At 39.3% G+C, this 51987-nt stretch carries 62 protein-coding genes, 1 rRNA gene and 1 riboswitch (2 of these 64 cut by a window edge); of the genes, 56 read left to right on the forward strand and 7 right to left on the reverse strand.

Annotated features, from left to right (window positions below; translation table 11 throughout):
- From IGJ37_RS00785 to truA, 37 genes are all read left to right on the forward strand, one after another.
- A protein-coding gene (locus IGJ37_RS00785) for an SAM-dependent methyltransferase (RefSeq protein WP_002389616.1) crosses the window boundary here: on the forward strand, window positions 1-989 show its 3' portion. The gene continues 178 nt to the left of window position 1, outside the view; the window shows 989 of its 1167 coding nt (coding positions 179-1167); its start codon lies beyond the left edge, outside the window; it ends in the stop codon at window positions 987-989.
- 348 nt (window positions 990-1337) lie between these two features.
- Window positions 1338-1646 (forward strand): 30S ribosomal protein S10, encoded by a 309-nt coding sequence (gene rpsJ / locus IGJ37_RS00790; RefSeq protein WP_002389727.1) that lies wholly within the window; start codon window positions 1338-1340, stop codon window positions 1644-1646.
- A 21-nt stretch (window positions 1647-1667) separates the two neighbouring features.
- Window positions 1668-2297: a 50S ribosomal protein L3 gene (gene rplC, locus IGJ37_RS00795; RefSeq protein ID WP_002356199.1), complete on the forward strand. Its 630-nt coding sequence runs from the start codon at window positions 1668-1670 to the stop codon at window positions 2295-2297.
- A gap of 25 nt (window positions 2298-2322) precedes the next feature.
- A complete protein-coding gene (gene rplD, locus IGJ37_RS00800) occupies window positions 2323-2946 on the forward strand; it encodes a 50S ribosomal protein L4 (RefSeq protein WP_002356200.1) in 624 nt (207 codons plus the stop codon).
- Window positions 2946-3236, forward strand: a complete 291-nt coding sequence (locus tag IGJ37_RS00805; RefSeq protein ID WP_002356203.1) for a 50S ribosomal protein L23 — start codon at window positions 2946-2948, stop codon at window positions 3234-3236. Before rplD ends, IGJ37_RS00805 begins: the two co-directional genes overlap by 1 nt.
- A 39-nt stretch (window positions 3237-3275) precedes the next feature.
- Window positions 3276-4106, forward strand: a complete 831-nt coding sequence (gene rplB / locus IGJ37_RS00810) for a 50S ribosomal protein L2 (RefSeq protein ID WP_002356204.1) — start codon at window positions 3276-3278, stop codon at window positions 4104-4106.
- 42 nt (window positions 4107-4148) lie between these two features.
- Window positions 4149-4427 (forward strand): 30S ribosomal protein S19, encoded by a 279-nt coding sequence (gene rpsS / locus IGJ37_RS00815; RefSeq protein ID WP_002356205.1) that lies wholly within the window; start codon window positions 4149-4151, stop codon window positions 4425-4427.
- A 21-nt stretch (window positions 4428-4448) separates the two neighbouring features.
- A complete protein-coding gene (rplV, locus tag IGJ37_RS00820; protein ID WP_002356206.1) occupies window positions 4449-4796 on the forward strand; it encodes a 50S ribosomal protein L22 in 348 nt (115 codons plus the stop codon).
- A 66-nt stretch (window positions 4797-4862) separates the two neighbouring features.
- Window positions 4863-5519, forward strand: a complete 657-nt coding sequence (rpsC, locus tag IGJ37_RS00825; protein ID WP_002356207.1) for a 30S ribosomal protein S3 — start codon at window positions 4863-4865, stop codon at window positions 5517-5519.
- A gap of 2 nt (window positions 5520-5521) precedes the next feature.
- The gene (gene rplP, locus IGJ37_RS00830; RefSeq protein WP_002356208.1) at window positions 5522-5956 is read left to right on the forward strand and encodes a 50S ribosomal protein L16; all 435 of its coding nucleotides are present in this window, start codon (window positions 5522-5524) and stop codon (window positions 5954-5956) included.
- Entirely contained in the window at window positions 5946-6134 is a 189-nt protein-coding gene (rpmC, locus tag IGJ37_RS00835) for a 50S ribosomal protein L29 (RefSeq protein ID WP_002383858.1), read from the forward strand. Before rplP ends, rpmC begins: the two co-directional genes overlap by 11 nt.
- Window positions 6135-6157: 23 nt before the next feature.
- Entirely contained in the window at window positions 6158-6424 is a 267-nt protein-coding gene (rpsQ, locus tag IGJ37_RS00840) for a 30S ribosomal protein S17 (protein WP_002359348.1), read from the forward strand.
- Window positions 6425-6481: 57 nt separating this feature from the next.
- Complete coding sequence (gene rplN / locus IGJ37_RS00845) at window positions 6482-6850, forward strand: 50S ribosomal protein L14 (protein ID WP_002356211.1); 369 nt, start codon at window positions 6482-6484, stop codon at window positions 6848-6850.
- A 35-nt stretch (window positions 6851-6885) separates the two neighbouring features.
- On the forward strand, window positions 6886-7197 hold the full coding sequence (gene rplX, locus IGJ37_RS00850) for a 50S ribosomal protein L24 (RefSeq protein WP_002356212.1): 312 nt from the start codon (window positions 6886-6888) through the stop codon (window positions 7195-7197).
- Window positions 7198-7222: 25 nt separating this feature from the next.
- Window positions 7223-7762 (forward strand): 50S ribosomal protein L5, encoded by a 540-nt coding sequence (gene rplE, locus IGJ37_RS00855; RefSeq protein WP_002356213.1) that lies wholly within the window; start codon window positions 7223-7225, stop codon window positions 7760-7762.
- An 18-nt stretch (window positions 7763-7780) separates the two neighbouring features.
- A complete protein-coding gene (locus IGJ37_RS00860) occupies window positions 7781-7966 on the forward strand; it encodes a type Z 30S ribosomal protein S14 (RefSeq protein WP_002356214.1) in 186 nt (61 codons plus the stop codon).
- Between the two features lie 35 nt (window positions 7967-8001).
- A complete protein-coding gene (gene rpsH / locus IGJ37_RS00865) occupies window positions 8002-8400 on the forward strand; it encodes a 30S ribosomal protein S8 (protein ID WP_002356215.1) in 399 nt (132 codons plus the stop codon).
- Window positions 8401-8431: 31 nt separating this feature from the next.
- Window positions 8432-8968, forward strand: a complete 537-nt coding sequence (gene rplF, locus IGJ37_RS00870) for a 50S ribosomal protein L6 (RefSeq protein ID WP_002356217.1) — start codon at window positions 8432-8434, stop codon at window positions 8966-8968.
- Window positions 8969-9128: 160 nt separating this feature from the next.
- The gene (gene rplR, locus IGJ37_RS00875) at window positions 9129-9485 is read left to right on the forward strand and encodes a 50S ribosomal protein L18 (protein ID WP_002356218.1); all 357 of its coding nucleotides are present in this window, start codon (window positions 9129-9131) and stop codon (window positions 9483-9485) included.
- Between the two features lie 20 nt (window positions 9486-9505).
- A complete protein-coding gene (gene rpsE / locus IGJ37_RS00880; RefSeq protein ID WP_002356219.1) occupies window positions 9506-10006 on the forward strand; it encodes a 30S ribosomal protein S5 in 501 nt (166 codons plus the stop codon).
- 14 nt (window positions 10007-10020) lie between these two features.
- Window positions 10021-10200, forward strand: a complete 180-nt coding sequence (rpmD, locus tag IGJ37_RS00885; protein ID WP_002356220.1) for a 50S ribosomal protein L30 — start codon at window positions 10021-10023, stop codon at window positions 10198-10200.
- Between the two features lie 47 nt (window positions 10201-10247).
- The gene (rplO, locus tag IGJ37_RS00890; RefSeq protein WP_002356221.1) at window positions 10248-10688 is read left to right on the forward strand and encodes a 50S ribosomal protein L15; all 441 of its coding nucleotides are present in this window, start codon (window positions 10248-10250) and stop codon (window positions 10686-10688) included.
- Window positions 10689-11987: a preprotein translocase subunit SecY gene (gene secY, locus IGJ37_RS00895; protein ID WP_002359350.1), complete on the forward strand. Its 1299-nt coding sequence runs from the start codon at window positions 10689-10691 to the stop codon at window positions 11985-11987.
- Window positions 11988-12073: 86 nt separating this feature from the next.
- Entirely contained in the window at window positions 12074-12724 is a 651-nt protein-coding gene (locus tag IGJ37_RS00900; protein ID WP_002356223.1) for an adenylate kinase, read from the forward strand.
- Between the two features lie 210 nt (window positions 12725-12934).
- Window positions 12935-13153: a translation initiation factor IF-1 gene (gene infA, locus IGJ37_RS00905; protein WP_002356224.1), complete on the forward strand. Its 219-nt coding sequence runs from the start codon at window positions 12935-12937 to the stop codon at window positions 13151-13153.
- Window positions 13154-13185: 32 nt separating this feature from the next.
- Window positions 13186-13302 carry a 50S ribosomal protein L36 gene (gene rpmJ / locus IGJ37_RS00910; RefSeq protein WP_002288710.1) on the forward strand — a complete coding sequence of 39 codons (117 nt, stop codon included), beginning with the start codon at window positions 13186-13188 and terminating at the stop codon, window positions 13300-13302.
- A 19-nt stretch (window positions 13303-13321) separates the two neighbouring features.
- On the forward strand, window positions 13322-13687 hold the full coding sequence (gene rpsM / locus IGJ37_RS00915) for a 30S ribosomal protein S13 (protein ID WP_002356225.1): 366 nt from the start codon (window positions 13322-13324) through the stop codon (window positions 13685-13687).
- A 27-nt stretch (window positions 13688-13714) separates the two neighbouring features.
- A complete protein-coding gene (rpsK, locus tag IGJ37_RS00920) occupies window positions 13715-14104 on the forward strand; it encodes a 30S ribosomal protein S11 (protein WP_002356226.1) in 390 nt (129 codons plus the stop codon).
- An 80-nt stretch (window positions 14105-14184) separates the two neighbouring features.
- Window positions 14185-15123 (forward strand): DNA-directed RNA polymerase subunit alpha, encoded by a 939-nt coding sequence (locus IGJ37_RS00925; RefSeq protein ID WP_002356227.1) that lies wholly within the window; start codon window positions 14185-14187, stop codon window positions 15121-15123.
- A 73-nt stretch (window positions 15124-15196) separates the two neighbouring features.
- Window positions 15197-15580, forward strand: a complete 384-nt coding sequence (gene rplQ / locus IGJ37_RS00930) for a 50S ribosomal protein L17 (RefSeq protein WP_002356228.1) — start codon at window positions 15197-15199, stop codon at window positions 15578-15580.
- Between the two features lie 45 nt (window positions 15581-15625).
- Complete coding sequence (locus IGJ37_RS00935; RefSeq protein WP_325815146.1) at window positions 15626-15838, forward strand: hypothetical protein; 213 nt, start codon at window positions 15626-15628, stop codon at window positions 15836-15838.
- A 16-nt stretch (window positions 15839-15854) separates the two neighbouring features.
- Window positions 15855-17054 (forward strand): DUF819 family protein, encoded by a 1200-nt coding sequence (locus IGJ37_RS00940; protein ID WP_002356229.1) that lies wholly within the window; start codon window positions 15855-15857, stop codon window positions 17052-17054.
- Between the two features lie 15 nt (window positions 17055-17069).
- Window positions 17070-18245 carry a M20 family metallopeptidase gene (locus IGJ37_RS00945; RefSeq protein ID WP_252671637.1) on the forward strand — a complete coding sequence of 392 codons (1176 nt, stop codon included), beginning with the start codon at window positions 17070-17072 and terminating at the stop codon, window positions 18243-18245.
- A 201-nt stretch (window positions 18246-18446) separates the two neighbouring features.
- Window positions 18447-19286, forward strand: coding sequence for an energy-coupling factor ABC transporter ATP-binding protein (locus IGJ37_RS00950; protein WP_002359354.1), 840 nt, complete (start codon window positions 18447-18449; stop codon window positions 19284-19286).
- Window positions 19262-20131: an energy-coupling factor ABC transporter ATP-binding protein gene (locus IGJ37_RS00955; protein WP_002381364.1), complete on the forward strand. Its 870-nt coding sequence runs from the start codon at window positions 19262-19264 to the stop codon at window positions 20129-20131. Before IGJ37_RS00950 ends, IGJ37_RS00955 begins: the two co-directional genes overlap by 25 nt.
- The gene (locus IGJ37_RS00960) at window positions 20128-20925 is read left to right on the forward strand and encodes an energy-coupling factor transporter transmembrane component T family protein (protein ID WP_002373841.1); all 798 of its coding nucleotides are present in this window, start codon (window positions 20128-20130) and stop codon (window positions 20923-20925) included. Before IGJ37_RS00955 ends, IGJ37_RS00960 begins: the two co-directional genes overlap by 4 nt.
- Window positions 20926-20943: 18 nt before the next feature.
- Window positions 20944-21693 (forward strand): tRNA pseudouridine(38-40) synthase TruA, encoded by a 750-nt coding sequence (gene truA, locus IGJ37_RS00965; RefSeq protein ID WP_002356237.1) that lies wholly within the window; start codon window positions 20944-20946, stop codon window positions 21691-21693.
- 50 nt (window positions 21694-21743) lie between these two features.
- Here the strand turns inward: truA and IGJ37_RS00970 are convergent, their stop codons facing one another.
- The 3 genes from IGJ37_RS00970 to IGJ37_RS00980 all read right to left on the reverse strand — a co-directional run bounded on the left by IGJ37_RS00970 (window position 21744) and on the right by IGJ37_RS00980 (window position 24125).
- The gene (locus IGJ37_RS00970) at window positions 21744-22055 is read right to left on the reverse strand and encodes a heavy metal-binding domain-containing protein (protein WP_002381365.1); all 312 of its coding nucleotides are present in this window, start codon (window positions 22053-22055) and stop codon (window positions 21744-21746) included.
- Window positions 22056-22187: 132 nt separating this feature from the next.
- Window positions 22188-23543: a branched-chain amino acid transport system II carrier protein gene (gene brnQ, locus IGJ37_RS00975; protein WP_002373848.1), complete on the reverse strand. Its 1356-nt coding sequence runs from the start codon at window positions 23541-23543 to the stop codon at window positions 22188-22190.
- 90 nt (window positions 23544-23633) lie between these two features.
- Complete coding sequence (locus IGJ37_RS00980) at window positions 23634-24125, reverse strand: GNAT family N-acetyltransferase (protein ID WP_002361551.1); 492 nt, start codon at window positions 24123-24125, stop codon at window positions 23634-23636.
- A 173-nt stretch (window positions 24126-24298) separates the two neighbouring features.
- On the opposite strand from IGJ37_RS00980, the gene IGJ37_RS00985 reads away from it, so the two are divergent.
- Window positions 24299-24883 (forward strand): TIGR00730 family Rossman fold protein, encoded by a 585-nt coding sequence (locus IGJ37_RS00985; protein WP_284861801.1) that lies wholly within the window; start codon window positions 24299-24301, stop codon window positions 24881-24883.
- 44 nt (window positions 24884-24927) lie between these two features.
- On the opposite strand, the gene IGJ37_RS00990 is transcribed toward IGJ37_RS00985, so the two are convergent.
- The 3 genes from IGJ37_RS00990 to IGJ37_RS01000 all read right to left on the reverse strand — a co-directional run bounded on the left by IGJ37_RS00990 (window position 24928) and on the right by IGJ37_RS01000 (window position 28118).
- Window positions 24928-25668 (reverse strand): amino acid ABC transporter ATP-binding protein, encoded by a 741-nt coding sequence (locus IGJ37_RS00990; protein WP_325815149.1) that lies wholly within the window; start codon window positions 25666-25668, stop codon window positions 24928-24930.
- Between the two features lie 11 nt (window positions 25669-25679).
- Window positions 25680-27263, reverse strand: coding sequence for an ABC transporter permease subunit (locus IGJ37_RS00995; RefSeq protein ID WP_002388748.1), 1584 nt, complete (start codon window positions 27261-27263; stop codon window positions 25680-25682).
- Between the two features lie 194 nt (window positions 27264-27457).
- A riboswitch (Lysine riboswitch) is annotated at window positions 27458-27632 on the reverse strand.
- A 189-nt stretch (window positions 27633-27821) separates the two neighbouring features.
- Window positions 27822-28118, reverse strand: coding sequence for a hypothetical protein (locus tag IGJ37_RS01000; RefSeq protein WP_002356244.1), 297 nt, complete (start codon window positions 28116-28118; stop codon window positions 27822-27824).
- A gap of 172 nt (window positions 28119-28290) precedes the next feature.
- Between IGJ37_RS01000 and IGJ37_RS01005 the strand changes: the two genes are divergently transcribed.
- The 5 genes from IGJ37_RS01005 (at window position 28291) to IGJ37_RS01025 (ending at window position 33883) form a co-directional block, all read left to right on the forward strand.
- A complete protein-coding gene (locus tag IGJ37_RS01005) occupies window positions 28291-29004 on the forward strand; it encodes an NAD-dependent protein deacylase (protein ID WP_002381369.1) in 714 nt (237 codons plus the stop codon).
- Between the two features lie 4 nt (window positions 29005-29008).
- The gene (locus IGJ37_RS01010; RefSeq protein ID WP_002363448.1) at window positions 29009-29854 is read left to right on the forward strand and encodes a chorismate mutase; all 846 of its coding nucleotides are present in this window, start codon (window positions 29009-29011) and stop codon (window positions 29852-29854) included.
- 10 nt (window positions 29855-29864) lie between these two features.
- Window positions 29865-30377, forward strand: coding sequence for a transcription repressor NadR (locus tag IGJ37_RS01015; protein ID WP_002356248.1), 513 nt, complete (start codon window positions 29865-29867; stop codon window positions 30375-30377).
- Between the two features lie 227 nt (window positions 30378-30604).
- Window positions 30605-32116 carry a glucosaminidase domain-containing protein gene (locus tag IGJ37_RS01020; RefSeq protein WP_002361554.1) on the forward strand — a complete coding sequence of 504 codons (1512 nt, stop codon included), beginning with the start codon at window positions 30605-30607 and terminating at the stop codon, window positions 32114-32116.
- Window positions 32117-32392: 276 nt separating this feature from the next.
- Window positions 32393-33883, forward strand: a complete 1491-nt coding sequence (locus tag IGJ37_RS01025) for an aldehyde dehydrogenase family protein (protein ID WP_002361555.1) — start codon at window positions 32393-32395, stop codon at window positions 33881-33883.
- Window positions 33884-34109: 226 nt separating this feature from the next.
- On the opposite strand, the gene IGJ37_RS01030 is transcribed toward IGJ37_RS01025, so the two are convergent.
- Window positions 34110-35093: an L-lactate dehydrogenase gene (locus tag IGJ37_RS01030; RefSeq protein ID WP_002356251.1), complete on the reverse strand. Its 984-nt coding sequence runs from the start codon at window positions 35091-35093 to the stop codon at window positions 34110-34112.
- Between the two features lie 335 nt (window positions 35094-35428).
- Here IGJ37_RS01030 and pth point away from each other — a divergent pair, with 335 nt between their 5' ends.
- The 13 genes from pth to IGJ37_RS01095 form a co-directional block, all read left to right on the forward strand.
- On the forward strand, window positions 35429-35995 hold the full coding sequence (gene pth, locus IGJ37_RS01035) for an aminoacyl-tRNA hydrolase (protein ID WP_002361556.1): 567 nt from the start codon (window positions 35429-35431) through the stop codon (window positions 35993-35995).
- 19 nt (window positions 35996-36014) lie between these two features.
- The gene (gene mfd, locus IGJ37_RS01040; RefSeq protein ID WP_002379909.1) at window positions 36015-39554 is read left to right on the forward strand and encodes a transcription-repair coupling factor; all 3540 of its coding nucleotides are present in this window, start codon (window positions 36015-36017) and stop codon (window positions 39552-39554) included.
- A 15-nt stretch (window positions 39555-39569) separates the two neighbouring features.
- Window positions 39570-41159 (forward strand): putative polysaccharide biosynthesis protein, encoded by a 1590-nt coding sequence (locus tag IGJ37_RS01045; protein WP_002364515.1) that lies wholly within the window; start codon window positions 39570-39572, stop codon window positions 41157-41159.
- A gap of 14 nt (window positions 41160-41173) precedes the next feature.
- Window positions 41174-41437: an RNA-binding S4 domain-containing protein gene (locus IGJ37_RS01050; RefSeq protein ID WP_002356255.1), complete on the forward strand. Its 264-nt coding sequence runs from the start codon at window positions 41174-41176 to the stop codon at window positions 41435-41437.
- A gap of 254 nt (window positions 41438-41691) precedes the next feature.
- Window positions 41692-42171, forward strand: coding sequence for an FtsB family cell division protein (locus IGJ37_RS01055; protein ID WP_002356257.1), 480 nt, complete (start codon window positions 41692-41694; stop codon window positions 42169-42171).
- 44 nt (window positions 42172-42215) lie between these two features.
- Window positions 42216-42695 (forward strand): S1 domain-containing RNA-binding protein, encoded by a 480-nt coding sequence (locus IGJ37_RS01060; RefSeq protein ID WP_002356258.1) that lies wholly within the window; start codon window positions 42216-42218, stop codon window positions 42693-42695.
- Between the two features lie 85 nt (window positions 42696-42780).
- Entirely contained in the window at window positions 42781-44169 is a 1389-nt protein-coding gene (tilS, locus tag IGJ37_RS01065; protein ID WP_080265867.1) for a tRNA lysidine(34) synthetase TilS, read from the forward strand.
- A gap of 18 nt (window positions 44170-44187) precedes the next feature.
- Window positions 44188-44733 (forward strand): hypoxanthine phosphoribosyltransferase, encoded by a 546-nt coding sequence (gene hpt / locus IGJ37_RS01070; RefSeq protein ID WP_002356260.1) that lies wholly within the window; start codon window positions 44188-44190, stop codon window positions 44731-44733.
- Between the two features lie 93 nt (window positions 44734-44826).
- Window positions 44827-46983: an ATP-dependent zinc metalloprotease FtsH gene (ftsH, locus tag IGJ37_RS01075; RefSeq protein ID WP_002364513.1), complete on the forward strand. Its 2157-nt coding sequence runs from the start codon at window positions 44827-44829 to the stop codon at window positions 46981-46983.
- Between the two features lie 161 nt (window positions 46984-47144).
- Entirely contained in the window at window positions 47145-48041 is an 897-nt protein-coding gene (gene hslO, locus IGJ37_RS01080) for an Hsp33 family molecular chaperone HslO (protein WP_002359370.1), read from the forward strand.
- Between the two features lie 11 nt (window positions 48042-48052).
- On the forward strand, window positions 48053-49051 hold the full coding sequence (gene dusB, locus IGJ37_RS01085; RefSeq protein WP_002396119.1) for a tRNA dihydrouridine synthase DusB: 999 nt from the start codon (window positions 48053-48055) through the stop codon (window positions 49049-49051).
- Window positions 49052-49144: 93 nt separating this feature from the next.
- On the forward strand, window positions 49145-50641 hold the full coding sequence (gene lysS / locus IGJ37_RS01090; RefSeq protein WP_002359372.1) for a lysine--tRNA ligase: 1497 nt from the start codon (window positions 49145-49147) through the stop codon (window positions 50639-50641).
- Window positions 50642-51294: 653 nt separating this feature from the next.
- A 16S ribosomal RNA gene (locus tag IGJ37_RS01095) occupies window positions 51295-51987 on the forward strand; it runs 868 nt beyond the window's last position.

The raw sequence follows: 51987 nt of genomic DNA on the forward strand, positions 1-51987 counted from the left end.
CTTTAGGGGAAGCCTACATGGATCGCAAAATTGAAATCGAAGGCGATATCCAAGCGCTGATTTATGATGTGTATAACCAAAAGGATAGCTTTTTACACAATGCTAAATTTATTAAATGGCTTCCTAAAGAAAGTCATTCAAAAAAACGTTCGCAAGAGGATATTCACAGCCATTACGATCTAGGAAATGATTTTTACAAAAAATGGCTTGACCAAACAATGACGTATTCATGTGCTTATTTTAAAACGCCTGAAGATACATTAGAACAAGCGCAAGTGAATAAAGTTCATCATATTTTAGATAAATTGTTTATCAAAGAGGGCGACACTTTACTGGATATTGGCTGCGGCTGGGGCACGTTAATTTTAACTGCGGTGAAAGAATATGGAGCCAAAGCAACTGGGATTACATTAAGTGAAGAGCAATTTCATCATATTCGCCATATTATAGAAAAAGAAGGTCTACAAGATCGAATGACTGTCAAATTGATGGATTATCGTGATTTAAAAGGAGAGTCTTTTGACCATATTACGAGTGTTGGGATGTTTGAACATGTCGGTGCGGAAAATCTACATGAATATTTTGATGTCGTTCAGCGGAATTTAGCGCCTAAAGGTACGGCGTTGATTCATGGGATCAGTCGCCAACAAGGTGGGGCTAAAAATGCTTGGATCAATCGTTATATTTTCCCAGGTGGCTATATTCCTGGTGTCACTGAGCTAGTCGGCCATATGACAGAAAACGACTTGCAAGTGATTGACTTGGAAAGTTTGCGCAGAGATTATCAATTGACGCTGGAACATTGGACAAAAAACTTCCATAATATAGAAACAGAAATTGTTGACGAAAAAGGCGAGCGCTTCTATCGAATGTGGGACTTATATTTGCAAGCATGTGCAGCCTCATTCCAAGCAAGCAATATTGATGTTATTCAATATTTATTGGTTCATCCAGATAACAATGATATTCCAATGCGCCGGATTGGTTAATAGAATAAAAAAGAGAGAATTTGAGATTCTGGTAAAAAAGGAATCTCAAATTCTTTTTTTATAAAAATAGAATGAAAAGAATTGAAAAACAAAACAAATGCTTTTCAAAACAAGAAAAAATTCTTTCAAAAAAACGCAGAAAATCCTTGCTAACACTATCCTTTCATAGTATAATCAAAAAGGTGCTGTTTACAGGAGTGTAAAAAGCATTGGTAGATCAACGATTTGATTTGCCGGCTGTGAAGCGAGAGGTTGCGACACGCTCGGACGCTTTGCCATGAACGAGCATGCCGGATAAATTTTCGTGGAGCTATGTCTACTTTTAAAATAGGCGAAGGAGGGAACAAGATGGCAAAACAAAAAATTCGTATCCGTTTAAAAGCGTATGAACACCGTATTTTAGATCAATCAGCGGATAAAATTGTGGAAACAGCAAAAAGAACTGGAGCTGACGTATCAGGTCCGATTCCATTACCAACAGAACGCTCACTTTACACAGTTATTCGTGCGACTCATAAATACAAAGATTCTCGCGAACAATTCGAAATGCGTACTCACAAACGTCTAATTGACATTGTGAACCCAACACCAAAAACAGTTGACGCTCTAATGAAGCTTGACTTACCGTCTGGTGTTAATATTGAAATCAAACTATAAAATTAAGATGGAGGTGTACTCATGACCAAAGGAATCTTAGGGAAAAAAGTGGGAATGACACAAATCTTTACTGAGTCTGGTGAATTAATTCCAGTAACAGTAGTTGAAGCTACGCCAAACGTAGTTTTACAAGTAAAAACTGTTGAAACTGACGGATACGAAGCTATCCAAGTTGGTTACCAAGACAAACGTGAAGTTTTATCAAACAAACCTGCGAAAGGTCATGTTGCAAAAGCAAACACGGCTCCTAAGCGCTTCATTAAAGAATTCAAGAATGTTGAGCTAGGAGAATATGAAGTAGGTAAAGAAATCAAAGTAGATGTTTTCCAAGCAGGAGACGTTGTTGATGTTACAGGTACTACGAAAGGTAAAGGATTCCAAGGGGCAATCAAACGTCACGGCCAAAGCCGCGGACCTATGTCTCATGGTTCTCGTTATCACCGTCGTCCTGGGTCAATGGGTCCAGTAGCGCCTAACCGTGTATTTAAAAATAAACGACTAGCCGGCCGTATGGGTGGCGACCGCGTAACAATTCAAAACCTTGAAGTTGTTAAAGTGGACGTAGAAAGAAATGTTATCTTAATCAAAGGAAACATTCCTGGAGCGAAAAAATCTTTAATCACAATTAAATCAGCTGTGAAAGCTAAATAAGTGTAGGGAAAGGAGGAACTAAGGAATGCCGAATGTAGCATTATTCAAACAAGATGGAACTCAAAACGGTGAAATCACTTTAAATGAAGAAATCTTCGGAATCGAACCTAATGAAAGTGTTGTCTATGATGCAATCATCATGCAACGTGCTTCATTAAGACAAGGAACACACGCAGTTAAAAACCGTAGCGCTGTTCGTGGCGGTGGCCGCAAACCATGGCGTCAAAAAGGAACTGGTCGTGCTCGTCAAGGTTCAATCCGTTCACCACAATGGCGTGGAGGTGGCGTAGTCTTTGGACCAACACCGCGTTCATACAGCTACAAACTTCCTAAAAAAGTTCGTCGCTTAGCAATGAAATCTGTATTATCAGATAAAGTTGCTGAAAATAACTTGGTAGCAGTAGAAGGTTTAAGCTTCGATGCACCAAAAACAAAAGAATTCAAACAAGTTCTTGCTAACTTGTCTATCGATACTAAAGTATTAGTTGTTTTAGAAAATGGTAACGACTTTGCAGCTTTATCAGCTCGTAACTTACCAAACGTTTCTGTAGTAACTTCTGATAACGTTAGTGTGTTAGATGTTGTGTCAGCTAACAAAGTCTTGGCAACACAAACAGCTCTTACTCAAATTGAGGAGGTGCTTGCATAATGGAATTACTAGACGTAATCAAACGCCCAGTGATCACTGAAAAATCCATGTTAGCTATGGACGAAAAGAAATATACTTTCGAAGTGGACACTCGCGCAAACAAAACTTTAGTAAAACAAGCTGTTGAATCAGCATTCGATGTTAAAGTAGCAAACGTAAACATCTTAAACGTGCGTCCAAAATTCAAACGCATGGGTAAATATGCAGGTTATACAAAAAAACGTCGCAAAGCGATCGTTACATTAACTGAAGATTCAAAAGAAATTCAATTATTCGAAGCTGCTGAATAAGCAGTCCTGAACAATATCAACGTAGGAGGGAAATAAGACGTGGCGATTAAAAAGTACAAACCTACCACAAATGGCCGTCGTAACATGACAAGTTCTGATTTCGCTGAAATCACAACTTCAACACCAGAAAAATCATTGTTACAGCCATTAAAAAACAATGCCGGTCGTAACAACAACGGTCGCATTACGGTTCGTCACCAAGGTGGCGGTCACAAACGTCAATACCGTGTGATTGACTTCAAACGTAATAAAGATAACGTCGCAGCGGTTGTTAAAACGATCGAGTACGATCCAAACCGTTCTGCTAACATCGCGTTAGTTCATTACGAAGACGGGGTTAAGGCATACATCTTAGCACCAAAAGGATTAGAAGTAGGCATGCGCCTAGTATCTGGTCCAGAAGCAGATATTAAAGTAGGTAACGCATTACCATTGGAAAACATTCCAGTTGGTACAGTTATCCACAACATTGAAATGAAACCTGGTAAAGGTGGACAATTAATCCGTTCAGCTGGAACAAGCGCGCAAGTACTTGGTAAAGAAGGCAAATACGTATTAATCCGCTTAAACTCTGGCGAAGTTCGTATGATCTTAGCAACTTGCCGTGCAACAATCGGTTCAGTTGGTAACGAACAACACGAATTAATCAACATTGGTAAAGCTGGCCGCTCTCGTTGGATGCGTAAACGCCCAACTGTTCGTGGTAGCGTAATGAACCCTAACGATCACCCACACGGTGGTGGTGAAGGTAAAACACCAATTGGACGTAAAGCGCCAGTATCTCCATGGGGTCAACCAGCAATTGGATACAAAACACGTAATAAAAAAGCTAAATCAGACAAACTTATCGTTCGTCGTCGTACTAAATAATTTTTTTGACCATGTGTCGTACATTTTGAGAGGAGGTTCACCATGGGTCGTAGTTTAAAAAAAGGACCTTTCGTCGATGATCATTTGATGAAAAAGGTCGAAGCACAACAAGGTGCCGAAAAGAAAAAAGTAATTAAAACTTGGTCTCGCCGCTCTACAATTTTTCCATCATTCGTAGGTTTCACAATCGCTGTATATGATGGACGGAAACATGTCCCTGTTTACATTCAAGAAGACATGGTAGGACATAAATTAGGTGAATTTGCACCAACTAGAACTTATCGTGGCCACGTTGCTGACGATAAAAAAACTAAACGCTAATTTTGAGGGGAGGATATGCAAATGTCAGAACAAATTACATCAGCTAAAGCAACTGCAAAAACAGTTCGCACTTCACCTCGTAAAGCACGTTTAGTAATCGATCTTATCAGAGGGAAAAGCGTTGCGGATGCAATTTCAATCTTGAAATTCACACCGAACAAGTCTGCTGGAATCATTGAAAAAGTTTTAATGTCAGCAGTTGCTAACGCAGAAAACAACTTTGACTTAGACGTTGAAAGCTTAGTCGTATCTGAAGCATTTGTTAACGAAGGACCAACAATGAAACGTTTCCGTCCTCGTGCAAAAGGTTCAGCTTCACCAATCAACAAACGTACTAGTCACATCACAGTAGTTGTAACAGAGAAATAAGTCTCATGAAATAGGCTGTTTTCTTTATGAAAACAGAGCTTAAACATTTAAGAGGAGGGACAATCAGTGGGTCAAAAAGTACATCCAATTGGAATGCGTGTAGGCATCATCCGCGACTGGGATGCGAAATGGTATGCTGAAAAAGAGTATGCTGAATTCTTACACGAAGATTTAAGAATCCGTAAATTTATCGCAACAAAACTTGCTGATGCTGCTGTATCTACAATTGAAATCGAACGCGCTGCAAACCGTGTTAACATTTCAATTCACACAGCTAAACCAGGTATGGTTATCGGTAAAGGCGGATCTGAAGTCGAAAACCTAAGAAAAGAATTAAACAAATTAACTGGCAAACGAGTTCACATCAACATCGTTGAAATCAAAAAACCAGATTTAGATGCAAAATTAGTAGGCGAAGGAATTGCACGTCAATTAGAAAACCGTGTTGCTTTCCGTCGTGCTCAAAAACAAGCTATCCAACGCGCAATGCGTGCTGGCGCTAAAGGAATCAAAACTCAAGTATCAGGTCGTCTAAACGGTGCGGATATCGCTCGTTCAGAAGGATACTCTGAAGGAACTGTACCACTTCACACATTGCGTGCGGACATTGATTACGCATGGGAAGAAGCGGACACTACTTACGGAAAACTAGGAGTTAAAGTGTGGATCTATCGTGGAGAAATTCTTCCAACGAAAAAAAACACTGAGAAAGGAGGGAAATAATCATGTTAGTACCTAAACGTGTAAAACACCGTCGTGAATTCCGCGGAAAAATGCGCGGTGAAGCTAAAGGCGGAAAAGAAGTAGCATTTGGTGAATGGGGTTTACAAGCAACTGAATCTCACTGGATTACTAACCGTCAAATCGAAGCAGCCCGTATTGCAATGACTCGTTACATGAAACGTGGCGGGAAAGTATGGATTAAAATTTTCCCTCACAAGTCTTACACAAGTAAAGCTATCGGCGTACGTATGGGTAAAGGTAAAGGGGCACCAGAAGGCTGGGTATCACCAGTTAAACGTGGTAAAATCATGTTTGAAATCGCAGGCGTTCCTGAAGAAGTAGCTCGTGAAGCTCTTCGTCTTGCATCTCACAAATTGCCGGTAAAAACTAAGATCGTAAAACGTGAGGAAATGGGTGGTGAATCGAATGAAGGTTAAAGAAATCAGAGAATTAACCACTGCCGAAATGCTAGATAAAGAAAAACAATTAAAAGAAGAATTGTTCAACTTAAGATTCCAATTAGCAACAGGTCAATTAGAAAACACTGCACGTATTAAAGAAGTACGTCAATCGATTGCACGCATCAAAACAGTATTGCGTGAACAAGCTAACTAATAGTGGAAGGAGGCCAAACGCGTATGACTGAAGAAAGAAATCAACGTAAAGTTTACCAAGGTCGCGTGGTATCAGACAAAATGGATAAAACAATCACAGTTGTCGTTGAAACAAAGAAAAACCACCCTATCTATGGCAAACGTATGAAATATTCTAAAAAATATAAAGCGCATGATGAAAACAACACAGCGAAAGTTGGAGACATCGTAAAAATCATGGAAACTCGTCCATTATCAGCTACAAAACGTTTCCGTTTACTAGAGGTAGTCGAAGAAGCAGTTATTATCTAATAAAACGAGAATTTCCTAATAGATTGAAGCACAAAATCTGAAAGGGGGATACACATCGTGATCCAACAAGAAAGTCGTTTAAGAGTCGCTGACAATTCTGGCGCACGTGAAATTTTAACGATCAAAGTCCTAGGCGGATCTGGTCGTAAAACTGCTAACATCGGTGACGTTATTGTTGCTACTGTCAAACAAGCAACGCCAGGTGGGGTTGTTAAAAAAGGTGAAGTAGTTAAAGCCGTTATCGTTCGTACAAAATCTGGCGCTCGTCGTGCTGACGGTTCTTACATCAAATTTGATGAAAATGCTGCGGTAATTATCCGTGACGATAAAAGCCCACGCGGAACACGTATCTTCGGACCAGTTGCACGTGAATTACGTGAAAACAACTTCATGAAGATCGTTTCTCTAGCACCAGAAGTATTATAATCTCGAGCCCACGTTAAAGGAGGTGCGAAACAGTAATGTTTGTTAAAAAAGGCGATAAAGTAAAAGTTATCACTGGTAAAGATAAAAACAAAGAAGGCGTTGTCTTAGCAGCGTTTCCTAAACAAGACAAAGTTATCGTTGAAGGTGTCAACGTCGTTAAAAAACACCAAAAACCAAACCAAGCAGCCCCACAAGGTGGAATCCTTGAAGTGGAAGCGCCAATTCATGTTTCTAATGTAATGGTGATTGATCCTTCAAACGGAGAAGCTACTAAAGTTGCGTTTAAAGAAGTCGACGGCAAAAAAGTCCGCGTTTCTAAAAAAACAGGTGAAGTTTTAGATAAATAAAAATTGCGGAAGGAGGGCTTACTGAATGAACCGCCTGAAAGAAAAATATATTAAAGAAGTAACACCATCATTGGTGGAAAAATTTAATTACAGCTCAGTTATGCAAACACCTAAAGTTGATAAAATCGTTATCAACATGGGTGTGGGTGATGCAGTATCAAATGCTAAAAACTTAGACAAAGCTGTTGAAGAATTAGCATTAATCACTGGTCAAAAACCACTTATCACAAAAGCTAAAAAATCTATCGCTGGATTCCGTTTACGTGAAGGAATGCCAATCGGTGCGAAAGTAACGCTACGCGGCGAAAGAATGTACGAATTTTTAGATAAATTAGTAACAGTTTCTTTACCTCGTGTACGTGACTTCCACGGTGTCAGCAAAAAAGCTTTCGATGGTCGTGGTAACTATACTTTAGGTATTAAAGAACAATTAATCTTCCCAGAAGTTGATTATGATTTAGTAGATAAAGTACGCGGTATGGACATCGTAATTGTTACAACAGCGAACACTGACGAAGAGTCTCGCGAATTGTTGGCACAATTAGGTATGCCATTCCAAAAATAATATAAGGAGGCGAACTACGTGGCTAAAAAATCAATGATTGCTAAAAACAAACGTCCTGCTAAACATTCAACACAAGCTTATACTCGTTGTGAACGTTGTGGACGTCCACATTCAGTTTATCGTAAATTTCATCTTTGCCGTATTTGCTTCCGCGAACTTGCCTATAAAGGTCAAATTCCCGGCGTGAAGAAAGCTAGCTGGTAAACAAGTAAACTCGCATAAAGGAGGTAAATAGTTCAATGGTCATGACAGATCCAATTGCAGATTTTCTAACTCGCATTCGTAATGCGAACATGGTTAAACATGAAACTTTAGAAGTACCTGCTTCAAAAATCAAACGTGATATCGCAGAAATCCTGAAACGTGAAGGATTTATCCGCGACGTAGAATACATCGAAGATGACAAACAAGGCGTAATCCGTGTTTTCCTAAAATATGGTAAAAACGAAGAACGTGTTATCACAAACTTAAAACGTATTTCTAAACCAGGTTTACGTGCATACGTAAAAGCTGACGAAGTACCAAAAGTATTAAACGGTCTAGGAATTGCAATCATCTCTACATCAGAGGGTGTAATTACTGACAAAGAAGCTAGAGCGAAAAATATCGGCGGCGAAGTAATCGCCTACGTATGGTAATTCTAAAAAATACACAAGGAGGTGTCTCTAAGTGAGCCGTATTGGTAATAAAGTTGTTGTTCTTCCTGCTGGTGTTGAAATCAAGCAAGACGGAAACAACATTACAGTTAAAGGACCTAAAGGTGAATTAACACGCGAATTTTCTTCTGATATCAAAATGAACATCGAAGGAAACGAAGTGACATTCACTCGTCCAAACGATTCAAAAGAAATGAAAACAATCCACGGAACAACTCGTGCAAACTTCAACAACATGGTTGTTGGTGTTTCTGAAGGTTTCCAAAAAGCACTTGAACTTATCGGGGTCGGATACCGTGCCCAAGTACAAGGCAACAAATTAACTTTAAACGTTGGTTATTCTCATCCTGTCGAAATGACAGCACCAGAAGGCGTAACATTTGAAGTACCTGCGAACACACAAGTTATCGTTAAAGGCATCAACAAAGAAGTTGTTGGTGAATTAGCTGCTAACATCCGTGGCGTTCGTCCTCCAGAACCTTATAAAGGCAAAGGGATTCGCTATGTTGGTGAATTTGTACGCCGTAAAGAAGGTAAAACTGGTAAATAATAACAGCTGTGTAGAAAACAGAAGTCAACAACAAGCAACTGTCATTTTATGGGATTTTTCCAATAAAATGCTTTTGTCTTGTCTGCCAGCTTCTCTTTTCCGTAATCTGCTGACTGCTTGAAATATTAGTAGTAAACATTAAATCAAAGAGGTGAAAATTGTGATTACAAAACCAGATAAAAACAAAACACGTCAAAAGAGACATCGTCGTGTACGTAACAAAATCTCTGGTACTGCTGAGTGCCCACGCTTGAACATTTTCCGTTCTAACAAAAACATCTACGCGCAAGTCATTGATGACGTAGCGGGTGTGACGCTAGCAAGTGCCTCTGCCTTGGATAAAGAAATTTCAGGTGGAACAAAAACAGAAACAGCTGCAGCTGTTGGTAAACTAGTTGCTGAACGTGCCGCTGAAAAAGGCATCAAAAAAGTAGTCTTCGACCGTGGTGGATACCTTTACCATGGCCGCGTGCAAGCTTTAGCTGAAGCTGCTCGTGAAAATGGACTAGAATTTTAGGAGAAGGAGGAACACCATTCATGGTTTATATTGATCCAAAACATTTGGAATTAGAAGACCGCGTTGTAGCGATCAACCGTGTAACAAAAGTTGTTAAAGGTGGACGTCGTTTACGTTTCGCAGCTTTAGTTGTTGTCGGTGACAAAAACGGACACGTTGGTTTCGGTACTGGTAAAGCACAAGAAGTACCTGAAGCTATCCGTAAAGCAATCGAAGACGCGAAGAAAAACTTAGTTGAAGTGCCTATGGTTGGTTCTACTATCCCGCACGAAGTAATTGGCGTATTCGGTGGCGGCCGTATCCTTATGAAACCTGCAGTAGAAGGTTCTGGGGTAGCTGCTGGTGGACCAGTTCGTGCCGTATTGGAATTAGCTGGTGTAGCAGATATTACATCTAAATCACTAGGTTCAAACACACCTATTAACGTTGTTCGCGCAACTGTTGAAGGTCTAAAACAATTAAAACGTGCCGAAGAAGTGGCAGCACTTCGCGGTAAATCTGTAGAAGAAATTATCGGTTAAGGAGGACAAAAATAATGGCTGAATTAAAAATTACTTTAAAACGCAGTGTTATCGGACGTCCTCAAAACCAACGTGCTACAGTTAAAGCGTTAGGTTTAGGTAAAGTGAATAGTACTGTTACAAAACCTGCCAATGAAGCAATCAAAGGTATGGTTAACACTATTTCACATTTAGTGGACGTAGAAGAAGTTTAAGATTTATAGATTTGTAATAGAAGATTGCTTAAGGAGGTGCCAAACCTATGAAACTTCATGAATTAAAACCTGCTGAGGGCTCACGCCAAGTACGTAACCGTGTTGGACGTGGTACTTCATCTGGTAATGGTAAAACAGCTGGCCGTGGACAAAAAGGGCAAAAAGCCCGTTCAGGCGGTGGTGTTCGTTTAGGATTTGAAGGGGGTCAAACTCCATTATTCCGTCGTTTACCAAAACGTGGGTTTACAAACATTAATCGTAAAGATTACGCTGTTGTAAACTTAGATACTTTAAACCGTTTTGAAGATGGAACAGAAGTAACTCCTGTTGTCCTAAAAGAAGCAGGAATCGTTAAAAACGAAAAAGCGGGAATCAAAGTTCTTGCAGATGGTGAGTTAACGAAAAAATTAACTGTGAAAGCAGCTAAATTCTCGAAATCAGCACAAGAAGCTATCGAAGCTGCTGGTGGTTCAATCGAGGTGATCTAATTGTTCAAGCTATTAAAGAACGCCTTTAAAGTCAAAGACATTAGATCAAAAATCTTATTTACAGTTTTAATCTTGTTTGTATTTCGCCTAGGTGCGCACATTACTGTGCCCGGGGTGAATGCAAAGGGATTGTCTGATTTAAGTAGCTTACCCTTTTTGAATATGTTGAATATGGTGAGTGGTAGTGCCATGCAAAACTTCTCTATCTTCTCGATGGGGGTTTCGCCATACATTACAGCCTCTATTATTATTCAACTATTGCAAATGGATATTGTACCTAGATTTGTAGAATGGTCAAAACAAGGGGAAGTTGGGCGTAAGAAATTAAATCAAGCAACAAGATATCTAACGATTGTCTTGGGTGTGGCTCAGTCAATGGGGATCACTGCTGGTTTTAATAGCTTAAGTCAAACTGGGATTGTAAACAATCCAACCTTAGGTACCTTTGTGATGATTGCAGTTATTTTAACTGCTGGGACGATGTTTGTGACTTGGATGGGTGAACAAATTACAGAAAAAGGAATCGGAAATGGTGTTTCAATGATTATCTTTGCCGGGATTATTTCTCGTTTGCCAGGAGCAGTCAAAGAAATCTATGAAGATTACTTCGTCAATATCGAGTCTTCTCGTATTTGGCAATCTGTTATTTTCATTGCAATCTTAGTTATTGCTATTTTGGTGATCGTTACAGTCGTAACGTTCTTCCAACAAGCAGAACGTAAGATTCCAATCCAATATACAAAACGTGTTTCTGGTGCACCAACAAGTAGTTATTTACCGTTAAAAGTAAATGCTGCTGGGGTTATTCCAGTTATCTTTGCCAGCTCGTTAATTGCAACACCAAATGCCATTTTACAAGCTTTCTCATCAAAATTCGCTGGTGAAAATTGGTATGACATTATGACAAAAATCTTCAGTTATAACACAGTTCCAGGGGCAATCATCTATACTGTCCTAATCGTTGCGTTTACGTTCTTCTATGCATTTGTTCAAGTAAACCCTGAGAAATTAGCGGAAAACTTACAAAAACAAGGAAGCTACATTCCAAGCGTGCGACCAGGTAAAGGTACAGAAGAATATGTATCTGGCGTGTTAATGAGATTAAGTGTTGTCGGCTCAATTTTCCTAGGACTTGTTGCTTTACTTCCAATCATTGCGCAAATGGTTTGGAACTTACCTCAATCAATCGGTTTAGGTGGAACAAGTTTACTAATCGTTATCGGGGTTGCATTAGAAACAACGAAACAATTAGAAGGATTAATGATGAAACGTCAATATGTCGGCTTTATCAATAAGTAAGAATCGAGTGTTGAGGTTTTACCTCAGCACCATTCTCACATATGGCTAGCTTCATAAGCCGGTCTTTAAAATTAGGAGGAGAATATATGAACCTCATTTTAATGGGATTACCTGGAGCAGGTAAAGGCACCCAAGCAGAAAAAATCATTGATACGTATGGCATTCCACATATTTCTACTGGAGATATGTTCCGTGCAGCAATGAAAAATGAAACTGCCTTGGGCCTAGAAGCGAAATCTTATATCGATAAAGGTGAACTGGTTCCTGACGAAGTAACAAACGGAATTGTTAAAGAACGCCTTGCTGAACCAGACACAGACAAAGGATTCCTATTAGATGGTTTCCCACGTACACTGGATCAAGCAAAAGCATTAGATACAATGCTTAAAGAATTAAACAAAAAAATTGATGCTGTCATTGACATCCATGTAGAAGAAGATGTATTAATCGAGCGTTTAGCTGGACGATTCATCTGTCGCACATGTGGCGCAACGTATCATAAATTATTCAACCCGCCAAAAGTTGAAGGCACTTGTGATCGCTGTGGCGGACATGAATTCTACCAAAGAGAAGATGATAAGCCCGAAACGGTTAAAAATCGTTTGGCAGTCAACATTGAAAGTAGCGCACCAATCTTAGCTTTCTATAAAGAACAAGGCTTGATGCATACAATCGATGGCAATCGCGAAATCGATACTGTTTTTTCTGATGTGAAAAAAATCATTGACGAAAACTAATTTCCAATTGCCCGCAGTTTAACCCTGTTGTTGTATTCAGTTTCTCTTGCCAAAACATAACTAAATATGGTAGAATATATCAGTCCGACTTCTACAGTTTTGTGACATCAAAATGAATAACGAAGTTAGTTGAGAATTTCTAGGTGGGAGCTGGAGTTTCCGCCGTTTTATCGTGTGAAAACGCGAAACAAGTACAAGGAGGTACTGTGCGTGGCAAAAGAAGATATGATTGAAGTCGAAGGTACAGTCGTCGAAACTTTGCCGAATGCAATGTTTAAAGTCGAACTAGAAAATGGACACCAAGTTCTTGCTACTGTTTCAGGTAAAATCCGTATGCACTACATCCGTATCTTACCTGGTGACAAAGTAACAGTTGAATTATCACCGTATGATTTAACGCGTGGCCGTATTACTTATCGCTTTAAATAATTGTACTCCGTAAAACCACAGGAGGTATTATCATGAAAGTAAGACCATCAGTAAAACCAATGTGTGAACATTGTAAAGTAATTCGCCGTAAAGGACGTGTTATGGTTATTTGCCCAGCAAATCCAAAACATAAACAACGTCAAGGATAATTAGGAGGTGTAACGAATAATGGCTCGTATTGCAGGAGTAGACATCCCTCGTGACAAACGTGTAGTAGTTTCTCTTACTTACATTTATGGTATTGGTAACACTACAGCTAAAAAAGTTTTAGCAAACGTTGGCGTATCTGAAGATGTTCGTGTACGTGATTTAACAAACGAACAAACAGATGCGATTCGTGCGGAAATTGATAAGTTAAAAGTTGAAGGGGATCTTCGTCGTGAAGTGAACTTAAACATCAAACGCTTGATGGAAATCGGTTCATACCGTGGAATCCGTCACCGTCGTGGATTACCAACTCGTGGACAAAACACGAAAAATAATGCACGTACTCGTAAAGGCCCTACTAAAACAGTAGCAGGCAAGAAAAAATAATTCCTAAGTGAAGGAGGTTAGAACTTCATGGCAGCAAAAAAAGTTAGTCGTAAACGCCGTGTCAAAAAGAATATAGAATCAGGTGTAGCACATATCCATTCTACATTCAACAATACAATCGTAATGATTACTGATACACATGGTAATGCATTAGCATGGTCATCAGCAGGATCATTAGGCTTTAAAGGAAGCAAAAAATCAACTCCTTTTGCCGCTCAAATGGCTGCAGAAGCCGCAACTAAAGTGGCAATGGAACATGGACTTAAAACTGTAGACGTAACAGTTAAAGGACCTGGTTCTGGACGTGAAGCAGCAATTCGTTCATTACAAGCAACAGGTTTAGAAGTGACTGCAATTCGTGACGTGACTCCAGTTCCTCATAATGGATGCCGCCCTCCAAAACGCCGTCGTGTTTAATGAGCGCCACTCATTCTGAGTTTGAATTAGGAACGTCATTGAACAAGACACTTTTCGTTTTGAAAGGGGTATAGATAAGAATGATTGAATTTGAAAAACCAAGAATCGAAAAAATTGATGAAAATAGAGATTATGGTAAGTTCGTCGTTGAACCATTAGAACGCGGTTACGGAACTACTTTAGGTAACTCTCTACGTCGTATTTTATTGTCTTCTTTACCAGGAGCTGCAATTACGAATATTCAAATCGATGGTGTTTTACACGAATTCTCAACCATTCCAGGTGTACGAGAAGACGTAACACAAATTATTTTGAATATTAAAGGCTTAGCATTGAAATTATATGCTGAAGAAGAGAAAACCCTTGAGATCGATATTACAGGACCCGCTACCGTGACTGCCGGCGATATTATCGTGGACAGTGATGTTGAGATCCTAAATAAAGATTTAGTTATCTGTAGTGTTGCTGAAGGAGCTACTTTCCATGCTCGCTTAACAGTGAAACCTGGTCGTGGCTATGTTCAAGCAGACGAAAACAAAAAAGAAGATATGCCAATCGGTGTACTTCCAGTTGATTCCATCTACACACCCGTTCGTCGTGTTAACTACCAAGTAGAAAATACACGTGTTGGTCGTCGTGATGATTTCGACAAATTAACAATGGAAATATGGACAGATGGTTCAATCATTCCTCAAGAAGCACTAAGTTTAGCTGCGAAAATCATGACTGAGCATTTAGATATCTTTGTAAACCTTACTGACGAAGCGAAAAACGCTGAAATCATGGTGGAAAAAGAAGAAACTCAAAAAGAGAAAATGCTAGAAATGACGATTGAAGAACTTGATTTATCAGTTCGTTCATATAACTGTTTAAAACGTGCAGGCATTAATACTGTACAAGAACTTACAAACAAATCTGAACCAGAAATGATCAAAGTACGTAATTTAGGTCGTAAATCTCTTGAAGAAGTAAAACTTAAATTGCATGATCTAGGATTAGGATTACGTAAGGACGATTAAGACTTTTACGAAGTTTCCAGTCCTGCTTAACAGCAGTGGCTCGTGAGAACAGAAACGAAGGAGGGAACCCAACGTGAGTTACCGTAAATTAGGACGCACATCAAGCCAACGTAAAGCTATGCTACGTGATATTACAACTGATTTAATCATCAACGAACGCATCGTAACTACTGAAGCTCGTGCGAAAGAAGTACGTTCAACTGTAGAAAAAATGATTACTTTAGGTAAACGTGGAGATCTTCATGCACGTCGTCAAGCAGCTACTTTCGTTCGTAATGAAGTTGCTAGTGTTCGTGAAGAAGATGAGTCTATCGTTGTTGAATCAGCTTTACAAAAGCTATTTAACGATTTAGGACCTCGTTTCGCGGAACGCCAAGGTGGTTACACTCGTATCTTGAAGACAGAACCAAGACGCGGCGATGCAGCACCAATGGTAGTTATCGAATTTGTTAAATAATTAATAAACCGATCACTTTATAGATGTTTCTTTTAGAGTGTTATGATGTTGGAGGCGACTCCGAGTCTAGCTCTGCTTTCCCTGCTAAAGATGGCTTTAGCAGGGGAGCACTCATCATATAAAGGTGATTTTTTTTTGCTTTGGGAAAACGCTGTTTTCTCAAAGCTTTTTTGTTTCTTAAAAGCATTGCAGAAGCTTTTCCGGTTTGTTATACTGATTATTAATTGGAATTTTCAGATAATTAAACATCAGAGTTAGTAGAAGGGGGAATTATATGTCGCAAATGTTTGCTTTTTCGTTGCTGATGGTTATTTTATACATTGGTGATGTAGTTTCTATCAAAACAAAAGCTTGGATTCCATCTGTTTTTGTTTGTGGTGTTTTATTTATTCTTGGTTATTGGACTATTTTTCCACAAAATATTGTGGAAGTGGCAGGGATTCCTACAGTGGTTGCCACTTTATTAATGTATCTGTTGATTACTAATATGGGCACTCTGCTCTCTGTTAAAGAATTGGTTAATCAATGGAAAACGATTGTGATTGCTTTGTCAGGTATTCTGGGCATTATTGCCTTGTTGTTAGCTGTGGGGACTTTTGTTTTTGACTTAAAAACAGTTTTAGTTGCAATCCCGCCGTTAGTAGGAGGTTTAGTTTCTTCATTAGTAATGTCAGAAGCGGCTCAATCAGCTGGTTTAGCCTCACTTTCAGTTTTGGCAATTTTAATTTATGTCATTCAAGGGTTTGCAGGTTATCCCTTAACTTCAATTGTTCTAAAAAAAGAAGGAAAGCGGAAGCTTCAAGAATATCGAGCAGGGACATGGCAGCCGGTTCATGAACAAGAGGGGCAAGAAACAGGAGCAGAACCAGATGTGCCTAAACTATTTGAAAAAGTACCCAAACGATATCATACAGATTATTCACGAATTTTACGTTTAGCCTTAGTTGCCACACTTGCTTATTATGTTTCTGTGTGGACGGCACCGTTTGTGACGATTAGTCCTTTTGTGCTGTGTTTATGTTTTGGCGTGATTGCAACGTCTTTAGGCTTTTTAGAAAAACAACCATTGCAGAAAGCAAATAGCTTTGGTTTTGCGATTTTAGGGTTAATGCTTTTTGTCTTTGATGGCTTAAAACAAGCCACACCTGAAATGTTGATGGATTTATTTTTACCAATGATTGGGATTATTGTGATTGGTGTTATCGGGATGTACATCTTTTCAGCAATTGTTGGTCGTGTATTAGGTGTGAGTAAAGAGATGGCATTCGCAGTTTCATTGACAGCTTTATATGGCTTTCCAGCCGATTATATTATTACGAATGAAGTGATTCAATCATTGACAGAAGATGAACAAGAACAGGCGGCTTTAACGAGCCATTTAATGCCACCGATGTTAGTGGCAGGTTTCGTAACAGTCACCATTGTTTCGGTTATTTTAGCGGGTATTTTTTCAAGTATTTTATTAAGTTTGTAGAAACGGGGCGTAAGTATGAAAAAAATCAAAGCACTAGTCAAGCAGCATTCACAAGAAATGATTGCTTTTCGACGGGATTTACACCAACATCCAGAATTACAATTTGAAGAATTTCGAACGACAGAAAAAGTCGCGGCAGTTCTTGATCAATTAGGAATTACTTATCGCAAAACAGAACCGACGGGTTTAATTGCTGAAATTGTGGGCGGCAAACCAGGCCGAGTGGTTGCGCTGCGGGCTGATATGGATGCCTTACCTGTACAGGAATTAAATGAAGATTTAGCTTATAAATCTTTAGAAGCTGGCAAGATGCATGCATGTGGGCATGATTCCCATACCGCGATGTTAGTAACAGCGGCTAAAGTATTAAAAGAAATTCAGGAAGAACTTCAGGGAACAGTAAGATTAATTTTTCAACCATCTGAAGAAAATGCGCAAGGTGCTAAAGCAATGGTTGCGCAAGGCGCAATGACCGGTGTTGATGATGTATTTGGCTTACATATCTGGTCACAAATGCCTGTAGGAACCGCTTCGTGTCGAGTGGGCTCAAGTTTCGCATCCGCAGATATTTTTTCTGTTGATTTTAAAGGCCGTGGTGGCCATGGTGCCATGCCAAACGCTTGTATTGATGCGGCAGTCATAGCTTCTTCTTTCGTGATGAATCTGCAAACGATTGTTTCTCGGGAGACAGATCCTTTAGATCCAGTAGTTGTCACGATTGGACGGATGGATGTGGGGACCCGTTTTAATGTGATTGCTGAGAATGCACGTTTAGAAGGAACGGTTCGTTGCTTTAGTGTAGCAACGCGTAATCGAGTAGACCAGGCGCTGCAACGCTATGCGGAACAAACAGCCGCTATTTACGGTGGGACGGCTTCGTTAGATTATCAATATGGGACGTTGCCAGTGATTAATGATGAGCAGGATGCCTTGTTTGCCCAAACACTAATTAAGGAAAATTTTGGTGAAGCGGCCTTAAGACAAGAAGAGCCGACAACCGGTGGCGAAGACTTCAGTTATTATACTGAACATGCTTCTGGTTGTTTTGCCTTAGTGGGAAGTGGTAATCCAGAGAAAGATACGGAATGGGCACATCACCATGGTCGTTTTAATATTGATGAAGATGCGATGGCAATGGGTGCTGAGTTATATGCCCAATATGCGTTTGAATATTTGAAGACACATTTTTAAAAGAAAATCAGTAACTTCTTGTTTTATGAGAACAAGAAGTTATTTTTATGAAAAATAGACCTGTCAAGACAGATAAGAGCTCCCATAATGACCGTTCTTTTGGTATAATAAAAAATAGTGTGAAGAATCAGAACAGATGATTGAAAAAACGCTACTTTTTTGGTAGTGTTAGAAAGAATAAATAGATTGAGGGAGTACGCGATGCAACCAATCATTGAACTAAATAATATCCAATTTAATTATCAACCAGAAGATGCTTCTCCCGCTTTAAAAGATGTGTCTTTTTCCATTCAACAAGGCGAATGGGTCGCTATTATTGGCCATAATGGTTCTGGTAAATCAACGTTAGCCAAAACGATCAATGGTCTGTTACTGCCAGCTGCTGGGACTATCAAAGTTGGCGGCAAAGAATTAAATGAAGCAAACGTCTGGGATATCCGGCGTATGGTAGGAATGGTTTTTCAGAATCCAGATAACCAATTTGTCGGTTCAACAGTCGAAGACGATGTGGCTTTTGGTTTAGAAAATCAAGGTATTCCGCGTGATGAAATGGTCGAACGTGTTCACGATGCATTAGAACGGGTTCGTATGTTAGATTTTGCCAAGCGAGAACCTGCTCGGCTATCTGGCGGCCAAAAACAACGAGTAGCTATCGCTGGTGTGGTTGCTTTGCGACCAGATATTATTATTTTAGACGAAGCGACAAGTATGTTAGATCCAGAAGGTCGTGCAGAAGTAATTGCTACCATTCAAAAGATTAAAGAAGAAAGCAATTTAACAGTTATTTCTATTACCCACGATATTGATGAAGCGGCTAATGCGAATCGTATTTTAGTGATGCGCCAAGGACAATTGACAAACGAGGGAACACCAGAAAAGATTTTTTCTGCAGGAGAAGCGCTTGTTGAAATGGGCTTGGATTTACCGTTTCCTGAAAAATTAAAAGTAGCTTTGAAAGAGCGTGGCGTTGTTGTGCCAACGAATTATTTAACAGAAGAAGGGATGGTGGATTGGTTATGGACATCCGTTTTAAACAAGTAGATTTTACTTACCAACCCAATACTCCTTTTGAGCAACGGGCATTATTCGATATTAATTTAACGATTCAAGACGGCTCTTATACAGCGATTGTCGGTCATACTGGCAGTGGCAAATCAACGTTATTACAACATTTGAATGCTTTGGTGAAACCAACTAAAGGCCAAGTGACAATTGGAGAGCGTGTAATTACGCCAGAAACTGATAATAAGAATTTAAAACCAATTCGTAAAAAAGTTGGGATCGTTTTTCAATTTCCAGAAGCACAATTGTTTGAAGAAACAGTGGAGCGAGACATCGCTTTCGGACCGAAAAACTTTGGTGTTTCAGACGAAGAAGCGAAAAAATTAGCTAAGAAAATGCTTGATTTAGTCGGCTTAGATGAAAAATACTTACAACACTCTCCGTTTGAGTTATCAGGTGGTCAAATGCGCCGTGTCGCAATTGCTGGTGTGCTAGCGATGGAACCAGAAGTCTTAGTATTAGACGAACCGACTGCTGGTTTGGATCCTAAGGGTCGTAAAGAAATGATGGAGATGTTTAGTCGTCTGCATAAGGAACATAATATGACCATCGTTTTAGTGACACATTTGATGGATGACGTGGCTAATTACGCAGATCATGTGATTGTTTTAGAAAAAGGACAAATCGTCCGAGCGGGAGCACCACAAGAAGTGTTTCAAGAGACACAATGGCTGAAAGAAAAACAATTAGGCGTGCCAACTGCAGCCGAATTTGCTGAAAAATTAGTGGCAAAAGGCTTTTCTTTTGAGCAATTACCATTAACGGCCGATCAATTAGCCGATCAGCTTCTGAAAAAAATGCAGGAAGCAGGTGAGGCAAAATGATGAATAAATTGATTTTTGGGCGCTATATTCCAGGTGATTCTTTTATCCATCGTTTAGATCCGCGCGCAAAATTATTAGCTAGTTTTTATTTTATTGGAATTATCTTTTTAGCAAATAATTGGCAGAGTTATGTTTTAATAGCAGCCTTTACTGCTTTTGCTATTTCATTATCAAAAATCAGCGCCCGCTTCTTTATCCGCGGTGTTCGGCCATTATTATGGCTAATTCTGTTTACTGTGGCTCTTCAAACCTTGTTTACACAAGGGGGAGAGGTGTACTTTCAGTGGGGAATTATTTCCATTACCCAGTTTGGTGTGACGAATGGGCTGTTTATTTTCTGTCGTTTTGTTTTAATTATTTTCATGTCAACGTTATTAACTTTAACGACGGCACCATTAGAGTTATCAGATGCGATTGAATATTTGTTACGCCCACTTCGTGTGGTGAAATTTCCAGTTCATGAAGTTTCATTGATGTTATCAATTGCCTTACGTTTTGTCCCAACATTAATGGATGAAACGGAAAAGATTATGAATGCCCAACGTGCCCGTGGTGTTGATTTTGGTGAAGGAAACTTACTTCAAAAAATGAAAGCTATTGTTCCACTTTTAATTCCGCTTTTCGTAAGTAGTTTTAATCGTGCGGAAGACTTAGCGACTGCCATGGAAGCAAGAGGTTATCAAGGTGGCGAAGGACGGACAAAATACCGCATTCTTCATTGGCACCTACGAGATACAATAGTAATGTTTGGCTTTGTCTTGTTAACCATTGGCTTATTTGTATTAAGAACTTAGAAAAGGTGAAGAAAAATTATGCCCCGCTATAAAGCAATCATTGCCTATGATGGCACTCATTTTCATGGCTTTCAAAAGCAGCCTAATGAGCGTACCGTTCAAGAAGAAATAGAAAAAACGTTAGCACGCATGAATAACGGACACTCCGTGACGGTTTTTGGTTCAGGACGAACAGATGCAGGTGTTCATGCAATGGGCCAAGTGATTCACTTTGATTATCCGCAGGAACGTCCGTTGGAAAAAATGCGCTTTGCGTTAGACACACAAACACCAGAAGACATTGCTGTGCGCAGCGTGGAACGTGTTTCAGAAGACTTTCATGCACGTTATCACGTGATCGAAAAAACCTATCAATTTAAAGTGGATATTGGCAAACCGCGAAGTCCATTTCGACGTTTTTATGCTAGTTATTTTCCGTATCCCATTGATCTCGAAAAAATCCAACAAGCTTTGCCTGATTTATTAGGCACCCATGATTTTACCTCTTTCTGTGCCTCAGGAAGTTCGGTAGAAGATAAAGTCCGAACTATTCATGAAGCCAGTGTTCATGTCAATGAAACGGGGGATGAATTAACATTCACTTTTCGGGGCGATGGTTTCTTGTACAAAATGATTCGGATTTTAGTTGGTACGCTATTGAAAATCGGCAATGGGCGGCTGGAACCAACCGCGATTCCAGCAATTATCGCAGCCAAAGATCGAAATTTAGCAGGTCCGACTGCTCATCCAGAAGGATTGTATTTAGCAGAAGTGAAATATGAAAACTAAAAAGACGCAGACCTTACAAGAAAAGGTCTGCGTCTTTTTAGTTGCAAAATTTAGATGTATTTAACAGCTGTTCCGTAAGCCACGACAGATTGCATGTCTGTGCCAATTGTGCCAGAATCAAAACGCATCATCACAACGGCATCTGCACCTAATTTAGAGGCTTCTGCTTTTAAACGTTCGATTGCTTGGTCGCGTGCTTCTCGTTGCATATCAGTGTAACCTTTGATTTCACCGCCAACTACGCTTTTTAGTCCAGCACCTAAATCTTTAAACATATTTTTAGAACGTGTGGTTAACCCGAAAACTTCTCCAATAATTTCATATTCTTGACCGCTAATTCTCTCGGTTGTTGTAACTAACATGGGCAATTTCCTCCAGTACTTGTTGGTAACTTCAATTTACCATAGTCAAGAGTTTGGTACAACGAATATACATAAAAACGACACTAGAAAAGATGCGCTTCCGCATTTTTTCTAGTGTCGTTTTGGTAAGAATTAATCAAGAATAGGATCTTTTTTAGAAATCATGACCCAAACCCAACTAATTAGAAAAGCAACCGTTGCTGGAACGACCCAGCCCATGCCAATAGTGAACAATGGTAAGTATTGGCCGGCTTTTTCTAAAAGCGTTGTTACAAACGCCGTATCTTTGATAAAGGCAGGCGCGCTATTTAATGCATCTAAAACAGCAGCAATCAATGTGATATAGGTCGTTGCTTGATAGACTTCCCGTCGATGTTTGAAAATAGGACTGATGATTACCAAAAGCATTAAAGTAATCGCCAATGGATAAAGGAACATCAAGACTGGAACGGCAAATTGAATGATGTTGGTTAAGCCGACATTTGCAAAAATAGCTGGTAAAATAACAACAATTGCCAAGAATTTTTGATAGGAAACTTTCGGAAACATTTCTTCAAAAGTCTCAGAAAAGGCTGTGCTTAAGCCGATACCGGTTTTTAAACAAGCAAGAACTACGATAAAAGCCAGTAAAATACTCCCTGGTAGGCCTAAATAGTAATTAGCAATTTGGGCTAAGGCAATCCCGCCGTTTTCACTGATTGGAAAAGCCCCGATACTCATTGTTCCCATATAAGCAAGTAAGGTATAGATAACCCCCATCAATACAACACTGAAAGCACCTGATTTAATCATTCCTTTAGCGATATCTCCTGGTTTTTCGACGCCCATATTTCGTAAAGTGGAAACGACAACAATCCCAAAAGCTAATGAAGCTAAAGCATCCAACGTATTATAACCTTCTGTAAATCCTTTAAAGAAAGGACTTGAAATATAATTTTCACCAACAGCGGCACTGGCCACATGACCTAATGGTTTTACAAAGGCTAAAACAATCAAAATTCCTAGCAATGCTAAAAATAACGGATTTAAAAATTTACCCACATAATCTAAGATTTTACTTGGCTTTCTAGAGAAGAGCCAAACAGCTAAGAAAAATAATGCGGAAAAACCAGCAAGAACCAGCCATTGCAAGTCTTTCGGAACAAATGGTGCAAGACCAATCTCAAAAGAAGTAGTTGCTAACCTTGGTAAAGCAAAGAAAGGACCAATCGTTAAATATAATAGTAAGGTAAAAATAAGAGCATAACGACGATTAATCCGAGAAGCTAAGTCAAAAACACCTGAACTTTTAGAAACACCCATAGCAATGACACCAAGAAAAGGTAAGCCAATTCCAGTGGCTAAGAAGCCCAAGTTTGCTAAAAAGACGGAAGCCCCCGCTTCTTGTCCCATATGTACAGGGAAAATTAAATTTCCAGCACCGAAAAACAAACCGAATAACATTGAACCAACGTATAGATAATCACGCCAAACTAACTTTTTTTGCATAGATTCACACTCCTTAATATTGTCTTATTATTTAAAATAACAGAAGAAGAAACAGAGAGCAACCAGTTTTTATAGAAAACATTGGTTTTCTTATTTTTCTATGAAATAAGCATACTGATAATCATCACAATAGTGTCCATTTATATAAAATTCTTCTTTAAAATGTGCTTCCTGCACAAAACCATGTTTTTCATAGAATCGAATGGCTTCTTGATTGGTAGCCATTACTCGCAAACTCAGCTTATGAATCCCGCTTATCTGGGCCATATCTTTGACATACGACAGCAAAGAACCGCCAATCCCTTGACCTTGGAAATCTGACGAAACGCCAATACTTAGTAACCATTGCTTTTGATGAGCTGCTAACGAAGTGGGCGGATGGACTTCAATAAATCCAGCGAGTTGTTGTCCGCTGATGGCAACGAAAATCGTTTCATCCTTCATTTTTTCCTGATATGCCGCAAGCGAGAGTGGTTGTATCTCGGCAGGGGTATTCTTTTTTGTCCAAATGATTTGATCCAAGGCATGTAATGCGGGCCAATCTGCTTCGGCAACTAAGCGAATAGTGAGTGAGGTAGACAAGATAATAGGGCTCCTTTTTCTGAAATTTTAAAATATAAAAAGACTATAGCATTTATTGTCTGAAAATTCAAATACTTTTAAAACGAAAAGAAAAATGGCTGCACCTTTTCGAGAAAATCAAAATATGCTACCATAGCTACCAGAGGATAGATGGTAAAAAAGAATCTATCTAAATGGAGGGTATGTTTGTGAAAAAAATGGCAGTATATTGTGGCGCCAGTCTGGGGAATGAGCCAATCTATCAGCAAGCTGCAGTAGCGTTAGCCGCTTGGATGAAAGAAAATCACTATGATCTAGTTTATGGCGGTGGCAATGTTGATCTAATGGGTACGGTGGCTGACACGCTTTTAGCAGAAGGTGGAGAGGTAATTGGTGTCATGCCCACTTTTTTAATGGAGCGGGAGATTGCACATAATGGCATTACAAAGATGCATACAGTCAGTGATATGCATGCGCGTAAGAAAAAGATGATTGAATTGGCAGATGTGTATTTAGCTTTACCCGGTGGTCCCGGCACGCTAGAAGAAATTAGCGAGGTGATCTCTTGGGGCCGAGTCGGTGAACATATGAATCCTTGTATTTTATACAACGTGAATGGTTACTATGATTTATTAGCTGCTTTTTTTGATAAAATGGTAGAAACTAATTTCTTAACAGCGGCGGATCGAGCTAAAATTTTCATTTCAGATTCCTTAGAAGAAATTGGTGCATTTATTGATTCCTATGAACCGCCAATGATTCGTCAATACAAAAAATAAAAAAAGAGGCAGTCACTCTAACCAGAATGACTGCCTCTTTTTTACTAGTTTTTCGTTAGAATCCGATGTAAGAACTCTTTTGTCCGAGCTTCTTTTGGATGGACAAAAATATCTTCAGCGGTCCCTTCTTCGGCAATGACACCTTTATCCATGAAAATAACACGATCGGATACGTCCCGCGCAAATTCCATTTCATGTGTTACAATCACCATTGTTAGCCCTGTATGGGCAAGATTTTTCATCGTTTTTAGCACTTCGCCAACCATTTCAGGATCCAATGCAGAAGTTGGTTCATCGAAAAGTAAAACATCTGGATCCATTGATAATGCTCGAGCAATGGCTACCCGTTGCTTTTGTCCACCAGACAATTGAGCAGGTTTGGCATCAATAAAACGAGCCATGCCAACTTTTTCTAAATTTTCTAAGGCAATTTTTTTGGCTTCTTCTTTGTTTCTTTTTAGGACAGTCACCTGACCAGAAGTACAGTTTTCTAAGACATTCATGTTATTAAATAAATTGAATGATTGGAAAACCATGCCTAAATGGGTCCGATATTTGGGCAAACTATAACCACGTTCTAAAACATTTTTACCATTATAGATGATTTTGCCATCTGTTGGTTTTTCTAACAAATTAATACAACGTAGTAACGTTGATTTACCAGAACCAGAAGAACCGATAATGGTGACAACTTCTCCTTTATTGACGTTCATATTGATATCTTTTAATACTTCGTTTTCGCCAAAGCTTTTTCGTAAATGTTCAATTTCAATAATTGCACTCATCTGTTTGCCTCCTAGCTTTCTTTTCCTTCTTCAGTTAATTCTTCTACTTTAACGTAAGCAGAAGGGCCATCCATTTTACGTTCCACAACACGTAAGATTCGTGTAATCACAAAAGTCATTACCAAGTACATGATGCCGACAATTGTAAAGGTTTGGAAGAACTGGAAGTTTGCGCCAGAAGCAGCATTCCCTTGGAAGAATAAATCTGCAACACCGATAACACTTAACACGGCCGTATCTTTGATATTAATGACAAATTCATTCCCTGTTGCAGGTAAAATATTACGTAATACTTGGGGAATAACGACTTTACGCATTGTTTGTCCATGGGTCATCCCAATCGCTTGTGCTGCCTCGAATTGTCCTTTATCTACTGCGAAAATACCTCCGCGAACAATTTCAGACATATAGGCACCAGTATTCACAGAAACGATAAATAGTGCGGCCACTGTTCGGTCTAAAGAGATGCCAAAAGCTAGAGCTAAACCATAGAAAATAACCATTGCTTGAACCATCATTGGTGTACCACGGAAAACTTCAATATAAATAGAAAGAATTAAATTTCCTAATTTTTGGAAGAAACGAGCGACTGGGTTTTCAGAATCTGGAATTGTACGGAAGACACCAATTAGTAAACCAAGGGTTGTTCCGACGACCGTCCCAATTAACGCGATAAATAGCGTTAAACCAGCACCACGTAAAAACATGTCGCCATATTGATTCCAAATATTTTTGAAATCGTTAATAAGTCCTGTTTTTTGTTCATCACTATCTGTTGCTGCAGGTTGATCCTTGATTGCTTGGTCCATAATTTTTGTCCGTTCATCTTGAGAAATACCTGCTAAAATTTTGTTTACTTTTTCAATGTCTGGATCGCCTTTACGCATGCCGACTGCTACTTGTGAGTCTTCAGCGCTAGCATCAAAGCCATTTTCTTTTGGAAATTCTAACATTTTTAATTCTTTATTGACACTAGTTGCTGTTATGCCTTCGGGGCGTTCACTAACATACCCATCAATCATGCCAGAAGCAAGTGCTGTTCGCATAGCTGAAAAGTTATCCATTGCTTGCTGTTTATTGACATTTGGAATTTGATCAATTAATCCGTAGTGGAATGTATTTAGTTGAGCTGTAATTTTAGCATCAGCTAAATCTTTCAAGTTTTTTGCATTAGCGTATTTGCCATCTTTTTTTACAATTACGACAAATTGTGATTCATAATAAGGGTTTGTAAAAGCAATTTCTTTTTTTCGTTCAGCGGTTGGGCTCATTCCGGCGATAATGGCATCAATTTTTCCAGATTGTAAGGCGGGCGCCAAGCCATCCCATTTGGTTTGGACGATTACTAATTTACGACCTAAACCATCGGCAATTTTTTTAGAAATTTGAACATCATAGCCGCCTGCATAAGAGTTGCCTTGAATAGGCACTGCGCCATGTGCGTCATTTTTCTGTGACCAGTTAAAAGGGGCGTAGCCAGCTTCCATGCCGACACGAAATTCACCATTTTCCTCCGCCGAAGCGTTGGTTGTCATGCCAAGTAACGAAAATAGCGTGACAAGTAGTAGACTGAATGAAAAAACTTTTTTGTTCATCTTTTTCTCTCCTTTAAATTTCTTGTCTGATTGATCGTTTTGTCTTTTTTCAATCAACAAGCTTTGATAATCAGCTGAGCAAAAGCGATTCTGTCTTTTTAAAGGAGAATACTTCTGTCACAACCTATTTTTGAATACAAAAAAACAACCAAACAGATGTAAGGTTGCTAGGTAATGTCGAAAAAAATTCCTCAACGAAACATAGCACAACTTAGCATCACTACTAAGACAGTCCGCAAGCTCTTAACTTACGTCCCAACACACAACAGAAGAGGCTCCGTTATGCATTTCGGCGATTGATCCTAAACTTGCTTCCCAGTGTCCTCTCACTCCACAAGCGTAATAAAAACCGCGACCTCTACCTCTTTTTTGAGGCACTATTCAGTTATTAAATTCAGTTATTAATTTTAGGATAAATCCAGAAGAAAGTCAATATGTTCCAGCAAAGGAATTTATCAAGAGGACACAAACACCATGAAATTAGCGTAACATTTTCCCTACGAAATAGAAACTAATACGAAAAAAGCAACCATTCCTAAAGGAACAGTTGCTTTTTACTTAAGCTTTGACAGCTTTTGGTTCACGACCTAAAATAGCTTGAAGAACAGTCAATACACCTAAAGAAGCTAAAATTGTATAAATTAGACTTGAGTAAGTTAAGATACCGAAATCCCAAGTTTTGTAAACTAATAAAACAATTGCTAAGGCGATAATAGCGATAACGTTGAAGAACGCAAAAGCCCAAAGATTTCCGTTTTCTTTACGAGAAAGATAAAAAACAGAGAACCAAATGCTTAAAACGCCCCAAGCGATGCAGGCAATAATTGCAGCCCAATAAATAATAAATGCGACCATTGTTGTTTCACCTCACTTTTACTCATGCATATTTTACCACGAGTTGAGAAATTTGTCACAAACTCTTTCAAGATAAATCAATATATAGGTAAGAAGTTTTCAAAAAGTGGAAAAACTTTTGGTGCTAATGTTAAAATACGTTATAATATAGAAGATTAGGAGCTGAATCGATATGCAAGATATCACGCAAGCCGAGGCAATTCATTGGTTGGCAACCCAACAAAAAATCACATTTTTAACAGGTGCGGGTATCTCGACAGCCTCAGGTGTGCCAGATTATCGTTCCTTAAAAGGTGTCTATCAAGGAATCCAGCAACCGGAATACTTATTGAGCCGGACTTGCTTAAAAACAGAGCCAGAAAAGTTTTATCAATTCGTTAAAACGCTCTATCATCCAGACGCACAACCTAATATCATTCACCAGAAAATGGCCCAATTAGAGCAAATGAAACGGGGAAAAATTGTTTCACAAAATATTGATGGGCTTCATCGAAAAGCAGGTAGCCAAGAAGTGGTGGACTTTCATGGTAATTTATATGAATGTTATTGCCAAACTTGTGGTGCAACGGTTCCTTGGCAAGACTATTTGCTTAGTGATCGGCACGCTGATTGTCATGGACAAATCCGTCCAGCTATTACTTTGTATGAAGAAGGACTATCCGAAGAGGCAATTGAAAAAGCCATTCAGGCCGTTGCTTCTGCCGACTTAATCGTGATTGTCGGCACGAGTTTTCAAGTGCATCCATTTTGCGATTTGATTCATTATAAACAACCAACGGCAACTATTTTAGCCATTAATCAAACGCCGCTATTTTTACAACAACCTTATTATTTTTTAGAAGCGAAAGCCGAAACGATATTTGCAGAATTAACGATAAAGGAGTAACGGAATGGAAGAATTTAAATCAGAAAAAGAAAAAATGATCGCAGGTGCACTATATTTTGCCTCAGATCCTGAATTAGTGGCTGATCGCAAAAAAGCCCGTGAACAAATGGCGTTAATTAACCAACAACCAGACACTTATATTCGTCGTCAATTAATAGAAGAAACGTTTGGAAAAGTGGGTGTCGGGACGTACATCGAACCGATGATTCAATTTGATTATGGCTACAACATTTCTGTGGGAAAAAATTTCTATGCCAATTTTAATAACGTTTTTTTAGATGTTTGTCCAATCGAAATTGGCGATAACTGTATGTTTGGACCCAATGTGCAACTTTATACAGCCGAGCATCCATTACAAGCGGCCAAGCGTAATAGCGGAATGGAATCAGGGAAACGAATTATCATTGGCAACAATGTTTGGATTGGCGGTGGAGCGATTGTCCTTCCTGGCGTAACATTAGGCGATAATGTAGTGGTGGCAGCAGGTGCTGTTGTGACCAAATCGTTTCCAGAAAACTGTGTGATCGCAGGTAATCCAGCACGGATAATTAAAGAATTGACTGAAGATGACGCCCCAACAACTTCTTTAGAACAACAACGAGCAAAGATTAACCAAATCGATAAGGAACTGGTCCGTTTATTAGAACAGCGGATGGACGTCGTCGCAGAGATTGCTGCAGTGAAAAAGAAAGCAGGTCATGCGGTTTTTGATTCTGAAAGAGAACAACAAGTATTAGAAACTATTCTGAATCATGTTGAAAATGCCGAGTATGAAGAAACATTATCTGAGACTTTCCAGGGAATTATGGACGCCTCTAAACGTTTCCAAGAAAAACATTTAGGAGAGTGAGGCGAAGGTCGTGGATGGAGAAATCAGAAGAAGAGAGATTGTTAAAAGATTAAGAGAGACCGAAAAGCCAATTAGTGCCACTCGTTTTGCAAAAGCTTTTGATGTCAGCAGACAAATTATTGTAGGAGATGTCGCTCTATTACGGGCGACAGGGGTCGAAATTGTCGCAACAGCTCGAGGGTATATGCTGGAACAACCTTTAGAAGGAATTGAACGGAAAATTGCTTGTCAACATACACCTGAACAAACGAGAGAAGAATTGTCAGTCATTGTTGCCAAAGGTGGAGAAGTGGTAGATGTGAGTATTGCACATCCGCTTTATGGGGAATTAATCGGCAGTTTGCGTATTCAATCAGAGAAAGATATTGATAAATTTATGGACAAGTATCAAAAAGAGCATGCTACATTACTATCAGTTTTAACAGGAGGCGTCCATCTGCATACTATTCGCTGTGCAGACGAAGAAACTTTCCAAGAAATCAAAGAGGCGCTTCGAAAAAAAAGTATTTTGTTTGAAGGATAACGAGAAAAAGAGAGGACATTGATGTTTGTTCAAGCCCTTTCTTTTTTTTCTTAGAAAATTACCAAAAAAAGATAGAAGAATTTGTGAATTTTCTTCTATTTTTTTAACTTTTTGCTAGAAATTTTTTATGAAACAGTATACTATTAAAAAAGGAGCCATTTAAACAATAACTATGTCAATTATTATGTTGGTACATAAAAATAAATGGAGAAAAATAAAAAAGGAGAATGAGTATGAAAAAACAATTTGCCCTGTTCTCTACCTTATTACTTTTAGGTTCATCAATGCCAGTAGGTGCATTTGCAGAAGGTAATAACTTGGTAGCTGAAAATAGTTCTGTTGCAGAAACAACCGCAGAAGCAACAACTGCTGAAGACACTGAAACGACAGCGACTAGTGAAACAACAGAAGCGACAGAAGAATCAACAACTGAAACAGAAAGTTCAACCGAATCAAGTGAATCTACAACCACGGAGTCCACGGAAACGTCAGGAACCGAAACGACAGATTCCACAACGGATTCAACATCCACAAGTACGACAGAATCGACTACTGACTCCACCTCAACGAGTACAACAGAGTCAACCACAGATTCTACGTCAACAAGTACAACTGAATCAAGTACCACGCCGACGACCACACCAAGTTCTTCTAAAGAACAGCCAAAACCTGGTACGAGTACTTCTGAATCAAAACAGCCGGCGAAACCAGTGACACCAACAGCGCCAGCTGAAAAGCCAGTAGAACAACCAGCAGCGTCAACACCGCAGCCCGAAATAGTCCCACCAGTTACAAATGCAACGGTTGGGTTAGTGGAAGACGATGAGACGTTTACGGTCAGCAAAACGAAGAAGACAGAAGAGTTTATTCAAGAAATCGGTGAATCTGCTCGGAAAGTGGCCAAGGACAAAAACTTATATGCTAGTGTGATGATTGCTCAAGCAATTTTAGAAAGTGGCAGCGGCAATAGTAAATTAAGCCAGAAACCAAACTACAATTTGTTTGGTATTAAAGGCGATTACAAAGGTCAATCTGTTTCTTTTATTACCTATGAAGACAATGGTTTCGGTAACCTATACACAGTAGAAGCAAAATTCCGTCAATATCCAACGTATAAAGAATCAATGGAAGATTATGCGAAATTATTGAAAAATGGTTTAGATTCCAATAAAGATTTCTATCATGGTGTCTGGAAAACGGAAGCCAAATCATACAAAGAAGCGACACGTTTCCTAACAGGAAAATACGCAACGGACAAAGATTACCATAAGAAATTAAATGCGTTAATTAAAACATACGATTTAACTTATTATGATAAAGAAAAAGCAACCGTTGAACCAATGGAATCAAATTTCCCAGCCTATAATGGCAAAAACTATGACACCTTTAATAGTTATGCTTGGGGCAACTGTACACAATATGTCTACAACCGTATTACGCAATTAGGTAAACGTGTGGACTTAACAATGGGGAATGGTCAAGATTGGGGCGAAACAGGTCGTGCACGCGGGTACAAAGTAAGTCGTACACCAAAAGCAGGCGCAGCGGTTTCCTTCCCAGCTGGCGTTTTAGGCGCAGACAATACTTATGGTCATGTCGCATTTGTGGAAAAAGTCTTTAAAGATGGTAGCATCTTAATTTCTGAAATGAACGTGAAGGGATTAAACGTTGTTTCGACACGTACAATCTCAGCCGATGAAACACATTTGATGAACTATATCGTTCCAAAAGATAAATAAAAAAATCAGCTCTTTGTCAATAAGAACGGATGAGTTGGAAAAATCAAAGCTAGCACTGAAGAAGCAATTTTAATTCTTCAGTACTAGCTTTTTTTGTGGCAAAAGTTCTCTCCAATAAAGTTTAATACATTCAGTTATTGCCAGGAGGATTCAGGTCGGGATGAGTTAGCAACAGTCGCTGATAGCTATATTTTTTTTAGGTAGAATTATTTACTTTTAGGTGGAAGATGTCTTATAATTGTAAGCGGATACAAAAATAAAAAAAGAGGTGGGTAAATGAGTAAAAAAGAAATAAATCAAGTAGTTGCCAGTAGCTATCAATTGTATATTAATGGAGAGTGGACAACAGGTAGTGGTAACAAAATGATTGCTAGTTACAATCCTAGTAATGGTGAAAAATTAGCAGAATTTGTAGATGCCACAAATGCAGATGTGGATCGAGCTGTAGAAGCAGCTCAAGAAGCGTTTCAGACATGGAAAGATGTTGACGTTGTAACAAGAAGCAATCTTTTATTGAAAATTGCTGATTTGATTGAAGAAAATCAAGAACATTTGGCTATGGTGGAGACTTTAGATAATGGAAAACCGCTTCGGGAAACGCAATCGATTGATGTCCCTGCCAGTGCAGACCATTTTCGGTATTTTGCTAGTGTGATTCGTGGAGAAGAAGGATCTGTCAAAGAATTTGATAAGGATACGTTATCCATTGTTGTGAAAGAACCCATCGGTGTTGTGGGTCAAATTATTCCGTGGAATTTCCCCTTATTAATGGGTGCTTGGAAATTAGCACCAGCGTTGGCAGCAGGTAACACGGTTGTGATTCATCCGTCCTCGAGCACATCATTAAGTCTGTTGGAATTGTTTAAAATTTTTGATCAAGTCTTGCCGAAAGGAGTAGTGAATTTAATCACCGGTCGTGGTTCTGATTCAGGAAATTATATGTTGGCACATCCAGGGTTTGATAAGCTAGCTTTTACAGGTTCAACAGAGGTGGGGTACACTGTCGCTAAAGCGGCGGCCGACCGCCTAATTCCAGCCACTTTAGAACTTGGCGGAAAATCAGCCAACATTATTTTTGAAGATGCCAATTGGGAACGTGCATTAGAAGGCGTGCAGTTAGGGATTTTATTCAATCAAGGGCAAGTTTGTTGTGCTGGGTCTCGTGTGTTCGTTCAGTCAGGTATTTATGATCAATTTGTAGAAGCTTTAAAGGAAAAGTTTGAACAAGTGAACGTTGGTTTCCCGTGGGAAAAAGATGTTGAAATGGGCGCTCAGATCAATGAGCATCAATTGGAAGAAATTTTAAAATATGTCGAAATTGGTGTGAAGGAAGGAGCTACGCTGATTACTGGTGGGCAACGTTTAACAGAAAATGGGCTAGACAAGGGGGCGTTTTTAGCACCTACGTTATTAGCGAATGGTACGAATACAATGTGTGTGGCCCAAGAAGAAATCTTTGGTCCTGTTGCAACAGTGATTAAATTTGAAACGGAAGAAGAAGTCATTCGTTTAGCTAATGATTCTGAATATGGTCTAGGTGGTGCCGTCTTTTCTCAAGATATCAATGTGGCATTACGGGTTGCTCGTGGTGTACGGACAGGTCGGATGTGGGTCAACACATACAATCAATTGCCTGCGGGCGCGCCATTTGGCGGTTATAAAAAATCAGGAATTGGTCGAGAAACGCATAAATCAATGCTAGATGCTTATACGCAAATGAAAAATATTTACATTGTGACAAAAGAAGAAGCAGATGGACTGTATTAAGTAGTGTAGTGAATTTTAGATAACAAACTTATTTTTGGTTATTGTTATTTTTCGAGCTAAACAAAACAATAATTTTTTTAAAAAGTTGAGTGATGAGTAAAGTAAAACAGATTAAAAGTAAAGCCTGGTACAAAAATCACTTTGGATTTTTGTACCAGGCTTTAAAGCGGAGTAACAATAGTGTTCACTCTTGGTTGTTTTTAATTTTTGACTATTGTAGAAGGAGTTATTTTGCTTCTTCTGCTTCAAATTTAGCAAAAGCTGTTTCAATAACTTCTTTTAATGCAGAAGCAGAAGCTTCCATTTTTTCTTGTTCAGCATCTGTTAATGGAATTTCAATGACTTGTTTAACGCCTTGGCGGTTGATGATCGCTGGTGCACCGATATAAATATCGTTTTGACCATATTCACCTTCTAAATAAACAGATAGTGGTAACACAGAGTTTTCATCGTTTAGGATAGCTTTAGTGATACGCGCTAGTGCAACCGCGATTCCATAGAAAGTAGCTCCTTTTTTCTCGATGATTGTGTAAGCAGCGTCGCGTACGTTGAAGAATAAATTAACCATTGCTTCTTCATCGACGTCAGGATTATTTTTCACCCATTCGTAAATTTGTAAGCCAGCGACATTCGCATGTGACCAAACTGGGAATTCTGTATCTCCGTGTTCCCCTAAGATGTAGGCATGGACATTTCGTGCATCAACATCAACTAATTCGGCAATTGCTTGACGGAAACGAGCAGAATCTAGTGAAGTTCCTGAACCGATTACTCGTTCTTTCGGGAAGCCAGAGAATTTCCAAGTTGAATAAGTCAAAATATCAACTGGGTTTGCGGCAACTAAGAAGATACCGTTGAAACCAGAATCAACAATTGTTGTAACGATTTCTTTATTAATTTTCAAGTTTTTATGAACTAAGTCTAAACGAGTTTCGCCTGGTTTTTGAGGCGCACCAGCTGTTAAGACAACTAAGTCTGCATCATGGCAATCGTCATAAGTAGCAGCATAGATTTTTTTAGGAGAAGTAAATGCTAATGCGTGAGATAAGTCCAACGCGTCTCCTTCAGTTTTTGGTACATTAATATCAATAATCCCAACTTCTTGAGCAATATTCTGAGTTACTAAAGCAAAGGCATAGCTAGAACCTACGGCACCGTCCCCGACTAAAATTACTTTTTGGTGATCTTTATTCCCTGCGGCTGCAGTCATGTGTACCATTCCTTCCTCTACATTCTTTTTCATGAGCAACGAGTTTTTATTTCCTGTTGCTAAAGTGATAGTAACATGGTTTGTAAAAAATGTCACGAACTTTGATTGTAAAAATGATACAGTTTTCAGACCTGTTTCAAAATGGTAGCTCTTACATGTGCGTAATTTCACTATCTTACGCATATTTAAATTTCTAAAAAATTTTTTTACATCTTTCTTAATCTTCAAAGACTGCGAGTTTTTTTATTTCTATGGTATAATGAATAAAACTGGGTAGCGCATACGCTTCCCAGCCATTTTGTGTTGGCAAGCTTATAATCCAAGGAGAATGAAAGATGAAAGTAATCGTAGGACTGGGAAATCCCGGTAGTAAATACAAAGAAACAAAACACAACATTGGCTTTATTACGCTAGATGAAATTGCGTATCGGCAAAATGTTTCGTTTAATAATAGTAATTTTGAAGCAGATATTGCAGAGTTTTTTATAGGGACTGAGAAAGTATTGTTAGTGAAACCATTAACATTTATGAATGAATCAGGTCGCTCTGTTGGGCCGCTGTTGACCTACTTTGGGGTAGATGAGGAAGACTTGATTGTTATTTATGATGACTTAGACTTAGAGGTCGGTAAAATTCGTTTACGGCAAAAAGGTAGTGCTGGCGGCCACAATGGGATAAAAAGTCTGATTGCCCATTTAGGAACTAATGTCTTTCCTAGAATTAAAATTGGCATTGGTCGGCCCTCAAAAAATGATACAGTTATCCACCATGTACTAAGTACTTTTCCCAAAGAAACACACGAAGAGATGTTACTTGCTGTAAAGAAAGCAGCCGATGCCGCTTTATATGCATGCGAAGGACATACGTTTGTTGAAACAATGAATCAATTTAATGGAAAATAGCAGAAAGGAGGGCCCTTGTTTGAATATTATCGAACGAATTAGCCAAACAGAAATTGCTAAATCATGGCGCAGTCAACTAATGACAACAGGAACGCGCCAACTAATTACTGGGTTATCAGGCTCTGCTAAAACATTACTGATGGCAGGCGCTTTACAAAAGACGCATCAAAAAATTGTTATTGCGGTCCCAAACCTATACTATGCCAATCAATTAGTAGATGATTTTTTAAATATTTTACCTTCAGAACAAGTTCATCTATTTCCAGTAGATGAAGTGTTATCCGCCGAAATGGCCTTTTCTTCACCAGAAGCGCGCGCAGATCGAGTGAGTGCGTTAAATTTCCTGATGACAGCGAATGCAGGAATCGTGGTCGTACCAGTAGCTGGACTACGAAAATATTTGCCAACGAAAGAAACGTGGCAAAATGCGCAACTTCATTGGGAAATCGGGACGGAAGTAGAACCTGAAATCCTCGCGCAACGCTTAGTGTTAATGGGCTATGAACGCCAATCGATGGTCGGGAAGCCTGGCGAATTTAGTATTCGCGGAAGCATTATTGATGTCTATCCGCTAAATGCCGAATACCCTGTTCGGGTGGAACTGTTTGATGTTGAAATTGACTCCATCCGTTATTTCGAAGCAGATACCCAACGTTCATTAGAAAATCTTGAAGAAGTAACGATTTCACCAATGACTGATTTAGTATTCTCAAAGGCAGATATGAATCATGGCATGATGAGGTTACAAGATGCTCTAGAAAAACGTTTAGCGACAGCTAAAGATCAAACGGAGACCGATTTTTTAGAAGAATATTTTGGTCAGTTGCTGTCTTCTTGGGAACAAGGGATTCCTACAGAAAATGCTCACTATTATACAGATTTTCTGTACCAACAAAAAACTACGCTGTTAGATTATTTACCAGAAAATAGTTTGCTTTTTGTGGATGATTATTCTCGTATGATGGAAACGGAGCGAGAAATCGCTAGAGAGGAAGCGGAATGGCAAACCCTGAAAATTGAAGAAATGCGCGTGTTTTCTGAACAAACTTTTGGCGTAGACTTTCATGATCAATTGCGAAAAACTGCACGAAATACGACCTTCTTTTCACTTTTTCAAAAAGGAATGGGGAATCTTCGTTTCCAAGAAGTCCATAATTTCCAATATCGTTCAATGCAACAATTCTTCGGTCAAATGCCGTTGCTAAAAGCGGAAGTGGACCGTTGGCAAAAGCAAAACCAAACGGTCGTTGTTTTTGTTCCTACGAAAGAACGGATTCAAAAAGTCGAAGAGCTATTTCAGGACTTTGACATACCTAGCGTAGTAAGCAATTGGGATCAGTTGTTAGATGGGCATGTCCAAATTGTCCAAGGGGCATTACAAACAGGGTTTGAATTACCTAAAAACAAGCTCGTGGCGATTACGGAAAAAGAAATTTTTCATACAACGACCAAAAAACGGGCACGTCGTCAAACAATCTCTAATGCGGAACGTTTGAAAAGTTATAGCGACTTAAAAACGGGCGATTATGTCGTTCATGCGAATCACGGGATTGGTAAATATATTGGTATGGAAACCTTAGAAGTTGATGGGGTCCATCAAGATTACATGACTATCTTGTACCAAAATGATGACAAGTTATTTATTCCAGTAACACAATTGAACTTGATTCAAAAGTTCGTTGCTTCCGAGTCTAAAACGCCGAAAATTAACAAGCTAGGCGGCAGTGAATGGACAAAAACCAAACGAAAAGTTGCTTCGAAAATTGAAGATATCGCGGATGATTTAATCTTACTTTATGCGACAAGAGAATCGGAAAAAGGCTATGCTTTTCCGCCAGATGATGCGTATCAAAAAGAATTTGAAGAGGCTTTTCCGTATTCTGAAACAGATGATCAATTACGTAGTGCTGCCGAAATTAAACACGACATGGAAAAATCTCGACCAATGGATCGTTTGTTAGTTGGCGATGTAGGGTTTGGTAAAACAGAAGTGGCTTTACGAGCGGCTTTCAAAGCTGTTAGCAACAATAAACAGGTTGCCTTTTTAGTGCCAACAACTATTTTAGCGCAACAACATTACGAAACGATTCAAGAGCGGTTTGAGGGCTTTCCTGTAGAAATTGGTTTATTAAGTCGTTTCCGCACGAAAAAACAGCAAAATGAAACAATTGAAAAAATTAAACATGGCCAAGTAGATATTGTGATTGGTACCCATCGTTTATTGTCGCAAGATATTAATTTTAGTGATTTAGGCTTGTTGATTATTGATGAGGAACAACGGTTTGGAGTGAAACATAAAGAACGACTAAAACAATTGCGTTCACAAGTGGATGTCTTGACGTTAACAGCAACGCCAATCCCAAGGACCCTTCATATGTCGATGTTAGGTGTCCGTGATTTATCCGTCATCGAAACCCCACCAGAGAATCGTTATCCAATCCAAACGTATGTCATGGAAAATAATCCTGGGGCGATTCGGGAAGCGATTGAGCGAGAAATGGCCCGAGATGGTCAAGTCTTTTATTTATACAATCGAGTAGATACGATTGAACGAAAAGTTGAAGAGTTACAAGCACTAGTTCCAGATGCACGAATTGCGTATGCACATGGTCAAATGACAGAAGTACAACTGGAGAATACTTTGTTTGATTTTATTGAAGGACAATATGATATATTAGTCACTACAACAATTATTGAAACAGGAGTAGATATTCCTAATGCTAATACCTTGTTTGTAGAAAATGCGGACTACATGGGCTTATCTACGTTGTATCAATTACGTGGTCGTGTGGGGCGTAGCAATCGAGTGGCCTATGCTTATTTTATGTACGAACAGCAAAAAATCCTAAACGAAGTTAGTGAGAAACGTTTAGAAGCAATTAAAGACTTTACGGAATTAGGTTCTGGGTTCAAAATTGCGATGCGTGACCTTTCCATTCGAGGGGCCGGAAACCTTCTTGGTGCCCAACAACATGGCTTCATTGATTCGGTTGGGTTTGATATGTACTCACAGATGTTATCTGAGGCAGTTGCTCGTAAACAAGGAAAAAATATCCAAGACCAAAAAACGTCTGTTGAAATTGATTTGGGCATTGATGCTTATATTCCAGGAACGTACATTACAGACGAACGACAAAAAATTGAAATTTATAAACGGATTCGTCAATTAGAAAATATGGATATGTACGAAGAATTAGAAGCGGACTTGTTAGACCGCTTTGGAGAGTATCCTGACGAAGTGGCGCATTTATTAACCACTGGCCGTATCAAAATGGATGGCGACCGTGCCTTGTTAGAAAGTATTCGTAAACGCGATCAAAAAGTCAAGTTTGTGTTAAGTAAAATTGGCACAAAAACATACTCTGTGGAGCAGTTGTTTGAAGCGTTATCGGCAACCAGCTTAAAAGCGGATCTAGCAGTTGAGAAAGAACAAATGACTATTTCCTTGAAGTTGCCGAAAGATTGTAAAGAAGCTGTTTGGATTCAAGAAATTGCTGCTTTTACAACCGCATTGCGACAAGAAAAATACAAACATTCGCAAGAAACGGATTCCCTTTAAAAGGAGGCCTAGAAGATGGCACAAAAAGAAATGCAACGAATGATGCAAGGTGCCGTTGTGTTAACCATTGCTTCCTTCATTGCAAAAGTGTTGAGTGCGTTTTATCGCGTTCCTTTTCAGAACTTTGTAGGGGATGAAGGATTTTACGTGTATCAGCAAGTTTATCCAATCTATGGGATTGCGATGACATTAGCATTGTCAGGCTTACCGCAATTTATTTCCAAAATTGTTGCTGAACAACCAGATATTCGGAGTCAAAAACAAGTGTTGCGCCAACTATATCCCTATGTGTTATGGTTAGCGATTGCTTGTTGGGCCTTCTTTTTCTTTGGTAGTCAAGAAATTGCTATTAGTATGGGGGATGCTGCACTCCAACCATTAATGGAAGTTGTTTCCTTTACCTTTTTACTCGTTCCAATTCTTTCCTTCTATCGTGGGAATTTTCAAGGTCATTTGTTGATGGTGCCTAGTGGTATTTCACAGGTGATGGAACAGTTTGTGCGTGTCGGGGTTATTCTAGTAGCTGCGTTGTCCTATCATTACTTTGGTGGCTCCATTTACCAAACGGGGACGGTGGCTATGAGTGGTGCGTTGGCTGGCGGTGTCTTAGCGGTACTTGTCTTATGGTACTACAATCGAAAAATTCTTAGTGGAAGTACGGAATACTTGCATCAATGGAAGATTATGCCTCAAACCACAGGACTATTTAAACGTTTAATGATTGAGGGTGGTTTGGTCTCTTTATATAGTGCTTTTCTGATTCTATTTCAATTAATTGATTCCTTTAAAGTAAAAAATGCCCTCATGCTTTTCGGGCTCTCTGATTTAGCTGCGAAAGTGGACAAAGGGGTCTATGATAGAGGACAACCACTAGTTCAATTAGGATTGGTAATTGCTTTAGCTTTAAGCTCGACCTTTTTACCAGGTTTGACAAAATATTTTATGAAAAAAGACCGTCAACAATTTTTACAAGTTGCAAAAATCTTTTTGCGTCTTACCACAACCTTGGCATCGGCGGCTTCGATTGGTCTGATGATGTTATTGCCGTACATGAACTTTACGCTTTTTAAAGATTATAAAGGCAACGATGTTTTAGGGGTGTATGTTTTATCCATCGCTTTTATGGCCATTATTCAGGCCTACCAAAGTATTGAACAAAGTCGCAATCGTTTTAAAGGTCCTTTAGTGGCAGCTGGTGTGGGCTTATTAGTGAAATTACTGACAACGGGCTTTTTCACCATTCGTTGGGGAACATTAGGTGCTAGTTGGTCTACTATTCTTGGGTTACTAGCGACGTTATTCGTTTTAGTCCGACAATCGGATGCAGCGATTAATTGTTTTGTTCGAGAACGAAACTTTTTGAAAAAACTGTTGCTTAGTTTAGCAATCATGATGCTGTCATTACTGGTCTATCAAGGAATTATCTCCATCTTGTTCCAAGGTGTGCATCACCGAAGTCAAGCGTTTTTCGTTACAGTTTTAGGTGTTGCAGTGGGTGGTACAGTTTTTATTAGCACCATCATTAAGTTAGAATTATTTACGATACGTGAATGGTTAAGTTTACCGTATGGCGCAAAAATTTTACGGATGAGACAAAAAAAATAAAAGAGGTGAATGTGATGCGGTTAGATAAATTTTTAAAAGTTTCTCGCATTATTAAAAGAAGAACAGTTGCCAAAGAAGTCGCTGATAAAGGTCGGATTCAAATCAACGGAGTCTTAGCCAAATCTTCTAGTACTGTGAAGATTGGTGACCTTGTCAAAATTCAATTTGGGAACAGAATTTTAGAAGTAGAAGTCCTGCAACTAAATGACTCTACGAAAAAAGAAGATGCCACAAAAATGTATGAAATAAAATCAGAAACACGTGTCTCTGAAGAATAAGAAGGTGAGGATGGAGCGCTTGGCAAGTTCATTGAAAAGATGAATATTCCAAGCGCTTCATCCTTTCAGCGTTTTAATGAAACAGACGCGCCGCTTTTGAAAAAAATTAATAAATCAACCGCTGTTATTTCAAAAGCAAAGAATATTTTAGAAAAAAGCTTGATTTTCTTTAACTTCTCTGAAATTAACATTAGACAAGGTTCTTAGATGTTGGTATAATAAAACGGACAATCCAAAGCGAGTGGAGCGAGACGATGGGAAAGAATGAAAAAAACTCGAAGAAAGTTGCGGCATTGGAAAATGACTACACGAAAGAACAGTATGTCGAATTCCAAAAACAACAGAAACAATTGATTTTTAGACGCAGACGCTTGGCAGCGATTTTTCTCGTGGCCTTCATTATTTTTGCCTTTTCTGGCATCCAATTGATGAAAGATTATCATCGCTTAGGTGCTTTCAAACAAGAACGAGCAGATGCAATTGCTGAATCCGTAGCAGTTGATAAGAAGGTCAAGGATCTAAAAAAAGACGTTGCTTTGTTAAAAGATGATGATTATGTGGCAAAATTAGCACGTAGCCGTTTCCTTCTCTCAAAAGAAGGCGAACAGATTTATCCCACACCAGAACAAATGAAAAAAACACAGACTTCTGGAGCGGAAGAAAGCAAGAGCAGTTCAGAAAAAAATAGTCAATCACAGTCTTCAACTGAAACAACTAAGTCTTCAGCTGAATAAACTGCAATTATAATTAGGGAAAAAATAGGAGGAACAATTTTTTTATGTCAATCGAAGTAGGAGCTAAATTGCCAGGAAAAGTGTCAGGGATTACTAACTTTGGTGCATTTATTGATTTAGGAGAAGGAAAAACTGGGTTAGTACACATCAGTGAAGTGTCTAATGGATTCGTTAAAGATATTCATGATGTATTAACAGTAGGTGACGAAGTAACAGTGAAAGTAACCTCAGTTGGTGACGACGGCAAAATTGGCTTATCGATCCGTAAAGCACAAGAGCCAGCAGAAGGGCAACAACCAAAACGTGAATTTCAACGTCGTGAAAACAATTATGAGAATCGTGACCGTAATCCACGCGCAGGGGGCAAAAAGCCTTTCAATAAACCACAAGCAAATAACAATAACAATAAACAAGATTTTGACTCATTGATGAGCTCTTTCTTGAAAGATAGTGATGATCGTTTATCTTCATTAAAACGTAATACTGAAGGCAAACGTGGCGGACGTGGCGGACGTCGCGGCTAAGCACAAACAAATAGGGGGACTGGGGATAACGAAGGGGTTATTTCTCGGTTCCTCTTTTATTCTAAGGAAGAAAGAAGGGCGAACAATGTTTTGGCAGTTTTATAAACGAGGAAAAGAACAAGGATTTTGGCAACCGCATCAAACAATCGTGGTCGCCGTTTCTGGTGGTGTAGACTCCATGGCCCTTTTGACGTTAATGGAACAGGTGGCAGAAAAAGAACAATTACAATTGGTTGTTGCACACGTCAATCATCAATTGCGAGAAGCGTCGGCACAGGAAGCGCAATATCTCGCTACCTATTGTCAGCAGCGAGAGCTAACGTATTATGAAACACGTTGGGAAGACCCTGAAAAGCAACGAAATTTAGAAGCAAAAGCGCGCACATTTCGTTATGAATTTTTTAAAGAAGTCATGGAAATTGAAGGTGCGGCGGTCTTAATGACGGCACATCATCTAGACGATCAAGCGGAAACGATTTTAATGAAGCTGATTCGAGGAACTAATTTTTCCCATTCCGCAGGCATTAAAGAGAGACGTCCTTTTGCGACAGGGGAATTGATTCGTCCGTTACTTATTTATCCAAAAGAAGAATTGTATCAATTTGCACAGCGCCAAGCATTCGTTTATTTTGAGGACGAAACGAACCAAACCAATGAATATTTGAGAAATCGGCTCCGTAATCAGGTTTTGCCGCTATTAAAGCAGGAAAATCCGCAATTCTTAGATCAGATTGCTTCTTTTAGTAATGAACAACGTTTTGCCCAAGAATTTATTCAAGAACAAATTGAGCCTCAATTATCTGAAGCCGTAGAACCGACCAAACAAGGATGGCGCATTCCTTTGAAGAGATTATTAAAAGAAACGCCTGCGTACCAGCACTTCTTTTTAACCGCGTTTTTCCAAAAAACATTAGTGCCATTAGGGGTTTCGTTAAACCAACGCCAGATGACACAAATTTTAAAAGTTTTGAATGATGAACGCCAACCGCAAGGCTCGGTTATGTTAGAACAGCAATGGCAACTAGCTAAAAGTTACGATTGGCTGTGCTTAGAACAAAAACAGGTTGCACTGCGAGAAGAAGTTACACATTTATTAGTACCTGGTGCGGGGATTTATTTATCGGAAACCGAGTGGCTAGGATTAATTGCGACAGACAAACCGTTTCCTCTTCCTGAAGAGATTAATCAATGGGCGGGCCAGTTGTTGGCAATCCCGTTGACCACAGCCACACCTTTGACCGTTCGTCATCGCCAAAGTGGTGATCGGATTACATTAAAACTAGGGTTTACGAAAAAATTAAGCAGAGTTTTTATTGATCAAAAAGTGCCAAATGAAGCGAGAGAGAGTGCTTGGGTCATTACGGATGAGCAAGAGGAAATCATTTGGGTACCAAAATTTGCAAATTCCTATTTGAGTATTCCTTTAGAAACTGATAAAATACACTACAGACTCCTTTTTAAGACAAAGGAGTAATGCTGAAAGGAGCGCACTATGATAGAAAAAGATATTGAGAAAGTCCTAATCTCCAAAGAAGAAATTCTTGCGAAGTCTGCAGAGCTTGGCAAGCAACTGACAGAAGAATATCAAGGGAAAAATCCTTTAGTGGTCGGTATTTTAAAAGGTGCAGTACCATTTATGGCTGATTTGACTCGTGAAATCAATACTTATTTAGAATTGGACTTTATGGATGTATCTAGCTACGGCAACGCGACAGTTTCTTCAGGCGAAGTAAAAATTGTCAAAGACTTAGACACAAATGTCGAAGGTAGACATATTTTAATCGTAGAAGATATCATCGATAGTGGTCGTACATTAGCGTATTTAGTAGATTTGTTTAGATACCGTAAAGCTGCATCTGTGAAAATTGTTACCTTATTAGATAAACCAGAAGGCCGTGTAGTAGACATTAAAGCTGACTACGTAGGGTTTGATGTGCCCAATGAGTTTGTGGTCGGTTACGGATTAGACTATGCAGAAACGTACCGCAACTTGCCTTATATTGGCGTTTTAAAACCTGAAGTTTACGAATCAAATTAATATCTATCAAGGAATTAATTGTGTTACAATGTAAAGGTCAGGATTGATAAAAGAATAACATGAATTGTAATGATGAGCATAAGGAGGACAGGCATGAACAAAAAGAATAATGGCATGAAAAATGGTTTATACTACGTCTTAGTAGTACTTGCCATGGTCATGGTTGTCTATTTCATTTTTGGAAATAACAACCAACAATCGCCAGACATCGATTACTCAACCTTCCAACAACAATTGGAAGACGGAAAAGTCAAAGACATGACCATTCAACCAACCAATGGGGTTTACCGGATTGAAGGTCAGTATAAAGAAAAACAAGAAGTGAAAGACACAGGTGGTCTGTCATTGTGGGGCTCAACGCAAGCGTCGTCAAAAGGCTTCACAACAACCGTTTTACCTAGTGATACAACCTTAGCTGGCATTCAAGATGCGGCACAAAATAACAAGGTGAAGCTAGTTGTCAAAGAACAATCAACAAGTGGTGCTTGGTTGTCACTGTTGTTTAGTTTCTTACCATTAGTGATTATTTTCTTCTTCTTCTACATGATGATGAGCCAACAAGGCGGTGGCGGTGGCGGCGGTGGCCGTGTGATGAACTTCGGTAAATCAAAAGCCAAAGAAGCCGATAAAAAAGCTAACCGTGTCCGCTTCTCAGATGTAGCTGGTGCGGAAGAAGAAAAACAAGAATTAGTTGAAGTAGTGGAATTCTTAAAAGATCCACGTCGTTTCGCTGAATTAGGCGCACGGATTCCTGCGGGCGTACTATTAGAAGGACCTCCAGGGACTGGTAAAACGTTACTTGCTAAAGCCGTAGCAGGTGAAGCAGGTGTGCCATTTTACTCAATCTCAGGTTCAGATTTCGTTGAAATGTTTGTCGGGGTCGGTGCTAGCCGTGTCCGGGATTTATTTGAAACAGCGAAGAAAAACGCACCTGCGATTATCTTTATCGATGAAATCGATGCAGTTGGTCGTCAACGTGGTGCTGGTATGGGTGGCGGACACGACGAACGTGAACAAACCCTTAACCAATTATTAGTTGAGATGGATGGTTTTGATGGCAATGAAGGAGTTATCGTAATTGCTGCAACGAACCGTTCAGACGTGTTAGACCCAGCGTTGTTACGTCCAGGTCGTTTTGACCGCCAAATCTTGGTAGGACGTCCAGATGTCAAAGGTCGTGAAGCGATTTTACGTGTTCATGCGAAAAACAAACCGTTAGCTGATGACGTTGATTTGAAAGTTGTTGCACAACAAACACCAGGTTTTGCTGGTGCTGATTTAGAAAATGTCTTAAACGAAGCAGCCTTAGTTGCTGCTCGTCGTAACAAGAAAAAAATTGATGCTTCTGATGTGGATGAAGCCGAAGACCGCGTAATTGCTGGTCCAGCTAAAAAAGATCGCGTGATTAATAAAAAAGAACGCGAAATGGTGGCTTACCATGAAGCGGGACACACAATCGTTGGTTTAGTCTTAAGCCGTGCCCGTGTTGTCCATAAAGTAACAATTATCCCTCGTGGTCGCGCAGGCGGTTATATGATTGCTTTACCAAAAGAAGATCAATTCTTAATGACTAAAGAAGATATGTTTGAACAAATCGTTGGCTTACTTGGTGGACGTACAGCAGAAGAAATTATCTTTGGCGTTCAATCAACAGGGGCTTCAAATGACTTTGAACAAGCAACAGGGATTGCCCGTAGCATGGTAACTGAATATGGAATGAGCGACAAATTAGGACCTGTTCAATATGAAGGAAACCATCAAGTCTTTGTCGGTCGTGATTATGGTCAAACAAAAGCTTACTCAGAACAAGTGGCGTTTGAAATCGATCAGGAAGTTCGTCGTATCTTAATGGATGCTCATACGAAAGCGCATGAAATTATCGAAGCGCACCGTGAACAACATAAACTAATCGCTGAAAAACTATTAGAATATGAAACATTAGATGCAAAAGCAATCAAATCATTATTTGAAACAGGTAAAATGCCTGAAGGTACTGACAGCGACTATCCTAGTGAAAAAGAAGCGCAAACATTCGAAGAAGCAAAACGTGCTTTAGAAGAAAAAGAAGCGCAAAAACAAGTTGAAGAAAAGCAAGACTTTGAAGAAGCGAAAAAAGAATTACATGATGAAGCAGAAGAAGTCAAAGTAGAAAGCGAACAAACAGAAAAAGAAGTCCAATCTGAAGAGAAAAAAGATTCAGATTCCAATTCTGAATATGATCGCAATAACTACGAAGATCGTTATAAATAACCAATTAGTAGAAGGTGCAGTATTTGTCGAGTTGACGAATACTGCACCTTCTATAATATTAAGATATTCTATAGAAGGAAGATTATTTGGTTGAAAAAACACCTGATTCCTAGTATTATCTGACTAATGGACAAAAAAGCACCAAGAGAAGAGGAAAAAGAATGGAAGATTATTTGGTAAAAGCCCTTTGTTATAAAGGTTCAATTCGAGCATATGCCATCAGTGCCACTGAAACTGTTAGCGAAGCGCAAAGAAGACATGATACATGGAGTTCTTCTACCGCAGCGTTAGGGCGCACATTGATTGGAGCCCTTTTACTAGGAGCGACTTTAAAAGGTGACGATAAATTAACTGTAAAAGTACAAGGAAATGGCCCAGCTGGCGCTATTATTGTCGATAGTAATGGCCGTGGAGAAACAAAAGGCTACATTAAAAATCCACATGTCAGCTTAAAGTTGAATGCAACAGGTAAAATTGATGTACGTGGCGCTGTCGGTAACGAAGGAATTTTCACAGTCATTAAAGATTTAGGATTAAAAGAAACCTTTTCTGGACAAACACCTATTGTTTCTGGTGAAATCGGTGAAGACTTTACATATTTTATGGCGGTCTCTGAACAAGTTCCTTCAGCTATCGGTTTAGGTGTATTGGTGGACACGGATGAATCGGTGAAAGCAGCCGGTGGTTTTATGATTCAAGTAATGCCAGGTGCCGATGAAAGTACCATTGATTTTATTGAACAGCGTCTAGCGGAAGTGCCACCAATTTCACAATTACTAGAAAATGGAGAAACACCTGAACAAGTCTTGTATCGCTTATTGGGAGAAGACGAAGTAGAAATTTTAGAAAAAATGCCTGTACAATTTAAATGTGACTGTTCCAAAGAAAAATTTGCGACCGCTTTGATTGCCGTTGGGATCGATGAATTAAATGCGATGATTGATGAAGATCATGGAGCAGAAGCAGTTTGTCAATTCTGTAACAATAAATATCACTATAGTGAAGAAGAATTAATTGAACTTCGCGATGAAGCGATTCGCAATACGAAACAAAAGTAGGAGGAAAGACTATGTGGAAAATTGGAGACGTTGAAATCCCCAACCGTGTTGTCGTAGCTCCGATGGCGGGTATTAGTAACGCCGCTTTTCGTGTGACTGTAAAAGAATTTGGCGCAGGATTAGTCGTTTGTGAAATGATTAGTGATAAAGGAATTAAATTAAGAAACAAAAAAACCTTAGAAATGCTATATATTGATGAGCGGGAATATCCTTTAAGTGTACAAATTTTTGGTGGAGATAAGGAAACATTAGTGGAAGCTGCTAAGTTTGTTGAAGAAAATACGCAAGCGGCGATTATTGATATTAACATGGGCTGCCCTGTCAATAAAATAATTAAAGCTGAAGCTGGTGCGAAATGGTTGCTGGATCCGAATAAAGTGCATGAGATGGTTCACGCAGTCTCTTCAGCAGTTTCTTTGCCTGTCACTGTAAAAATGCGAACAGGCTGGGATGAAGATCATCTATATGCTGTAGACAACGCTTTGGCTGCCGAACAAGCAGGGGCTTCGGCAATTGCTATGCATGGTCGGACGCGTGTCCAAATGTACGAAGGGACAGCCAACTGGGACGTTTTAAAGGAAGTGAAAAAGCATTTAAGCATTCCTTTTATGGGAAATGGCGATGTCAAAACGCCTGAAGATGCTAAACGCATGTTAGAATATGTTGGAGCGGATGGTGTGATGATTGGTCGAGCTGCTTTGGGCAATCCTTGGATGATTCAACGGACGAAAGAATACTTGGAAACGGGCGAATTGATGCCTGAGCCTTCACCAGCTGAAAAAATCAATATTGCAAAAGTTCATTTACAACGATTAGTGGATTTAAAAGGTGAAAAAATTGCGGTCCGTGAGTTTCGCCAACATGCTTCTTACTATCTAAAAGGAATCTCGCGAGCAGCTAAAGTGAAAGTTGCGATTAACCAAGTTGAAACACAACAAGCAGTTGTCGATTTACTTGATGCCTTTGTAGAGAAGATTTCCAAAGTTGCTGTAACTACTATAGAAGAATAAAAAATTCAAGCCGAAAGTAAAATTCGGCTTGCTTTTTTTCGAATTACTGTGGCATTATTAGGATAGGTTAAAATCAAGAATGGAGGAACAACAGTGGCAGAAGAACAACAAGCGCATTTAGAGGATTTAAATGATCAAATGCTCGTGCGCCGCGAAAAAATGGAAGCTTTACGTGAAGAAGGGATTGATCCTTTCGGTAAACGTTTCGATCGCACTCATAATTCAGCAGAACTTCATGAACAATATGATAATCATACAAAAGAAGAACTTAGTGAAATGAATACAGAAGTCAGCGTTGCTGGACGTATGATGACAAAACGTGGTAAAGGAAAAGCTGGTTTCGCCCATTTGCAAGACCGTGAAGGCCAAATTCAAATTTATGTTCGGAAGGACCAAGTTGGAGACGAAGCCTATGAACTATTTAAACATGCTGACTTAGGCGACTTCTTTGGTGTGACAGGTCAAGTAATGAAAACCAATACGGGGGAAGTTACTGTTAAAGCTCAAACAATTACGTTATTAACTAAAGCTTTGCGTCCATTGCCAGATAAATACCATGGATTAACGAATGTGGAGCAACGCTATCGTCAACGCTATTTGGATTTAATCAGTAACAAAGAAAGCTTTGATCGTTTCATGAAACGCAGTCAAATTATTAGCGAAATCCGTCGTTATCTAGATGGCAATGGCTATGTCGAAGTAGAAACGCCTGTCTTGCATAACGAAGCAGGAGGAGCTGCTGCTCGTCCATTTATCACACACCATAATGCATTAGATATGGACTTATACTTACGCATTGCCCTAGAGTTACATTTAAAACGTTTAATTGTCGGTGGCATGGAAAAAGTATATGAAATTGGTCGTGTCTTCCGTAATGAAGGAATCGATACCACTCATAACCCAGAATTTACAATGCTAGAAGCTTATACCGCTTATACTGATTATCAAGATGTGATGGATTTAACAGAGGGAATTATTCGTAATGCTGCGGAAAAAGTCTTAGGAACTACTGATATCACGTACGATGGTCAAGCGGTTGACTTAGGAAGTCCTTTCAAACGTCTACACATGGTAGATGCGGTCAAAGAACAAACGGGCGTAGATTTTTGGCAAGAGATGACGATAGAAGAAGCCCGTGCGTTGGCTAAAGAACATAATGTTGAAATTACAGATGCCATGACAGTCGGTCATATCATTAATGAATTTTTCGAAACATTTGTAGAAGATACGTTGCAACAACCAACATTTATTTATGGTCACCCAGTAGCTGTTTCACCATTAGCGAAGAAAAATCCAGAAGATGGTCGTTTCACTGACCGCTTTGAACTATTTATTATCGGAAAAGAGTTTGCTAATGCATTTACAGAATTAAATGATCCAATTGACCAACGTGAACGTTTTGAAGAACAAGAAAAAGAACGGGAACAAGGAAATGATGAAGCACACGGAGTAGATGAAGATTTCATCGAAGCCTTAGAATATGGCTTGCCACCAACCGGAGGATTAGGTATTGGGATTGATCGACTAGTTATGTTATTAACTGATGCACAATCAATTCGTGATGTCTTGCTATTCCCAACAATGAGATAAAAAAAGATGCCTTAAGGGCATCTTTTTTTTGTATTCGCAAAAAATTAAATAAAAAAAGAATAGAAAAACAATTGAAACCAATTCTTTTTTTCTAAAAAAATCGAAGATGGGTAATAAAAAGAATGGGTAATCTGATAAAAAAACGAACTTTATCTAATCGGATAAGAAAGAATAATCGGTATTGAAAAAAAGTTTAAAAAAAGTGAAAATAATGATTGACCAATGCTTGAAATCTTGGTATATTATTACATGTCGCAAGGCGAGTCACACAGCTGAGCGATTCAGAAATCAATAATTAAATAACAATTCTTGATTTCGAATCTCTCGAAAAAAGTTTGAAAAAACAACAAAAAAGTTGTTGACAAATAACAAACGAGATGATAAGATATAGAAGTTGTCACAACAGACAACAACAACCGAGCAAAACAACTTAAAAAAACTTTTTTAAAAAAGTTCTTGACATTCAAACGAAAGTTTGTTATGATATAAAAGTTGCTGCGAGGTAACGTAGACCTTTGAAAACTGAACAAAGAATAGACGAACCAAATGTGTAGGGCGTCTTGATTCAATTCAAGACAACAAACATTTTTAACAAGCAAGCAATATGCTAGCAAACAAATTGAGCTTAACAATCGTAAGATTGTTCTAACTTTTATTATGAGAGTTTGATCCTGGCTCAGGACGAACGCTGGCGGCGTGCCTAATACATGCAAGTCGAACGCTTCTTTCCTCCCGAGTGCTTGCACTCAATTGGAAAGAGGAGTGGCGGACGGGTGAGTAACACGTGGGTAACCTACCCATCAGAGGGGGATAACACTTGGAAACAGGTGCTAATACCGCATAACAGTTTATGCCGCATGGCATAAGAGTGAAAGGCGCTTTCGGGTGTCGCTGATGGATGGACCCGCGGTGCATTAGCTAGTTGGTGAGGTAACGGCTCACCAAGGCCACGATGCATAGCCGACCTGAGAGGGTGATCGGCCACACTGGGACTGAGACACGGCCCAGACTCCTACGGGAGGCAGCAGTAGGGAATCTTCGGCAATGGACGAAAGTCTGACCGAGCAACGCCGCGTGAGTGAAGAAGGTTTTCGGATCGTAAAACTCTGTTGTTAGAGAAGAACAAGGACGTTAGTAACTGAACGTCCCCTGACGGTATCTAACCAGAAAGCCACGGCTAACTACGTGCCAGCAGCCGCGGTAATACGTAGGTGGCAAGCGTTGTCCGGATTTATTGGGCGTAAAGCGAGCGCAGGCGGTTTCTTAAGTCTGATGTGAAAGCCCCCGGCTCAACCGGGGAGGGTCATTGGAAACTGGGAGACTTGAGTGCAGAAGAGGAGAGTGGA

Source organism: Enterococcus sp. AZ104 (genome assembly GCF_050546705.1).
Classification (GTDB): Bacteria; Bacillota; Bacilli; order Lactobacillales; family Enterococcaceae; genus Enterococcus; species Enterococcus faecalis.

What these genes read in the sequence shown, in the direction of transcription:
- rpsJ (WP_002389727.1), top strand. Translation starts at nt 1,338, where the DNA reads ATGGCAAAACAAAAAATTCGTATCCGTTTAAAAGCGTATGAACACCGT.
- rplC (WP_002356199.1), top strand. Translation starts at nt 1,668, where the DNA reads ATGACCAAAGGAATCTTAGGGAAAAAAGTGGGAATGACACAAATCTTT.
- rplD (WP_002356200.1), top strand. Translation starts at nt 2,323, where the DNA reads ATGCCGAATGTAGCATTATTCAAACAAGATGGAACTCAAAACGGTGAA.
- IGJ37_RS00805 (WP_002356203.1), top strand. Translation starts at nt 2,946, where the DNA reads ATGGAATTACTAGACGTAATCAAACGCCCAGTGATCACTGAAAAATCC.
- rpsS (WP_002356205.1), top strand. Translation starts at nt 4,149, where the DNA reads ATGGGTCGTAGTTTAAAAAAAGGACCTTTCGTCGATGATCATTTGATG.
- rplV (WP_002356206.1), top strand. Translation starts at nt 4,449, where the DNA reads ATGTCAGAACAAATTACATCAGCTAAAGCAACTGCAAAAACAGTTCGC.
- rplP (WP_002356208.1), top strand. Translation starts at nt 5,522, where the DNA reads ATGTTAGTACCTAAACGTGTAAAACACCGTCGTGAATTCCGCGGAAAA.
- rpmC (WP_002383858.1), top strand. Translation starts at nt 5,946, where the DNA reads ATGAAGGTTAAAGAAATCAGAGAATTAACCACTGCCGAAATGCTAGAT.
- rpsQ (WP_002359348.1), top strand. Translation starts at nt 6,158, where the DNA reads ATGACTGAAGAAAGAAATCAACGTAAAGTTTACCAAGGTCGCGTGGTA.
- rplX (WP_002356212.1), top strand. Translation starts at nt 6,886, where the DNA reads ATGTTTGTTAAAAAAGGCGATAAAGTAAAAGTTATCACTGGTAAAGAT.
- rplE (WP_002356213.1), top strand. Translation starts at nt 7,223, where the DNA reads ATGAACCGCCTGAAAGAAAAATATATTAAAGAAGTAACACCATCATTG.
- rpsH (WP_002356215.1), top strand. Translation starts at nt 8,002, where the DNA reads ATGGTCATGACAGATCCAATTGCAGATTTTCTAACTCGCATTCGTAAT.
- rpsE (WP_002356219.1), top strand. Translation starts at nt 9,506, where the DNA reads ATGGTTTATATTGATCCAAAACATTTGGAATTAGAAGACCGCGTTGTA.
- rpmD (WP_002356220.1), top strand. Translation starts at nt 10,021, where the DNA reads ATGGCTGAATTAAAAATTACTTTAAAACGCAGTGTTATCGGACGTCCT.
- rplO (WP_002356221.1), top strand. Translation starts at nt 10,248, where the DNA reads ATGAAACTTCATGAATTAAAACCTGCTGAGGGCTCACGCCAAGTACGT.
- IGJ37_RS00900 (WP_002356223.1), top strand. Translation starts at nt 12,074, where the DNA reads ATGAACCTCATTTTAATGGGATTACCTGGAGCAGGTAAAGGCACCCAA.
- rpmJ (WP_002288710.1), top strand. Translation starts at nt 13,186, where the DNA reads ATGAAAGTAAGACCATCAGTAAAACCAATGTGTGAACATTGTAAAGTA.
- rpsM (WP_002356225.1), top strand. Translation starts at nt 13,322, where the DNA reads ATGGCTCGTATTGCAGGAGTAGACATCCCTCGTGACAAACGTGTAGTA.
- rpsK (WP_002356226.1), top strand. Translation starts at nt 13,715, where the DNA reads ATGGCAGCAAAAAAAGTTAGTCGTAAACGCCGTGTCAAAAAGAATATA.
- IGJ37_RS00925 (WP_002356227.1), top strand. Translation starts at nt 14,185, where the DNA reads ATGATTGAATTTGAAAAACCAAGAATCGAAAAAATTGATGAAAATAGA.
- IGJ37_RS00935 (WP_325815146.1), top strand. Translation starts at nt 15,626, where the DNA reads ATGTTGGAGGCGACTCCGAGTCTAGCTCTGCTTTCCCTGCTAAAGATG.
- IGJ37_RS00940 (WP_002356229.1), top strand. Translation starts at nt 15,855, where the DNA reads ATGTCGCAAATGTTTGCTTTTTCGTTGCTGATGGTTATTTTATACATT.
- IGJ37_RS00945 (WP_252671637.1), top strand. Translation starts at nt 17,070, where the DNA reads ATGAAAAAAATCAAAGCACTAGTCAAGCAGCATTCACAAGAAATGATT.
- IGJ37_RS00950 (WP_002359354.1), top strand. Translation starts at nt 18,447, where the DNA reads ATGCAACCAATCATTGAACTAAATAATATCCAATTTAATTATCAACCA.
- IGJ37_RS00955 (WP_002381364.1), top strand. Translation starts at nt 19,262, where the DNA reads ATGGACATCCGTTTTAAACAAGTAGATTTTACTTACCAACCCAATACT.
- IGJ37_RS00960 (WP_002373841.1), top strand. Translation starts at nt 20,128, where the DNA reads ATGATGAATAAATTGATTTTTGGGCGCTATATTCCAGGTGATTCTTTT.
- truA (WP_002356237.1), top strand. Translation starts at nt 20,944, where the DNA reads ATGCCCCGCTATAAAGCAATCATTGCCTATGATGGCACTCATTTTCAT.
- IGJ37_RS00970 (WP_002381365.1), bottom strand. Translation starts at nt 22,055, where the DNA reads ATGTTAGTTACAACAACCGAGAGAATTAGCGGTCAAGAATATGAAATT.
- brnQ (WP_002373848.1), bottom strand. Translation starts at nt 23,543, where the DNA reads ATGCAAAAAAAGTTAGTTTGGCGTGATTATCTATACGTTGGTTCAATG.
- IGJ37_RS00985 (WP_284861801.1), top strand. Translation starts at nt 24,299, where the DNA reads ATGGAGGGTATGTTTGTGAAAAAAATGGCAGTATATTGTGGCGCCAGT.
- IGJ37_RS00990 (WP_325815149.1), bottom strand. Translation starts at nt 25,668, where the DNA reads ATGAGTGCAATTATTGAAATTGAACATTTACGAAAAAGCTTTGGCGAA.
- IGJ37_RS00995 (WP_002388748.1), bottom strand. Translation starts at nt 27,263, where the DNA reads ATGAACAAAAAAGTTTTTTCATTCAGTCTACTACTTGTCACGCTATTT.
- IGJ37_RS01000 (WP_002356244.1), bottom strand. Translation starts at nt 28,118, where the DNA reads ATGGTCGCATTTATTATTTATTGGGCTGCAATTATTGCCTGCATCGCT.
- IGJ37_RS01005 (WP_002381369.1), top strand. Translation starts at nt 28,291, where the DNA reads ATGCAAGATATCACGCAAGCCGAGGCAATTCATTGGTTGGCAACCCAA.
- IGJ37_RS01010 (WP_002363448.1), top strand. Translation starts at nt 29,009, where the DNA reads ATGGAAGAATTTAAATCAGAAAAAGAAAAAATGATCGCAGGTGCACTA.
- IGJ37_RS01020 (WP_002361554.1), top strand. Translation starts at nt 30,605, where the DNA reads ATGAGTATGAAAAAACAATTTGCCCTGTTCTCTACCTTATTACTTTTA.
- IGJ37_RS01025 (WP_002361555.1), top strand. Translation starts at nt 32,393, where the DNA reads ATGAGTAAAAAAGAAATAAATCAAGTAGTTGCCAGTAGCTATCAATTG.
- IGJ37_RS01030 (WP_002356251.1), bottom strand. Translation starts at nt 35,093, where the DNA reads ATGACTGCAGCCGCAGGGAATAAAGATCACCAAAAAGTAATTTTAGTC.
- pth (WP_002361556.1), top strand. Translation starts at nt 35,429, where the DNA reads ATGAAAGTAATCGTAGGACTGGGAAATCCCGGTAGTAAATACAAAGAA.
- IGJ37_RS01045 (WP_002364515.1), top strand. Translation starts at nt 39,570, where the DNA reads ATGGCACAAAAAGAAATGCAACGAATGATGCAAGGTGCCGTTGTGTTA.
- IGJ37_RS01050 (WP_002356255.1), top strand. Translation starts at nt 41,174, where the DNA reads ATGCGGTTAGATAAATTTTTAAAAGTTTCTCGCATTATTAAAAGAAGA.
- IGJ37_RS01055 (WP_002356257.1), top strand. Translation starts at nt 41,692, where the DNA reads ATGGGAAAGAATGAAAAAAACTCGAAGAAAGTTGCGGCATTGGAAAAT.
- IGJ37_RS01060 (WP_002356258.1), top strand. Translation starts at nt 42,216, where the DNA reads ATGTCAATCGAAGTAGGAGCTAAATTGCCAGGAAAAGTGTCAGGGATT.
- tilS (WP_080265867.1), top strand. Translation starts at nt 42,781, where the DNA reads ATGTTTTGGCAGTTTTATAAACGAGGAAAAGAACAAGGATTTTGGCAA.
- hpt (WP_002356260.1), top strand. Translation starts at nt 44,188, where the DNA reads ATGATAGAAAAAGATATTGAGAAAGTCCTAATCTCCAAAGAAGAAATT.
- ftsH (WP_002364513.1), top strand. Translation starts at nt 44,827, where the DNA reads ATGAACAAAAAGAATAATGGCATGAAAAATGGTTTATACTACGTCTTA.
- hslO (WP_002359370.1), top strand. Translation starts at nt 47,145, where the DNA reads ATGGAAGATTATTTGGTAAAAGCCCTTTGTTATAAAGGTTCAATTCGA.
- dusB (WP_002396119.1), top strand. Translation starts at nt 48,053, where the DNA reads ATGTGGAAAATTGGAGACGTTGAAATCCCCAACCGTGTTGTCGTAGCT.